We start from the raw sequence: 56,624 nt of genomic DNA, 5'->3' as shown, positions 1-56,624 counted from the left end.
GTCCGTTCAGTCTTCGAGACCGGACATGGCCAGCCGACACGACACGCGCTCAATCGACCTCCGGCTAAGGGCCAACAGGCGACCAAAAACATTTGCCCGGACGTGAACCAATTCACACATGGCGAGGCTGCCCGGCTGGAATATGAAAGCAGTACGCTCATTAGAACCGCGGAGCTGGGGCGATGATTCGCTTTTTCGCTGTACTCGCCATTCTGTGTGCCGCCGCAACGAGAGCAGCCGCCGAGACGCCGATCGAGCGCGGCAGCTACTTGGTCAACGCGGTCATGGCTTGCGACGGCTGCCATACGCCGCGCGGGCCCAGCGGTCTCGACATGGAGCGGCGGTTTTCCGGAGGGTCCATTGTCTGGGACGGACCGGCCTACACTGTCCACGGGTCAAACATCACGCCCGACCGCGACACAGGCATTGGAGCTTGGAGCGAGGTCGACATCAAGCGACTGCTGATCAGCGGTGTGCGACCGAACGGCGTGTCGGTTGCGCCGCAGATGCCCTATGGCTTCTACAGAATTCTGACGCCCGGCGATCTCGATGCGATCGCGGCCTACTTGAAGACCATCAAGCCGGTGAGCAACGAGATGCCGCCGCCGGTCTACAAGGCCGCGGCGTATCCTGTGGCACTGTCGGGCGCCGAAACATCGATCGGTGACGCGGTCCCTCAAGATCCGGTCAAGCGCGGCTTCTATCTCGCCACCCTCGCGCATTGCATGGAATGCCACTCGCGCAAACCCGATGGCACTCAAGACTTCAAGAACTGGTGGGGCAAGGGCGGTCACGAGATGAAGGGCCCCTTTGGCTCCGTCGTCGTCGCCAACATCTCCTCCCACAAGGAGAAGGGCATCGGCGCGTGGACGGACGCCGAACTCAAGCGCGCGCTGACTGACGGCATCAGCCGCGACGGCCGCGTGCTCAAAATGCCGATGGCCCGGCAACGCTATTTCAGCAGGATGACCGAGCAGGATCTCGACGCTATCGTCGCTTGGGTGCGCACCATTCCGCCGATCGAATAGTTCATGATCACTCTTTCGAAGTGTCGAATGTCGCAAATGGGTCAAACGCGCCGTTTTGGCTACGGCCCGCGCACTTCCGGTCTGCACCGCCAATCGGACGGACGCGGTGTCGGCGGCCGCTTCGCAAAAGGGCCATAAGAGAGACTTGTTCAACGGGCATCCGCCGAGCACAGTAACCAGCGTCTTAGCTTCCTCTCCTACGGAGGTTCTTGTGACATCCAACCCTTGGCTCACTCTCCTCGGACTGATCAACGGCTTTCAGGTCACACAGGCAATTCATGTCGCGTCAACTCTTCGTATCGCAGACCATCTGAAAGGCGGCTCTCGTTCGGCAGAGGAATTGGCGCCCTTAACGCAAAGCCATGCAGGCGCTCTCTACCGGCTGCTGCGGGCGCTCGCCGCAGTGGGCGTTTTTGAAGAAGATGAAAACCGAAGGTTTGCGCTGACACCAATGGGAGATTGTTTGCGCACTGACTCCGCGACGCCGATCGGCGCGTGGGCGGAGTGCGTCGGAAGTCCCTACGTTTGGAGCACATGGGGCCATCTGCTGCACAGCATTCGAACCGGCGAGAATGCCTTTCAAAGTCTCAACGGTAAGGACATTTGGAATTATCGCGCCGAACGTCCGGAGGAGAGCGCGGTCTTCGATCGCGCTATGACGGAGTTTTCGCGCGGCGGCGCTGAAGCCGTTATCGGCGCGTATGATTTCTCCGCTTTCCATCATGTTGTGGACGTGGGTGGCGGACGCGGTTTAATGCTGGCAGCCATTCTGACCGCTCATCCCAGGATGCAAGGCACGTTGTTCGATCAGCCAGGGGTCATTGCCGGCGCCGAGGCGGTTCTGGAAGCGCACGGCGTCGTCGACCGTTGTCGAATGGTGGGCGGAAGTTTCTTCGAATCGGTACCTGAAGACGGAGATGCTTACGTGATGCGGGTAGTGATTCACGATTGGGACGATGACGAAGCGATCGCCATTTTGAAGGCGTGCCGGCGTGCGATGCGTGAGACGGCGAAGTTGGTTCTCATCGAGCGAATTATCGCGCCTGCGAACGAAGTACCGGCGACAAAATTCATGGACCTCCACATGTTGGCTTTGCCGGGTGGGCGGGAGCGAACTCGTGACGAGTTCTCTGACCTGCTTGCCAAGTCTGGCTTCGAGCTGACGCGCGTTGTGCCAGCGGGTAGAATCAACGTCATCGAGGCCCGGCCATATTGAGCACAAGGCGGCTCGCCCTCCGGTGACGTCCATTCCGGGTCACAAGCCGCCGAACACGTTCGAGGAGGTAGGCTTCCGCTTTGCGTTGGTAAGCTGATTTGAGTGCAAACCTTAGCCCGAGCGACTAGCCTGATCATTGAAGCCACATTTCCGCTATCGTTCCTCGCTCAACTCCCGCGAGAAATCAGGGGGCTCCGTTGCGCAGGACACTTTGGGCTTTCGCTATCGCACTCTGCTGTCTTGGCTCATCCGCCAGGGCCGCAGGCATTCAGCTCCTCGACTCCGATCCGGCGCTGTCGGGCGCGATCTGGTATCCGTGCGCGGCCGAGCCGACGCATGTCGTGCTCGGCAGTCTTTCGGTCGGCGCCGATTTCGAACTGAAGGGCGTGAAGGATTGTCCCGTCACGGGGGCAAAGCTGCCACTGGTAATCTTCTCGCATGGCCGGGGCGGGTGGTTCGGTGCGAACCACGACACCGAGGAGGCGTTGGCCGATGCAGGCTTCGTCGTCGCCGCCATCAATCATCCCGGTGACACCACCAACGATTCCTCGCGGCGCGACACTCTCTCGGTTTGGAAATCGCGTCCGGCGGACATCGTGCGCCTGCTCGACTTCGTCTTGAACGAGTGGAAGGACAGGGCGGTGATTGATCCCGCCAAGGTCGGCTTCTTCGGTTTCTCGCTGGGCGGTGCGACCGGCTTCGTGCTGATGGGCACCAGGCCGGATTTCGCGCGGGTCGCCGGTTTTTGCAAGGAGACGACCGGCGCTTGCGCAGAGCTTCACAATGGCGAGACTCCGCCTGAGCCGATCCAGGATGCGCGTATCCGCACTGCCGTCATCGTCGATCCTGCGCCGGGCACCCTGACGCGGGAGAATCTCGCCGTGGTCAAGGTGCCGTTCCAGTTCTGGCGCTCGCAGTTCGGCGGCCCCGGCGTCGGCGACGGTTCGGGTACGGAGCGCGTCGCGGAGGGATTGCCGGGCAAGCCCGAGATTCATGTCGTGCCGGCCGGGCATTTTGCTTTCCTCGCGCCTTGCTCGGCCGAGCTTGCGGCAGCCGTCCCGCGCATCTGCACCGATACGCCGGCGGGATTCGACAGGGTCGGCTTCCACCGCGCGTTCAATGCGGCGGTCGTGAAGTATTTTCGCGAGCAGCTCGGAGAGCAATGAGCTTCGCGATCGGTGAGGCGCCGCGAAGTGCTGTTCGCCGGGCAGACATCAGCTTTTCCGATGATGGCATAATGCCCCTGTTTTGCCCGACGCGTCAACGCTTATTCGTAAAATACGAAATCATGCCCCCCATGGCAAAAACCCCGCTGAGCGCGTGGGGCAATTGAATCTGGTCCAGCCTTGCAAATGACGGTGATCAGGTATACGCTAGAGCCGTTCGTTCAGCCGCTGTGCCTTGTTGAATGCGCCCGCGGGCTCCTTTTCCATAGACATCGACGAATTGAATTGGTTCTGCGTGGGTGTCACGCGGAACCCCCGCGCGTATGCGCTTTGGAGAAGAAAATGGCGACAGGTACTGTGAAGTGGTTCAACGGCCAGAAGGGCTTTGGATTCATTCAGCCCGACGACGGCGGCAACGATGTGTTCGTTCACATCAGCGCGGTCGAGCGGGCTGGTCTTTCGGGTCTCGCTGAGGGCCAAAAGGTCAACTTCGAGGCCAAGACCGACAAGATGCGGGGCAAGGTCAGCGCAGAGAACCTCTCGCTGGCCTAAAGGCTCTGGCGCCGTTTCACGGATGTACTGAAACGGCCTTGCTGCCCGCTCGATCCCCGGATTGAGCGGGTTTTGTCCGTTGCCGAGCCAGGATGAATAATGAGCGCCAAGAAATCGGCCGAACAGTCACCCGAAGCTATCGCCCGTTCCAATCGCCAGCGTTTGGCCGCTGAAGAAGGCGCGCGGGCCATGGCGGATGCCGAAAAGCAATCCGTCGACGTTCGCAAGAACATGGCGCGGCTTCGAGAATTGCGTCAGGCCAAGGAAGCGGCCGACGCGACTCTTGAAGCATCGTTGCCCGGGCCTGCCCCGACGAAGCGCAAGAAGAAGCTGCCGCAATAGTCGGCTTCCACAGCGTCAGACGAAAATCTGGAGAGGACCGGTCACATGCTAAAGAGTGCGGGTCTTGCCTAGAATCAAGTCGGACAGCGGTGGCACAATCACCTTTTTCCTCGCGCTTGGCGCGGGCCGACAGATGTGCCGGCTTGCGACGACATTTCTGACGCAGAAGCAGGCCTTCAGCTATCTTCAGAAGAATCGAACCGAATTCGAGCGCATCGCGCGGACGCGGCTGGCTTCAGGCGAGCTCGAAGACGGGATCGTCGTGCTCTCGATGCTTTAGCTCGGGCGCAGATTTCGACGCAGCGCCTTGGTTCGCGCCTCAAACGGGACCATGCATGGAGCGCTTCCTATTCGGAGCGGCTGCCCGGCTTGGCCTCACGCGCCAATCGCTCGGCTTTCAACCGCTCTCGGTTCTCGTCAAAGGAGTGCTGGGCCTTCACGTAGTCATTCACCGGCTTGTGCGCTTTGACGGGCTTGAACGCCTTGTCGGCTTCACGCTTGGCGCGATCAGATGATTGATCTCTCAACATTTCGACCTCGATTTAATCAACGAACTCGGTCCCGGCACGTGCCGGACGCGACGACTCCCGCTCGCAAGCGATCAATTCTTTAACGCTGGGCGATTCTTTGACGCAGGGCAATTCTTTGACGCTGGGTAAGTCATTTGCGAGGCGGCCAGCGACTCGCTGCGAAGGCGGTGCGCTGTCACTTATGAGATCACACCGCTCAAACCAATAACAGGCCGCGGCGGCATCGGTTCCTCGGAATTTCTTGAATTGAGCGTTGGCTCGCCCGACGCGGCAAGCCTTGAGCGCTCTTTGCCGGTCAAGGACATTCGCTTCTTTGGATGATGGCATCATACCCCTGTTTTGCCCGACGCGTCAAATGAATTTCGTAAAATACGAAATACGTTTGTCGCCAAGGGGTTGGCTACTGTGCATGGGGTTGTTTTTCAGTTTTTGGTTTGAGCCTCCACCCGCGACGGGTTTCTCATGCAAAAAGGCCGCCTCATCAGGCGGCCTTTTCGTCTCTTCGATCTGAAGTCCGCTTACTCGGCGGCCTGCTTCTGCGGCGGGTCAAGTGCGCCGGACTTGTGGATATCGGCGACCTGGTGATCGCTGAAGCCGAGCACTGCGCGCAGGATCTCGTCGGTGTGCTCGCCGAGCAGCGGCGAGCGGGTGACGTCGCTGGCCGAGTCCGACAGCTTGATCGGATTGCCGACCGAGATGTACTTGCCGCGGGTGGGGTGGTCGACCTCGACCACGGTGCCGGTCGCGCGCAGCGACTGGTCCTCGGCGATCTCCTTCATCGACAGAATCGGGCCGCAGGGGATGTCGTCCTTGTTGAGGATTTCCATCGCCTCGAACTTGGTCTTCGTCATGGTCCACTGTTCGATGCGACCGAAGATTTCGTTCAGGCGCGGCAGGCGGACCGCCGGCTTCGAATAGTTCGGATCGGTCTTCCAGGTCGGCTCGCCGATCACGTCGCAGATCTTCTCCCAGACCGGGGCCTGGGTGATGAAGTAGATGTAGGCGTTGGGATCGGTCTCCCAACCCTTGCACTTCAGGATGCGGCCGGGCTGGCCACCGCCGGAATCATTGCCGGCGCGCGGCACGGCATCGCCGAACGGAATGCCTTCGCCGAACTGGCTGTATTCCTTGAGGGGGCCGTGAGCGAGGCGCTGCTGGTCGCGCAGTTTGACGCGCGCGAGGTTCAAGACACCGTCCTGCATCGCGGCGGTGACCTTCTGGCCCTTGCCGGAATGCGTGCGCTGATAGAGCGCGGTGACGATGCCGAGCGCCAGATGCAGGCCGGTGCCGCTGTCGCCGATCTGCGCGCCTGTGACGAGCGGCAGGCCGTCGCGGAAGCCGGTGGTGGAGGCGGCGCCGCCGGTGCACTGCGCGACGTTCTCATAGACCTTGCAGTCTTCGTACGGTCCGGGACCAAAGCCCTTGATCGAGGCGACGATCATCTTCGGATTGATCGACTGGATCTTCTCCCAGGGGAAGCCCATGCGGTCGAGCACGCCGGGGCCGAAATTCTCGACCAGCACGTCGCACTTCTTGATCAGCTCGGTGAGGACTTCCTTGCCCTTGGGGTTCTTGGTGTCGAGCGTGATCGAGCGCTTGTTGTGGTTGAGCATGGTGAAATACAGGCTGTCCACGTTCGGGATGTCCTGCAGCTGGCCGCGGGTGATGTCACCCACGCCCGGACGTTCCACCTTGATCACGTCGGCGCCGAACCAGGCGAGCAACTGCGTGCAGGTCGGTCCTGACTGGACGTGGGTGAAATCGAGAATGCGAACGCCCTCGAGCGCTTTGGTCATGGTGTTGCTCCGTACTCTGTCTGCCCCCGCCAACCGCAGGGATTAAAGGGTTGAGGGGTGGACTTACTTTTTCTTCTGCAAAACGCTCTGCGGATTGAGGTTGCCGATGCGGCCGCTCTCCGAGCCGGCGGCCGGATCGATCACCGCGTTGATGAGGGTCGGCTTGCCCGAGGCCATCGCCTCGTTGACGGCGCGCTTGAGCTCGTCCGGCGAGGTCGCGTTCACGCCGACGCCGCCAAAGGCTTCCATCATCTTGTCGTAGCGCGCGCCCTTGACGAACACCGTCGTCGCGGGATCGGCGTTGACGCTGTTGACGTCGGTGCCGCGATAGATGCCGTCATTGTTGAAGATGACGATGCAGATCGGAAGGTTGTAGCGGCAGATGGTCTCGACCTCCATGCCGGAGAAGCCGAAGGCCGAGTCGCCTTCCACTGCGAGCACGGGGTGACCGGTCTCCAGCGTGGCCGCGATCGCCTGGCCCATGCCGATGCCCATCACGCCCCAGGTGCCGACGTCGAGACGCTTGCGCGGTTTGTACATGTCGATGACGCCGCGGGCGAGGTCGAGCGTGTTGGCGCCTTCGTTGACGAGGATCGCCTCGGGGTGATCCTTGATCACGTTCTTCAAGACGCCGAGCGCGCCGTGATAATCCATCGGCGATTTGTTGTTCATGAGCTTCGGCGCCATCTTGGCGACGTTCTCGTCGCGCTTGGACGCAATCGCTTTGGTCCATTCGGCCGGCGGCGCGGTCCAACCGGTGGCAATCGCCTGGTTGAAGGCCGAGACGACCGAGCCGATGTCGCCGACGACGGGCGCGACGATCTCGACGTTGGAGTCCATCTCACGCGGCTCGATGTCGACCTGGATGAACTTCTTGGGCGCTTCGCCCCAGCTCTTGCCCTTGCCGTGCGAGAGCAGCCAGTTCAAACGGGCGCCGATCAGCAGCACGACGTCGGATTCTTTCAGGACCGTCGAGCGGGCAGCGCCGGCGCATTGCGGGTGCGTGTCGGAGAGCAGGCCCTTGGCCATGCTCATCGGCAGGAACGGCACGCCGCTCTTCTCGACGAAGGTTTTGATTTCTTCGTCAGCCTGCGCGTAGGCCGCGCCCTTGCCGAGGATGATCAGCGGACGTTTTGCGCTCTTCAGAACATCGAGCGCGCGCTTGATCGAAGCGGGCGAGGGGATCTGCGCAGGCGCTGCGTCGATCACCTTCACCAGCGACTTCTGGCCGGCATCGGCGTTCATGACCTGGCCGAACAGCTTTGCCGGCAGGTCGAGATAGACGCCGCCCGGACGGCCCGAGACCGCGGCGCGGATGGCGCGGGCGAGACCAATGCCGATGTCCTGAGCGTGCAGCACGCGATAGGCCGCCTTGCACAGCGGCTTCGCAATCGCGAGCTGGTCCATCTCTTCGTAGTCGCCCTGCTGGAGGTCGACGATCTCGCGCTCGGAGGAGCCCGAGATCAGGATCATCGGATAGCAGTTGGTGGTGGCGTGCGCGAGCGCGGTGAGACCATTGAGGAAGCCGGGCGCGGAGACTGTGAGGCAGATGCCGGGCTTCTTGGTGAGGTAGCCGGCGATGCCTGCCGCATAACCGGCGTTCTGCTCGTGGCGGAACGAGATCATGCGAATGCCTTCGGCCTGCGCCATGCGGCCCAGATCCGTGATCGGGATGCCCGGCACATTATAGATGGTGTTGATGCCGTTCAGCTTGAGCGCGTCGATGACGAGATGAAAGCCATCCGTCAGCTCCTGCTCGGTGCCCGGTGCTTCGGACTTGGTCGCGGTGTTCAGCATGGGCCTTGTCTCCCTGGTCTCAATAGTGGGGCGAATTTTTCGCCCTTCTGGTGAACGTTGCTAGTTGAACAATTCCTGGCCGTGCGCTTCGACGTAGGCGGCAAGGCCGAGGGTGTGGTCGCGGGTGCGCTTCTCTGCGAGCTCGGTGTCGCGCGATTCCAGCGCTTCGATCATGCCGAGATGTTCGGGCAGGGACGTCGCGGTGCGATCCTTGCGTCCGATGGTCAGTTGCCGGTAGCCGCGCACGTGCAGCAGGAGGTCGTTGGTGAGATCGACCAGCACCGACGATTCCGACAGCGAGATCAGCGCCTGATGGAAGGCGATGTTGGCGCGCGAATATTCCTCGACGTGATCTTCAGGCAGGCGGTCCTTGCTGAAGTCCTTGAAATAGTCGCGCAGTGCCGTGATGTCTTTCTTGCGCGCGGTGGTGGTGATGAGGCGGGCCGCCATGCTCTCCAGCGCCGCCCAGGCGCGGATCATGTCGACGATCTCGGTCTTGGTCCGGCGCACCACCATGATGCCGCGGCGCGGAACGGTCTTCACGAAACCGTCCTGCTCGAGCATCGCGATTGCTTCGCGGATCGGGGTGCGACTGACACCCAGCCGTTCGGACAGCGCGCGCTCGTCGAGCATGACCGGCTCGGGCGTCGAGTAGATGTCCATCTTGAGGATGGCTTCCTTCAAGGCGTCATACGCCTTGTTCTTGAAGCTGCTCTCCGGGGCAATACGAACGATTGAGATGTCCGCCTCGGCCATGTTCGGCAACGCCTTGGTTGGTTTCCGCAGTGACACGACGATTCTCCTCCAGTGGGAGTCGTCTTTTACAGGAATATTAACTGGAAAGTTTTTGGCATACCAAATACCAGAATGTCAAGCTGCCTATTTTTTGCAGCGTTCTAAGCTGCGCTGCAGCTTGACAAGTTGGCTTCTGGCATACCAAATGCCATCGCCAGCCATTTTTGATCCAAAGCGGCGGAGTAATCTTGGCTTTATGCCACTCCATTCCGCGACATGGAACAGAGCGCGGCGAATGGCAAGGATCACGGGCAGCCGCAACATGCGCGCGCTTTGAGAACGCAAGAACCAAGGTCAAGGGAGAAGCCACATGTCCAATTCCAAAGACGCCGTCCGCAAGGTGCTCGACCAGGTCAAGGCGGACAACCGCAGCAGCCTGACGGCGCCGGAAGGCAAGCTGGTCTGCGACGCCTACGGCATCCCGGTGCCGAAGGAGGGCGTGGCGAAGTCGGGTGGCGAAGCCGCCAAGATGGCGTCGTCCATGGGCTTCCCGGTGGTGATGAAGATCGTCTCGCCGGACATTCTCCACAAGACGGAAGCCGGCGGCGTCATTGTCGGCCTCAAGACGGCAGAAGACGCCGAGAAGGCCTACGAGACCATCCTCTCCAACGCCAAGAAGTATAAGGCCGACGCCAAGATCGAGGGCGTCCAGGTGCAGCAGATGCTGGCCGGCGGCACCGAAGTCATCGTAGGCTCGATCACCGACGGCTCGTTCGGCAAGCTGGTCGCCTTCGGCCTCGGCGGCGTGCTGGTCGAAGTCTTGAAGGACATCACCTTCCGCCTCGCGCCCGCGACCAAGCAAGACGCGCTCTCGATGCTCGACGGCATCCAGGCACATGAAATCTTGAAGGGCGTTCGCGGCGGCGAGCCGGTCAACCGCACCGCGCTGGCCGACGTGATCGTCAAGGTCTCGCAGCTCGTCACCGATTTCCCTGAGATCGTCGAGCTCGACCTCAACCCTGTCTTTGCGACTGCAAAGGACGCGATCGCCGCCGACGTCCGCATCGTCGTCGACTTCGCCTATGTGCCGAAGCCGAAGCCGCGCCCGACCGAAGAGATCGTCGCGGCCATGAACCGCATCATGCAGCCGAAGGCGGTCGCCGTGGTTGGCGCTTCCGCCGAGGACGGCAAGATCGGCAACTCCGTGATGAAGAACCTCATCAACGGCGGCTACAAGGGCGACATCTATCCGATCCATCCCAAGGCCGCCGAAATCCTCGGCTACAAGGCGTACAAGAGCGTCAAGGACGTGCCGGGTGTGATCGACACGGCGGTGTTCGCGATCCCTGCGAAGTTCGTGGCCGGTGCGCTGACCGAATGCGGCGAGAAGAAAATCCCGGGCGCCGTGCTGATCCCGTCGGGCTTTGCCGAAGCGGGCGCGCCGGAATTGCAGGCCGAGATCGTTGAGATCGGCAAGAAATACGACATCCGCCTGATGGGGCCGAATATCTATGGCTTCTACTATACCCCGGCCAATCTCTGCGCGACCTTCTGCACCGCCTACGACGTCAAAGGCTCGGCCGCGCTATCGTCGCAGTCCGGCGGCATCGGAATGGCGATCATCGGCTTCTCGCGCTCGGCGAAGATGGGCGTGTCGGCGATCGTCGGCCTCGGCAACAAGTCCGACATCGACGAGGACGATCTGCTTGCCTTCTTCGAGCAGGATCCGAACACGACGATCATCGCGCAGCATTGCGAAGACCTGAAGGACGGCCGCGCCTTCGCGGAAGCCGCCAAGCGCGTCTCCAAGAAGAAGCCGGTCGTTGTGCTCAAGGCCGGCCGCACCTCGGCCGGCGCCAAGGCCGCGTCCTCTCACACCGGCGCGCTCGCCGGTAACGACAAGATCTACGAGGATGTGCTGGCGCAGTCGGGCGTGATCCGCGCCCGCTCGTTGCGTCAGTTGCTCGAATTCGCCCGTGGCGTGCCGGTGCTGCCGACGCCGAAGGGCGAGAACGTGCTGATCATCACCGGTGCCGGCGGCTCGGGCGTGCTGCTGTCGGACTCCTGCGTCGACAACGGGCTTTCGCTGATGTCGATGCCGGCGGATCTCGACGCGGCCTTTCGCAAGTTCATCCCGCCGTTTGGCGCGGCCGGAAATCCTGTGGATATCACCGGCGGCGAGCCGCCGATCACCTACGTCAACACGGTCAAGCTTGGCCTGACGGACGAGCGCATCCATTCGCTGATCCTCGGCTATTGGCACACCATCGTCACGCCGCCGATGGTGTTCGCCCGCAACATGGTCGAAGTGAAGAAGGAGATGGAGGCCAAGGGTTTTGTGAAGCCCATCGTGGCCTCGCTCGCCGGCGACGTCGAGGTCGAGGAAGCCGCCGAATATCTCTACCAGAACGGCATCCCGGCCTATGCTTACTCGACCGAGCTGCCGGTCGAGGTGCTCGGCGCCAAGTACAAATGGGCGCGTGGGGCAGGGCTGCTCTGAGACGTTGACGTTCACCTCTCCCCGCGTGCGGGGAGAGGTCGAATTGCGAAGCAATTCGGGTGAGGGGGCTCTCCGCGAGTCCGTCTCTCACCTTATTTGCGGATAGCCCCTCACACCGACCCTCTCCCCGTAAGAACGGGGCGAGGGAGAAGAGGCGGCTCGCGTCTTGTCCGATTGGCAATGCAGGTCGCGATGAGCAAGAACGTGATCCGGCGCAAATCGCTCGAGCCCCGATCGCCATCGGAGGCTGACCACGACGCGCGTGACGGCGGTGTGCAGTCCGTCGACCGCGCGCTGTCGATCCTCGAGACATTGGCAGAAGACGACGAAGGCTATCGCCTCAGCGATCTCGCGGTTCGCACCGGCCTGTCGGCCTCCACTGTGCACCGGCTGCTGGCAACGCTGGAGAGCCGCCGCTTCGTGCAGTTCGACCGCGCCGCATCCAAATGGCATGTCGGCGTGCGCAGCTTCACGGTCGGCGCCAGCTTCGCGCGGCGGCGCAATTTCTCCACGCAGGCGATTCCATACCTCCGCAAGCTGCGCGATCTCACCCGCGAGACCGCCAACCTCGCCGTGGTCGACGACGAATACATCATCGTGCTCACCCGCATGGAGAGCCGCGAGATCATGCGCTCGCTGACCCAGGTCGGCGGCCGTGTGGCCATGGTGACTTCTGGCGTCGGCAAGGCGGTGCTCGCGACCTATTCGGATGACGACGTCGGAGCGGTCATACGCCATCACGGCATGCCCCGCCTGACCGAGAAATCGATCGTGCGGCCGGGCGATCTCTTCAAGGAGCTCGCGACGATCCGCAAACAGGGTTTTGCGATCGACGACGAAGAGGCCTCCATGGGCCTGCGTTGTATTGCCGCAGTTGTCTACAACGACTGCGCCGAGCCGCTCGCGGCGATCTCCGTCTCGGGCATGACCAGCCGTCTGACCGATGAGAGATTGCCGGAAATCGGGCAAATTGTGCGCGATGTCGCCGGCGAGTTGACGCGCGCACTCGGCGGAGTGATGCCGAATTCTGGCTAACGGGGAACTAGGTGCCGTCGCTGGACAGCATTGGCCGTTTTGGCTGATATGCGACCAAACGACACGATGCGGCAAAACATCAACAACGTCCGCACGAGCCTGGAGAATGCCCTCATGTTTCGATTTTCCGCGCGCCTTGTCGGCGCAGCCGTCACGCTGACCCTCGCTGCGGCGACGCCAGCCGTCGCCCAGCAGCTTGAGCTCAAGCTGATGGCGCCGGCGGCTCCGGGCGGTGGCTGGGATCAGACCGCGCGCTCGATGCAGCAGGCGCTGGTCGCCTCCGCCGTCGCGCGCAGCGTGCAGGTCGTCAACGTTCCCGGCGCAGGCGGCAGCGTCGGCATTGCGCAGTTCGTCAACAGCGCCAAGGGCGACGGCAACCAGCTGATGGTCAACGGCTTCGTCATGGTGGGCGCACTCGCCATGAACAAGTCGCCTGTCACCCTCGAGCAGGTGACGCCGATCGCCCGCCTCACCGAGGAAATCCAGGTGATCGTGGTGCCCGCGAACTCGCCGATCAAGACGGCGCAGGATCTGGCCGCCGCGGTGAAGGCCGATATCGCCAAGGTCACCTTCGCCGGCGGTTCGGCCGGTGGCGTCGATCATGTGATGGCCGCGTTGTTCGCGGGCGCCGTCGGCGCCGACGCGAAGAAGATCAACTACATCCCGTTCTCCGGCGGCGGCGAGTCGCTCGCCGCCATTCTTGGCGGCAAGGTCACCGCGGGCATTTCGGGGTTGAGCGAATATGACGGGCAGATCAAGTCCGGCAAATTGCGGGCGATCGGCGTGACCTCGGAGAAGCGCATCCCGGGCAGCGACATCCCGACCTTCAAAGAGCAGGGCATCGACCTCGTGATCGCCAACTGGCGTTCGGTGGTCGCGCCTCCCGGCATCACGCCAGAGCAGCGCAAGACCTTGAGCGATGCAGTCGAGAAGATGGTGAAGTCGGACGCCTGGAAGGAGATTCTCAAGCAGAAGGGCTGGGAAGATGCTTATCTCGGCGGGGATGCCTTCACCGACTTCCTGAAGAAGGAAACAGTGCGCGTCACTGACGTGCTGAAATCGGTTGGCCTGGTCAAATCATGACCCAAGATCACGCGTCTGGCGACCCCGTCCAGCCGCCGCGGCGCGTCGATCGCGCCGGCATCGTCATCGCCGCATTGCTCGCAGCCATCGCCGCGGTGCTGGTGTGGGACGCGCGCGGACTGCAATCCACTTCGATGTACGGGATGGGGCCGGAGGCGATGCCGGTCGTGATCGCCTGTGGCCTCGCGCTGCTCGCGATCGGCAATTTTGTTGACGCGCTACGCGGTAATTTGCCGGCGCGCGAGAGTGCCGATCCCGTGCCGGTGGTTCTGATCCTCATCGGTCTTGCCTTGCTGATCGCCATCATCGGCTTCGGCGGCGGCTTCATCATGGCGACGTCGGCGCTGTTCGTGACGACGTCGGCGGCGTTCGGACGCCGCGCCATCGTCGTCGACAGCGTCATCGCCCTCGTGATGTCCACTCTCATCTATCTCGCGTTCGACCGCTTGTTGACGCTAAGCCTTCCGACCGGCCCGCTGGAGCGACTGCTGTGATGGACACTTTTGCGGCGCTGGCCCACGGCATGGCGGTCGCCGTCCAGCCAATGAACCTGCTGTACGCGCTGATCGGCGTGTTCCTCGGCACGGCCGTGGGCGTGTTGCCCGGCATCGGCCCGGCGCTGACGGTCGCGCTGCTGCTGCCTGTCACCTACAAGCTCGATCCCGGCGGCTCGCTAATCATGTTCGCCGGCATCTATTATGGCGGCATGTATGGTGGCTCCACCACCGCGATCCTGATCAACACGCCCGGCGAGAGCGCCTCGATGGCGACCGCGCTCGAAGGCAACAAGATGGCCAAGGCAGGCCGCGGCGGGCCCGCGCTCGCGACCTCCGCGATTGGCTCCTTCGTGGCCGGCACCATCGCCACCATCGGGCTCGCATTCCTCGCGCCATGGCTGGTCGATTTCGCCGTGCGCTTCGGGCCTGAGGATTACTTCGCGCTGATGTGCGTCGCCTTCGTCACGGTGTCGGCGACCTTCGGCGATTCCCCGATCCGCGGCCTGACCAGCCTGTTCATCGGCCTGACGCTCGGCCTCGTCGGCATCGACAAGCTGACCGGTCAGGCGCGGCTTGCGTTCGGCGTCCCCGAGCTGCTCGACGGCGTCGAGGTGACGACGCTTGCGGTCGGACTGTTCGCGGTGGGCGAGGCGCTCTACGTCGCATCGCGCCGCCACCACACCGAAGAGAAGCTCGAGCCGGTGCGCGGCTCGCTGTGGATGACCAAGGAAGACTGGAAGCGGTCGTGGAAGCCGTGGCTGCGCGGCACCATGTTCGGCTTCCCGATCGGCGCGCTGCCGGCGGGCGGCGCGGAGATTCCGACCTTCCTCTCTTATTCGACCGAGAAGCGGCTCACAAAATACCCGGAAGAATTCGGCAAGGGCGCGATCGAAGGCGTGGCGGGACCTGAAGCCGCCAACAATGCCTCTGCCGCCGGAACGCTGGTGCCGCTGCTGACGCTGGGATTGCCGACCTCGGCAACGGCCGCGATGATGCTGGCGGGCTTCCAGCAATACGGCCTCAACCCGGGGCCGCTGCTGTTCGCCGAGCGGCCTGACCTCGTCTGGGGCCTGATCGCCAGCCTCTTCATCGCCAATTGCATGCTGCTGGTCCTCAACCTGCCGCTGGTTGGGTTGTGGGTGCGGCTGCTCGCGATCCCGCAGCCCTGGCTCTATGCCGGCATCCTCGTGTTCGCGACCATGGGCACCATCGCCGCAAAGCCGTCGGTGGTCGAATTGTCGATGCTGGCCGGTTTCGGCGTGCTCGGCTTCCTGATGCGCCGGTTTGATTTTCCGATCGCACCCGTCGTCGTCGGCCTGATCCTCGGCCCGATCGCCGAGGCCCAGTTGCGCCGCGCGCTCGCGATCAGCCTCGGCGATCCCATGACGCTGCTGCAGAGCCCGATCTCGGCGACACTGCTCGGCCTCGCACTGGTTGCGCTGCTGGCCCCATTCGTGCTGAAGGGGATGGGACGCTTCAAGGCGAACGAGGACTAACCGTCCCGGCGCGCGCGTCCTTGAAGGCTGCGTCCATCTGGTAGAGGAAACGTCATGCCGTCGGAACTTCGCTCGCCCCGTCTCGCCGTCCTGATCGATGCCGACAACGCTTCCGCAAAGATCGCGGATGGATTGTTCGAGGAGATTGCCAAGATCGGCGAGGCCAGCGTCCGCCGCATCTACGGTGACTTCTCCAATGCGCGATCGAGGGGCTGGGCCGACATCCTGTCGAAACACGCCATCATCCCGCAGCAGCAGTTCGCCTATACGACGGGAAAGAATGCGTCCGACATCACCCTGGTCATCGACGCCATGGACCTGCTTCACAGCGGCCGGTTCGATGGCTTCTGCCTCGTCTCATCTGACAGCGACTTTACCCGTCTGGCCGCCCGCATCCGGGAGCAGGGCATCGATGTCTTTGGGTTCGGCGAGCAGAAGACACCGGAAAGCTTTCGGCAGGCCTGCCGAAGGTTCGTTTACACGGAGAACCTGCTTGCCGTCCCGGCGAACACCCAGGACGCCGCTTCGAGATCGACGTCGCTTCAGCCACCCGATGCCGCCACGCCCATCATCAAGAAGGTCATTACCCAGATGGAGAGCGAGGATGGATGGGTTTCTCTCGGGGAAGTCGGAAAAGGGCTTACCAACCTCGCCCCTGATTTCGATTCGAGAACCTACGGCTCCCGCAAGCTGAGCGATCTCGTGCGAAAGACGAATTCGTTCGACATCGATGAATCGAAGGGCCGGTCGATCCGGATACGGGTCAAGCCTGCTGCCGCAGCACCGCCGAGACGGCGGAACCCGCGCAGACCTGCAAGGCCGGGGACGGCAGGCGGTTCGGCGCCCAAGGCGTAGGCAGGGCCTGCCGTTATATTTGAGCTTGCCCGGCTTGGTGCAGGGCGTAACCATCGCGCGGCCGTAACGCCATGCGAGGGTTCCGATGACCAGACTTACCCGCTTCACCGTCGCACCGCTGCACGCGATGACCCGGCGTCTGGCCGATGTCGCCTCCGCGCGCGTCGCGCCGGATCTCGTCGTCACGGGAGCCCGGGTGCTCTCGACCTATTCGGAGCGCATCCACCCGGGACGGGAGGTCTGGATCACCGGTGGCCGTATCGCGGCGGTGAAGCCGGCCGGTGCGGCGAAAAAAGTGTGGAGCGACGTCGCGGTTTATGACGCCGCGGGCGGGATCATTGCGCCGGGCCTCGTCGATCCGCACATCCACATCGAATCCTCGATGGTGACGGCCTGCGCCTATGCCGAGGCAGCGCTGCTGAACGGCACCACCACGATCTTCTGCGACAGCCACGAGATCGGCAACGTCATGGACGTCGCCGGCGTCGAGGCGATGCTGGAGGACGCGCGCGAGGCGCCGCTCTCGATCTTCCTGACCGTGCCGAGCACGGTTCCGGCGACTTCGGCGTCGCTGGAGACGGCCGGCGGCGATCTCACGCCGGACAAGATCGCCGGCCTGTTCGACCGCTGGCCCGAAGCCGTAGGGCTCGGCGAGAAGATGGATTTTGTGCCCGTGACACTGGGCGACGAGCGCAGCCATGCGATCCTGGCGGCCGCGTTGAAGCGCGGCCGTCCGGTGTCCGGCCACGTCTACGGCCGCGAATTCGTCGCGGCCTATGCGGCGTCCGGCGTCACCGACACCCATGAAGCGATCGACCGCGACATCGCTGACGACCTGCTCGACGCCGGCGTCTGGGTCTTCCTGCGCGGGGGACCGCCGACCACGCCCTGGCATTCACTGCCGCAGGCGATCCGCACGATCACCGAGCTAGGGGCCTCGCACAAGCGCACGGCCGTGTGCACGGATGACCGCGACGCCGACGATTTGCTCCTGTTCGGCCTCGACTGGGTGGTGCGCGAAGCCGTGAAGGCGGGGATGTCGCCGGAGCAGGCCTGGTCGATGGGCTCGCTGCATGGCGCCACGCGCTTCAACATGGACGGCGACATCGGGGGTCTCGGCGGCGGCCGCCGTGCCGATCTCGTGTTGATGGACGACAATCTCAAGCCGCAAAGCACCTGGTATGGCGGCGAGCTGGTGGTCGAGAACCGCAAGATCACGCCACGTCTCGATCAGGCATTGTCGCAACGCTATCAATACCCGAAGGCAGCCTACGCAACGGTGAAGTTGCCTGAAAAGGTGAAGCTGACGCCGGAACTGCCGGCGAAGGCCTGCACCGTCAACGCGATCAAGACTGCGCTGCCCGGCATCACACTGATCCACGAGAAGGTCGCGATCGAACCGGCCAAGGACTGGCCGTCGCTGTTTGAGCGCTACGGCCTCTGTTTCGTCACGGTGGTCGAGCGCCACGGCAAGTCGGCCGGCAACGTCGCCTACGGCCTGCTCAAGGATTTCGGCCTGAAGCGCGGCGCGGTCGCCTCCAGCGTCGGCCACGACAGCCACAACATCATCGTCGCCGGCATCAACGAGCCCGACATGCAGGTGGCTATCGCCGCCATCAAGGAGCAGCAGGGCGGTGTCTGCGTCGTCGCCGACGGCGAGGTGAGGGCACTGATCCCGCTGCCGATCGCGGGCCTCTTGTCTGACAAGCGCGTCACCGAAGTGGCTGAAGAGGTCAAGGTACTGAAGAAGGAGTGGACGGAGGCCGGCTGCACCATCCCCTACATGGGCTTCAATCTGATTCCGCTATCGGTCATTCCGGAAATTCGCATCACCGACAAGGGCCTTGTGCTGGTGCCGCAGATGGAACTGACGCCGCTGTTCGAGTGAGCGCTTTCACGCATATCTCGATCTAACTGCTTGAGACGCCCACGATTTTTCCGCGGCTGCCGCATCGTGGAAAATAAAATCGATCTCGTTGAGATCGCATCTTGCACACCCGATGATCTCGCTCGCTGACACCACCTAAGCGAGGTCCGATATGGCGAAGATGCGAGCTATCGATGCTGCCGTGCGAATTCTGGAGAAGGAAGGCATCTCGACGGCCTTCGGGGTTCCCGGGGCTGCAATCAATCCGCTTTACTCGGCGCTGAAGAAGCGCGGTTCGATCCGCCACATCCTCGCGCGCCATGTTGAGGGCGCCTCGCACATGGCCGAGGGCTATACGCGAGCCAAGGCCGGCAATATCGGCGTCTGCATCGGCACCTCGGGGCCGGCCGGGACCGACATGATCACCGGGCTCTATTCGGCGATCGCCGATTCCATTCCGATCCTCTGCATCACCGGACAGGCGCCGCGCGCGCGCCTCTACAAGGAGGATTTTCAGGCCGTCGACATCGAGTCGATCGCAAAGCCCGTAACCAAATGGGCGGTGACGGTGCGTGAGCCGGCGCTGGTGCCGCGCGTGTTCAGCCAGGCCTTTCATGTGATGCGCTCGGGGCGTCCGGGGCCGGTGCTGATCGACATGCCGCTCGACGTGCAGCTTGCCGAGATCGAGTTCGACGACGAGACCTATGAGCCGCTGCCGGTCTACAAGCCGGCCGCCTCGCGAAAACAGGTCGAGAAGGCGCTGGAGATGCTCAACGCGGCCGAGCGGCCGCTGATCGTCGCGGGTGGCGGCATCATCAACGCCGACGCGTCCGACCTGCTGGTGGAATTCGCCGAGATCGTCAACGTGCCTGTTGTCCCGACGCTGATGGGATGGGGCGCGATCCCTGATGATCACGTGCTGATGGCCGGCATGGTCGGTCTTCAGACCAGCCACCGCTACGGCAACGCGACGATGCTGGAGTCCGATTTCGTGCTCGGCATCGGCAACCGCTGGGCCAACCGCCACACCGGCTCGGTCGAGACCTACACCAAATGCCGTACCTTCGTGCATGTCGACATTGAGCCGACCCAGATCGGGCGCGTGTTCAATCCCGATCTTGGCATCGTCTCGGACGCGAAGGCCGCGCTCGAGCTCTTCGTCGCCGTCGCCAGGGAGTGGCGCCGGTCAGGCAGGCTCCGCGAGCGCCAGGCGTGGCCCGCGTCCTGCCGCGATCGCAAGAAGACGATGCTGCGCAAGAGCCACTTTGACAACGTCCCGATCAAGCCGCAGCGCGTCTATGAGGAGATGAACAAGGCCTTTGGCCGCGACACCACTTACGTCACCGTGATCGGTCTGTCGCAGATCGCCGGCGCGCAGTTTTTGGGCGTCTACAAGCCGCGCAACTGGATCAATGCCGGGCAGGCCGGGCCACTCGGCTGGACATTGCCCGCCGCGCTCGGCGTGCGGGCGGCGTGTCCTGATCGCGAGATCGTCGCGCTGTCGGGCGACTACGACTTCCAGTTCCTGATCGAGGAGCTCGCGGTCGGCGCGCAGTTCAATCTGCCCTACATCCACGTCGTCGTGAACAATTCCTATCTCGGCCTGATCCGCCAAGCCCAGCGCGGCTTCGACATGGACTATCACGTTCAGCTCTCGTTCGAGAACGTCAACGCGCCGGAGCTCAATGGTTACGGCGTCGACCATGTCGCAGTCGCCGAAGGCCTCGGCTGCAAGGCGATCCGCGTCACCGACCCCAAGGACACGCAGGCGGCGTTTGCCACGGCACGCGAATTGATGGCCAAGCACCGCGTGCCCGTGGTGGTCGAGTTCATCCTCGAACGCGTCACCAACATCGCGATGGGCACCGAGATCGACAACATCGTCGAGTTCGAGGAGGTGCTGGATCTGCCGCTCGACGAGGTCGGGATCAAGCGGCCCGGCGTACTCCAGCCCGCGGAATAGGGGGACAGCATCATGCCGAAATTCGCCGCCAACCTCACCATGCTCTTCAACGAGATGCCGTTCATCGACCGCTTCGCAGCGGCGAAAGCGGCAGGCTTTGCCGGGGTCGAGTATCTCTTCCCCTATGATTTCGACAAGGTGCTTTTGCGCGAGCAGCTCAAGGCCCACGGGCTGACGCAGGTGCTGCACAATCTCCCCGCAGGCAATTGGGCTGCCGGTGAACGCGGCATCGCGATCCTGCCCGATCGTACCGCCGAATTCCGCGATGGCGTGTTCCGCGCCATCGACTACGCCAAGGCGCTCGATTGCGAGCAGCTCAACTGCCTCGTCGGCATCGCACCTGTCGATGCCGATCCGCGCGAGCTCAACGAGACGCTGGTCGGAAATTTGCGCTTCGCCGCCTCGACGCTGGCGCGCGAGAACATCAAGCTGCTGGTCGAGCCGATCAACACGCTCGACATTCCCGGCTTCCACCTCAACGGCACCGAGCAGGCGGTGCAGTTGATCTCCGAGGTGCGGTCGAACAATCTGTTCATCCAGTACGACATCTATCACATGCAGATCATGGAGGGCGATCTCGCCCGCACCATGCAGGAATATCTGCCAGAGATCGCGCACATCCAGCTCGCCGACAATCCCGGCCGCCACGAGCCGGGTACGGGCGAGATCAACTATCCCTTCCTGTTCCGCCATCTCGACGCGATCGGCTATCGCGGCTGGGTCGGCTGCGAATACAAGCCGCGCACCACGACGCTGGAAGGCCTGTCCTGGCACGCCGCGCAGACATTCGAGACCTGAGGAAATCTGGACATGATCGATATCGGCTTCATCGGACTTGGCACCATGGGACGGCCGATGGCCGGCCACCTTCTGGCCGCGGGCCATCGTGTTCTCCTGCATGACGTTGCGCCTGTTGCCCACGAGCTGATCACGGCCGGCGGCATCGCCTGTAAATCGGCCAAGGAGGTCGCGGAGGAGGCGGATGCCGTCATCATCATGGTGCCTGATACACCGCATGTGGAAGCGGTGCTGTTCGGCAAGGATGGCGTCGCGGCCGGAATCTCAAAGGGCAAGATCGTCGTCGACATGAGCTCGATCTCGCCGCTCGCGACGAAAGAGTTTGCGAAGAAGATCGAGGCGCTCGGCGCCGATTATCTCGACGCGCCGGTGTCAGGCGGGGAGGTCGGTGCGAAAGCTGCGAGCCTTACCATCATGGTCGGCGGCCCCGAGCGCGCCTTTGGCACCATGAAGCCGATCTTCGACAGGATGGGCAAGAACGTCACGCATGTCGGCGCCAATGGCGATGGACAGACGACGAAGGTCGCCAACCAGATCATTGTCGCGCTGACGATCGAGGCAGTGAGCGAAGCGCTGCTGTTTGCATCAAAGGCCGGTGCGAACCCCGCGCTGGTGCGCAAGGCATTGATGGGCGGGTTTGCCGCGTCGCGCATTCTCGAAGTTCATGGCGAACGCATGGTGACGCGCAATTTCGATCCCGGTTTCCGCATCGAGCTGCACCAGAAGGATCTCAACCTCGCGCTCGAAGGCGCGCGTGCGCTCGGCCTGTCGTTGCCGAGCACGGCGGTCGCGCAGCAATTGTTCTCGTCCTGCACCGCGCATGGCGGCAAGGCCTGGGACCATTCTGCGATGGTGCGCGCGCTGGAACTGATGGCCGGCCACGAGATCGCCGCGGCATAAGTGTTACGCAGTAACACTCTCCAGATTTGCTGCGTCTTTCGTCGCGCGGGAACCGGAACTATGGTCCACCTCCGCGGTTGAAGGCGCACAACAATACTGGAGAGTGTGGACATGAAAACCCGTCTTGCGATTTCGTTGGCTGCCGCGTCGCTGCTGGCGTCGAGCGCAGCCTTTGCCCAGTCGACGACCGAACAGGGCGCCAGGAACGGCGCGCGCGCGGGCGGCGACGTCGGCGGCCCGGTTGGGGCGATGGTCGGCGGCACCGTCGGTGCGGCCGTCGGCGCCGGCCTGGAAATCCCGAATGCGATCCTGGGCGGAATCCCGCGCGATGACTCCGTCGTGGTGCAGGAGCGCGTCGTGGTCGGCGAGCCGCTGCCGCCGACCGTGGTGTTGCGGCCCGTGCCGAACTACACCGAATACCGCTATGCGGTCGTGAACGATCGCCGCGTGATCGTCGAGCCGCGCACGCGCCGCGTCGTCAAGATCATCGACTGATTGGCGCAAGCATCAGCTTGAGAGAAACGGGCCCTGCGGAGCGTTACTCCGCGGGGCCTTCGCTTGTGACGGTGGAGCTGGCACGAAGCCGCGTCATGGCCCAATCAGCGATGGCTGCGAGCGCAAACCCGACGCAGGCGGTGGCGGCATCGACCAGAAAATCCTCCAGCCGCGCATGCCGGCCCGGCGCCCAGAATTGCATCAGCTCGAGGACGCCGATCAGGACCACCGCGACGGCGGCGACGGTCCAGCGGCGATTCCGGTAGGCGAGGCCGAAGGCGAGCCCAATCAGAATGAAGGCCAGCGCATGTTCGCCGTCCTGACCGAGGTCGGAGTGAGGCCGCAGGCTTGGCGGCCCGAGGGTTGCGAAAGTGACGGCGGCGGCCAGCAGCCAGGCAAAAAAGCGAACAAAAATGGACATGCAAAGCCGATAGCACGGAATCGCGACAGCCTGTTGCGGCGGGAGGATCAGATCGCCGTGTAGTTAATGACGAAACGTTAAAGTGGCTCGCGTACGCCGAGGCCGTGCATGAACCGTTCCCTGATCTGCACGGGATCCCTGCGGGTGGCGCCGACGCCCGGCTTGTCGTCGATGCGCACGGCGATCAGGCTCGGCGCGGCGGCGGACATGGCCTCGTCGACCAGACGCTCGAAATCCTCCTCGTCCGCGGCCCAGGAACTCCTGGCGAGCCCCGAGCCTGTTGCGATGGCGACGATGTCGGCCACGTTTGCGGCCGGTGTCGGCTGCGCCCCGGTGATCTGGTAGATGCCGTTGTCCATCACGATCATGATCAGGTTCTTCGGCTTCAAGGCCGCAATCGTCGAGAGCGCGCCGAGCTGCATCAGCAGCGAGCCGTCACCTTCCAGCGCAAAGACGCGGCGATCGGGTTGCGCCAGCGCCACGCCGAGCGCGATCGGGAAGGCGAGCCCCATGCTGCCGAGCATGTAGAAGTTCTGCGGGCGGTGACCGGCGGCCCAGAGGTCGAAATTGGTATTGCCGATGCCGCCGACCACGGCTTCCTCGTGCTTGAGCTTTGCGATCAGGCGCGAGGTCACATCGAAGCGGTTCATCACCTTGGTATTGCGCGTATTCATGGGGCGCTCACTTGTCGAAGGTCTTGCCGCCGGTGAGCAGCGGGTTGAGGATCAGCGCCACCGGCGCCTGTGTCGTGACGGCCTGCTTGATCGAGCGGTCGGCGATGAATTCGAGCTCGTCGAGCCTTGTGATGGTGTGGTGCTCCAGCGCCAGCGAATCCAGCACCGGCCGCATGGTGCGGCAGACCAGCGCCTGGCCGTAATTGAACTCGCCGAGCGTACCGCGCTCGGAGACGAACATGATCAGCGGGATCTGGTAGGGCACCGCGAGCGAGGCGAGCGTGTTGGCCAGCGTGGCAAAACCCGAGGTCTGCATCAGCACCGCACCGCGCCGTCCGCCCATCCAGGCGCCGGAGACGATGCCGACGGCCTCTTCCTCGCGGGCGGTGGCAAAGGTGGTGAAGAAGGGATCGGCGTGCAGGTTCTTGATCAGCGGCGTCAACACGCGGTCGGGCACGTAGGGGATCAGGCTGATCTCGTTCCGCTTCAGGGTTTGCAGGACGATGCCGTGCCAGCTTTTTTCGCCGGCCCCCTGTTTCTGCTGTTCCGCAATCGCCATTGCGTTCTCCCTTGAGCCGCGCATGCTTCTTGGTTTTGGCCGTCGCGGCGGCCTGCCGAACTTGACGGAGCGGGCGGGATTGTCAACATGTCCCGGCCGGCACCGTGATCTGCGCCAGGCGGCCTGCCGTGACCGGCACCGCCATGTCATAAGTCCGGCAACGAGAAAACGGGAGGGACGCACGGACGGAGCGCGCTTTGCGCTGGCCTTGGCGGATCTCCTTGAGAGAGAACCGGAAGGGACCTGATGTCCGTCAACAGCAAGCGCGTCTTCTACGTCAAATATCTGGCCAATCCTGTTTATATCGACATCATGAAGGCGCGGCCCGACGTTCGGCTCGACCGCATCGAGAACGAGAGTCCTGAGGACTTCTACGCGCCGATCATGAGCGCCGCCCATGTCTACCAGATCGGTGCCGCCCGCGACGAGCTCGCCCCGCATTTCCATGTCGATGCCGCCCTCCTGAAGCGCACGCCGAACCTGTTGCTGGTGTCCAGCAACGGCGCGGGCTTCGATCCCGTTGACGTCGAGGCCTGCACGGATGCGGGCGTGCTGGTCGTCAACCAGTCCGGCGGCAACGCCCATTCGGTCGCCGAGCACGCGCTGGCGATGATGCTGACGCTGTCCAAGCGCATCATCCAGTCCGATCGCAAGCTCCGCAGGGAGTCCAACGTCAACCGCAACGAACTCGTCGGCAACGAGATCGAGCACAAGACCGTCGGCATCATCGGCCTCGGCAATGTCGGCCGCCGCATCGCAGCACTCTGCAAGGGTCTGTTCGGCATGAAGGTGCTGGCCTACGATCCCAACCTCACGGCCGAGGTGATGGCCGAGCGGGGCGGCGAGAAGGTCGAGCTCGACGAGCTGCTGCGCCGTTCTGATTTTGTCTCGATCTCCTGCCCGCTCGACAAGCGCAGCCGCAACATGATCAGCACGCGCGAGTTTGCGCTGATGCAGCCGCATGCCTACTTCATCACCACGGCGCGCGGCTTTATTCACGACGAGGATGCGCTGCTCCAGGCGTTGCGCGACAAGCGCATTGCCGGTGCCGGTCTCGACGTCTGGTCCAAGGAGCCGCCGCCGCCGGAGCATCCGCTGCTCCAGTTCGACAACGTGCTGGCGAGCCCGCATACCGCAGGCGTCACGATCGAGGCGCGCCAGAACATGGGCCGCATCGCCGCCGAGCAGGTGCTGGATACGCTCGACGGCAAGCGCCCGCCGCGCATCATCAATCCCGAAGTCTGGCCGCGCTATGCCGAGCGCTTCAAGCAGGCTTTTGGCGTGATGCCGGGGTAGGGCGCGCGAAGTCTGATCGCGCTCCGATCGTTGGTTACGAGCATCAAAACAGAAAGCGGCGGATTTTACCGATGGCGTGAGTGAACGCGTATGACTTGTCCTGTAGATGTGAGTCCATGAGCATATTTTCGATTGCGACCTCAGGACTTTCTGCTGCGAGCTTGCGTGTGAACGTGGCCGCGAGCAACATCGCCAACGTTCAGACGACCGGCCCGCTGCCGGCGTCAGGCGCAAGCACATCGGCCGGTGCGGGCAGCTCGGGCATTGCTCCGACGTTTCCTGCGGCCTATGTGCCGCTGCGAGTCGATCAGGTCTCCCAATCGAGCGGCTCGACGCCGGGCGGTACGATCGCGACCGTGTCGACGGTTTCGCCGAGCTATATCGCGCAATCCGACCCGAGCGCTCCCTTCGCGAACCAGGATGGCCTGGTCGCCGCGCCGAACGTCGATCTCGCCAGCGAATTCGTTGAGCTGGCGACCGCAAAGTACAGCTTCATTGCCAATGCGAAGGTCATTCAAGCCTATTCTGAAACGACAGATTCGCTGCTCGATATCAAAACGTAATCGTCGACCGGTGCCAGGATCGGCGGCGGGAACCTCGCCGGCCTTGATCCGCGTCAAAATCTCCTTCCCCGGTTCCGGCTAAATGGGATTAGAGTGCCGCCGGGGCAGCAGGGAGGTCCCATGTCAACTTATGTCATCAGGTTCATGAAGGACGTGCTTGGCGAGTACGGCCGGCAAATCGAAGTGTGCCAGGGCTCGCTCGAAATCGACGCCACCGACGAGAATGAAGCGACGGAGCGGGCGAAAGCAAAGTTCTGCAAGGACCAGGCGTTGCATCACTGGTCGCTGCATGCCGACCGGATCCAGGTCAGACCGGCTGACTTTCCCTCGTAGGGTTCAACGGCCGGGTGTCGTGAGCGATGGCGGCGCGGTGACACCGGCGCCGAGCGAACGCTGCACCATGACGGTGTCCGACCAGCGGCCGTGGCGATAGGCGACGCCGCAGAGCAGGCCGGCGCGGGCGAAACCGAACTTCTCGTGCAGCGCCAGCGAGGGCGCGTTGTCGGCATCGATATAGCCGATCATTTGGCGAAAACCGGCCGCCGCACAAGCGTCGATCATTCCCTGGAGCAGCAACCGTCCGACCCCGCGGCCGAGATGCTCATGATGGACGTAGATCGAATGCTTGGCGGTGTAGCGATAGGCCGGGCGCTTGCGGAACAGCACCGCATAGGCATAGCCGACGACCTCGCCGCGCCAGGTCGCGACCAGATGCGGCAGGCGCGTCTGCTTCAGATTCTTGCGCCGGTCGCGCAGATCATCCGGCTCCGGCGCGCCGGTTCCCTCGACATCGCGCGGCACGCCGTTGCGGACGTGATGGCGATAGATCGCCAGCATCGCCTCGACGTCGCTCTCGCGTGAGGGGCGGACTAAAACCTGTTCGTCATCCGAACGGGCAATCGCAGTTTCGTTCATCGGCACTTACTCGGCAACGACGTAGGTATAGAGCCCGATGCGGCCCTGCGCATCGATCTCCTTGTAGATGCCCTGGATCTCTACCTCGAAGCCCGGAAATGTGTTGAAGCAGGTCTCGAACATCTTGAGATAATCCACCATGGGCTTGGCGCGTTCCGTCAGGCGCTCGCCGGGCACGATGGTGGCGATGCCGGGCGGATAGACCACGAAGGGCGTGGTGGCGATGCGGCCCGCGATCGCTTCGATCGGCAAATAGTCGACGTCGTTCTTGAACAGATAGCGCGCGGCATCGCGCGGCGACATCGCGATCTCGGGCATATGCTCGGGCATGAACTGCCGGGCCTGGAGCGCGCTGACGTCGGCAGCGCGGAAGAAGCGGTGCATCTCGCCGCAGAGGTCGCGCAGCCGCACGCCAGCATAGCGCGCCTGCCGCCGCTGGTAGAACTCCGGGATTGCATCTGCCAGCAGCGCATTGTCGTCGTGCAACCTCTTGAACGCGACGAGACCGGAGATCAGCGTGCCGGCCTTGCTCGCCTCGACGCCGGGGGTGAGCAGGAACAGCAGCGAGTTGAGGTCGTTCTTTTCAGGCACGATGCGGTTTTCGCGCAGATATTGCGCGACCACAGGCGCGGGGATGCCGTGCTCGGCATAGGCACCGGTGGCGCGATCGAAGCCGGGCGTGAGCAGCGTCAGCTTGTTCGGATCGGTCATGGCAAAGCCTTCCGCGAGATCGGGAAAGCCGTGCCAGTTGGTATCCGGAGAGAGTTGCCACAGCGCGGGATTGGTAGCGATCTCGTCGGTGGACAGTGTTTCCCAAGCGACGTTATGCGCGCCGCCGGGGCGGCTGACGTCGGGGATAGCGACACGATCCGGCACGAACGGCTCGAAGAACCAGCGCCGATCGGAGTTCTGCTCCTTCTCCTCGAACTCCCGGCGCATCGCGCGGATTTTTTTGCGCAGCTCGATGCCGAGGCGGATCGTGTCGTCCCACAGCACTTCGCCGGAGCGACCCTTCATCATCTGCGCGCCGACGTCGAGTGAAGCGAACAGCGGATAGAACGGCGAGGTCGAGGCGTGCTGCATGAAACTTTCGTTGAAGCGGCGGTGCTCGACGCGGCGCTTCTGGCCACGGATGTGGCGATCCTTGATATGGATTTGGGATGCCTGCGAGAAGCTCGCGAGCTGCTTGTGAGTCGACTGCGTCGCGATGATACCCGGCGCCTCCGGGGGAAGATTAGTAAGCCCCATGGCGAAGCGGCCGGCATAGAGCGGGTGGAATTTCATGAATCCGGCCCAGGCCTCGTCGAACAGGATGTATTCGCAGAGATGGCCGATGCGCTTCAGGATCATCTCGGCGCTGTGGATCGTGCCGTCGTAGGTGCACTGCTCGACCACAGCGACGCGGAACGGCCGCTCCTTTCGCCAGGTCTCCTTGTCCGTGACCAGCGGATGGTTGCGGATCGCCTCGCGCAGGGCCTTTTCGTCCAGCGCGTCCCAGCGCATCGGGCCGATCAGGCCCCAGGCGTTGCGGACGGTCGGCACGTAAACGGGGATGCCGCCATTGATCATCAGCGCGCCGTGATGGGCGGCCTTGTGGTTGTTGCGGTCGAACAGCACGAGGTCGCCGTCGGTGACGAGCGCGCCGAGCGCGACCTTGTTCGAGGTCGAGGTGCCGTTCAGCACGAAATAGGTCTTTTCCGCGCCGAAAATCTGGGCGGCTTCCTTCTGCGCCTTCAGCGCCGGCCCCTCATGGGTGAGGAGGTCGCCGAGGTCGAGCACGGAGTTGTCGAGGTCGTCGCGGAACACGGACTCGCCGAGATGCTCGACGAACACCCGGCCGATCGGGCTGCGGTTGTAGAACACGCCGCCATTGTGGCCAGGGCAGGTCCAGAGCTGGTTGCCTTCCTCGGCATAGTCGACCAGCGCACCGAAAAACGGCGTCTTCAGCGTCTCGGCATATTGCTTGAGCCGGCTGATCAAATTCTTGGCGATGAAGGTCGGCGTCTCCTCCGACAGGAAGACATAGCCGTCGATGAAGTCGAGCACCTCGACGGGGAGGTCCTCGAAGCGCTTGCGCCGGATCAGCAGGATGATCGGGAAGTCGAGGCCGCGGCGCCGCATCAAATTGATCAGCGCTGAGGTCCTGCCCTCCAGGCCCTTCTTGCCCCAGTCCACCACCATGCAGCCGATCGCGGCATCGGTCTGCACGGCGATCTCGGCGTCCTCCAGCTTGCGGGCCCGGACCACCTCGAACCCGGAGCGCTGGATCTCCTCGACGATCTGGTTGAAACGGATGCCCTCGAGGTCGTCGGCATCGAACACGGGTGCGGCGAACAGGAAGTTGAAGCGCTTGAAATAGTCCATGTCAGGTCCTGAATATGCGAGAGAAATAGCTCTCGGCACATTCGATGACAGTTCGATGACAATTGCCGATCGAGCAGGGACAGTGTGACGGCGCGATCAGTCCAGCAACTTGTCCAGCGTGATCGGGAAACGGCGGATGCGCTTGCCGGTGGCATGGTAGACGGCATTTGCGATCGCCGCGGGAACGCCGACGACGCCGATCTCGCCCAGCCCCTTGATCCCAAGTTTGTTGATGTGCGCGTCCGGCTCGTCGACGAAGATCACGTCGATGTCGCGCACATCGGCATTCACGGGAATATGGTACTCGGCGATATTCGGGTTCATGATCCGGCCGAAGCGATGGTCCATCACCGTCCCCTCGTGCAGCGCCATCCCGATTCCCCAGACCACGCCACCCATGACCTGGCTGCGGCCGGTCTTGGTGTTGAGGATCCGCCCGGCTGCGACGGCGCTCACGATCCGGCTGACGCGAATGACGCCGAGCTCCTCGTCGACCTTCACCTCGGCGAACACCGCCGAATGGGTGTTGCGCGCGTGTTTCTTGTCTTCGTCGAACTGGTTGAGCTTTTCTTTCGCAATACGTTCGATATTGCCGTGGCGCATCGCGTCGGCGATCGAGACTGCGCGGCTGTTGTCGTTGGTCCTGGCAATGGTGCCGTCGACCAGGACCGTATCGGTCAACTCGGCGTCGGCGAGTGGCGAGCGATGCATTTTCGAGGCAAGGCTCAACAGTTCCTTGCGCACCTCCTCGGCGGCGGCAAGCACCGCATGTGCGCTCGAGGCCGCCATCCAGGAACCGCCTTCGACCGGCGCCTGTGGCAGGCTTGAGTCGGCTAGTTTGACGCTGATATTTTCGATCGGCAGTCCAAGCGCATCGGCTGCCACCTGCGCGACGATGGTGTAGGTGCCGGTACCGATATCCGATGCGGCACAAGACACTTCGGCGTGGCCGTTCGACGTCAGCACGATACGAACTGCAACCGGCATCTGGAGTGCTTCCCACACACCTGTCGCCATGCCCCAGCCGACCAGCTCCTTGCCGTCGCGCATCGAGCGCGGCGCCGGATTGCGCTTGCTCCAGCCGAAGGCGTCGGCGCCGCGGGCATAGCATTCACGCAGCTGCTTGCTGGTGTAGGGGAGATTTTCGCTCTGGTCACGGTCCGAGTAGCACTTCAGCCGCAGCTCGACCGGGTCGAGCTTGAGCGCGACGGCGAGCTCGTCCATGGCGCATTCGAGCGCGCAGACACCGGAAGCGGCGCCGGGCGCGCGCATGTCGCAGGGGGTAGAAACATCGAGCTGGACCAGCTTGTGGGAGAAACGGCTGTTCGGGCTGCTGTAGAGCTGTTCGGCCCAGCCGGTATCGTTGCGCGCAAAATCCTCGTAGCGTGAGGTGACGGCAATGGCTTCGTGCGTGACCGCATCGAGCGCGCCGTCGGTCTTTGCGCCGAGCGCGACGCGCTCGATGGTCATCGGCCGGTAGCCGAGCCCGTACATCTGCTGCCGCGTCAGCACGAGGCGAACGCTGCGCTTCAGCGCCAGCGCGCCAAGCGTTGCCAGCACCACCTGGTATTGCGGCCGCAAGCCGGAGCCGAACGCGCCGCCGACATAGGGCGAGACGACGCGGATATCATCCGGCTTCTTGTCGAACACGCCGCAGAGAAATTTGTGGACGTTCTGGACGCCTTGCGTCTTATCGTACACCGTGAGCTTACCGTCGCCGTCCCAGACCGCCGTGGTCGCGAACAGCTCCATCGGGTTGTGATGCTCGGTCGGGATGACGTAGTCCGCCTCGTGACGCACGGCAGCTCGGGCAAGGGCTCCCGCGGCGTCACCGCGCGGCTCATGCGGCTTGTCGAACTCGACTGCGCTGCCGCGCTCGCCTTCGAGATCGGTCGCAAAGCCGTGCGGCTCATATTCGACCCGCACGAGCGTGGCTGCGAATTTCGCGGTTTCCCACTCTTCCGCAACGACAAGCGCGATCGGCTGGCCGTTGAACTTGATCGTGTCGTCATACAGCGGACGGAACGGCGAGCCTTTCTCGGGCGCGACCTCGTCCTTCCAGGCTTCGTCGTTGCCCGCGAGCGGCGGGCGGTTCGCATGCGTCAGCACATCCAGCACGCCCTTCACCTGCAGGGCCGCGCTGGTGTCGAGGCGGGCGATGCGCCCGCGTGGAATAGTGGCTTCGACGACGAAACCATGAACGAGCCCGTCGGCAGGGAATTCGCCGGCGTATTTGGCGGCCCCGGTGACCTTGGCCCGGCCGTCGACGCGGGACGTTGGTGTTCCAACATAGGCGTTCATCGGTCCCTCACGCGATCTTCTTGTGAGCCTGCGATTGTGGTGTGGCGTTCGCAGCCTGCGTCAGCGTCCGCACGATGGCACGGCGTGCCAGCTCGATCTTGAAGCCGTTATGCGCGCGTGCGGTCGCGCCCGCCAGCAGCAGATCGGCAGCGTGCGAAAAATGATCCGCTGTTGCCGCCTGGCCGCGCAGCGCCGCTTCGGCTTCGAGGCTGCGCCAGGGCTTGTGTGCCACGCCGCCGAGCGCGATGCGAGCCTGACTGATTGCGTTACCCTCGAGTTCGAGCGCGGCCGCGACCGATACCAGGGCAAAAGCATAAGACAGCCGGTCCCGGATCTTCAGATAGCTGTAGTTCTGGGCGAAGCCGAGCGGCGGCAGTTCAATCGCAATGATGATCTCGCCGGTGCCGAGATTGGTGTCGAGATGCGGCTTGTCGCCGGGCAGACGATGGAAATCGGCCAGGGCGATGGTGCGCTCGCCGGACGGCCCGGCGACGTGCACCAGCGCGCCGAGCGCGGCCAGCGCCACGCTCATGTCCGACGGGTTGGTCGCGATGCAAGACGGGCTTGTGCCAAGGATCGCGTGGTTGCGGTTGAGGCCGTCGATCGCCGAACAGCCGCTGCCGGGATTTCGTTTGTTGCAGGGCGTCGCCGTGTCATAGAAATAGGCGCAACGCGTCCTCTGCATCAGATTGCCGCCAACGGAGGCCATGTTGCGCAATTGCGCCGAGGCGCCGGCCAGGATCGCACTGGCGAGCAGGGGATAGCGCTGCTCGATCAGCGGATGGTAGGCGAGATCCGAGTTGGGCACCAAGGCACCGATGCGCAAGGACCCGTCGGCCGTCTCCTCGAGCTTGCGCAATGGCAGGCGGGAAATGTCGATCAGCCCGGAAGGACGCTCGACATTCTCCTTCATCAGGTCAATCAGATTGGTGCCGCCCGCAATCAGCTTGGCGTCTGGATCGGCGGCGAGGAGGCGGATGGCATCGGCGACGTCGGCGGCGCGCGAATAGTGAAAGTTGTTCATGGCCGGCCCATTGCCTGCTGGATGGCGGCGACGATGTTGGGATAGGCGCCGCAGCGGCAGAGATTTCCGCTCATCAGCTCCCGGATTTCGTCGGCATCCTTGGCGTGGCCTTCGGCCAAGAGGCCGGCCGCTGAACAAATCTGGCCCGGCGTACAATAGCCGCACTGGAAAGCGTCGTGGTCGATGAAAGCCTGTTGCAGCGGGTGCAGCGTGGCATCCTCGGCAAGACCTTCGATCGTGGTGATCTCGGCGCCATCCTTCATGACCGCGAGCGTCAGGCAGGAATTGACCCGCCGGCCGTCGACCAGCACGGTGCAGGCTCCGCACTGACCATGATCGCAGCCTTTCTTGGTGCCGGTCATGCCCAGATGATCGCGCAGGGCGTCGAGCAGCGTCGTCCATGGTGCGAGGTCGAGGTCGCGATTGGTGCCATTGACGACGAGATTGACCGGAATGCGCTCCGGCATCTGGTGTGAGGCTTGAGCCATGTTGGAACACCCTACGCCTTGTCGAAAGCCGGGCTTCCTCAGGCGCTTCGGCCGCGCATGCAGGTTCCGCCAGGCGATAGCGCCCAACGGGCGGTGGGCCGCTTTGTTCCCAACGACGTCCGTGGCCGAAATGACTAGCGTTTCGCTTCGCCGAACACCACCGTCGGCACCGCGCGGTTGACCACCTCGCGCAGCGCGAAGCTCGACTGCACCCGCGCGACGCGCGGCAGGCGCGACAGCTCTGTGCGGTGGATGCGTTCGAAATCCTGGATGTCGCGAGCGAGCACGATCAGGATGTAATCGTCGGTGCCCGACATCAGGAAGCAGCGCACGACGGAGGGGCACTTCACCACCTCCGCCTCGAACGCCTTCAGCGCCTCGTCGCTCTGGCTCTCCAGCGCGATGCGCACCAGCACCGTCGTGGTGAGGCCGAACTGCGTCAGATCGAGCGCAGCCTGGTAGGCCTGGATGTAGCCGTCGTCCTCCAGCGCCTTCTGCCGCCGCGCCAGCGCGGTGCTTGACAGCCCGACCTTGTTGGCGAGCTCAGTGTGGCTGGCCCGCGCATTGGTGGTGAGTTCCGCGAGGATGGCGAGATCTTTCCGGTCGAGGGCCAATGTTTTGTTTCCAGCGTGAAATGGCATTTCCGCGCCGGAAACCGGCGCGGACGCCATCAAACTAGCGGATATTTGCACGAAACCAAACCGGCCCTCTCGCTACGATCAACGGCAGAATCAACGTATTGGCGAAGGAGCTTGAGGATGCGTGTCGGTGTGCCCAGGGAAATCAAGGTGCAGGAATATCGCGTCGGGCTCACCCCGGGCGCCGTCCGCGAATATGTGGCGGCCGGGCACCAGGTGACGGTCGAGACCGGCGCCGGCGGCGGCATCGGCGCGTCCGACGATGTGTATCGGCGGGCAGGGGCCGCGATTGCCGAGCGCGCGCGCGATATCTTTGCCACGTCCGACATGATCGTGAAGGTGAAGGAGCCGCAAGTAAGCGAATGGGCCCAGCTCCGCGAAAGCCAGATCCTGTTCACCTATCTCCATCTTGCGCCTGATCCCGAACAGGCCAAGGGCCTGCTCGCCTGCGGCTGTACTGCGATCGCCTATGAAACCGTCACCGACGCGGCCGGTCACCTCCCCCTGCTTGCGCCGATGAGCGAAGTCGCCGGCCGCCTCGCCGTCGAGGCCGCCGGCGCCGCGCTCAGGCGGTCGGCCGGCGGTCGTGGATTGCTGCTCGGCGGCGTGCCCGGCGTGCAGCCGGCGCGGGTCGTCGTGCTCGGCGGCGGCGTGGTGGGAACGCAGGCGGCGCGCATGGCCGCAGGGCTGGGCGCGGAAGTCACCGTGATCGACCGCTCTCTTCCCAGGCTGCGCGAACTGGACGATCTCTTTGCAGGCCGCGTGCGCACGCGCTTCTCGACGATCGAGTCGGTCGAGGAAGAAGTGTTCGCCGCCGACGTCGTGATCGGCGCGGTGCTGGTGCCGGGCGCGAGCGCGCCAAAGCTCGTCACGCGCGCGATGCTGAAATCGATGCGGCCGGGTGCGGTACTGGTCGATGTCGCGATCGACCAGGGCGGCTGCTTCGAGACCTCGCATGCGACCACGCACGCTGAACCGACGTATGAAGTCGACGGCGTCGTGCATTACTGTGTCGCCAACATGCCGGGCGCGGTGCCGGTGACGTCAAGCCAGGCGCTGAACAATGCGACACTGCCGTTCGGATTGATGCTCGCGAGCAAGGGCTTTGCCGCGGTGCTGGAAAATCCTCACTTGCGCAACGGGCTGAACGTGCATCGCGGCCGCATCACCAACAAGGCGGTGGCCGAGAGCCTCGGAATGGACTTTGCTCCGGTGGGAAGCGGGCTCGCTGCTTAGCGTTTACGCCGGCTTGCGATGACGGCTGCCGAGTGCGGCCTCGATCGTTTCGGGATTCTCGATGCGTTCGATCAGCATCTCGATGCGGTCGCCGCCCCAGAACAGCTCGCCGTTGAACACCATGGTCGGAACACCGAACACGCCGAGCGCTTCGGCCTCGTCAATGATGCGGTCGTGCTCGGCGCGGGCAGGGCCGTTGACATAGGCCTCGAATTCGCTGGCTGAGCCGCCGCATGCCGTAACGACATCGGAGATTGACGCGAGATCGTCGATCTCCAGCTCATGGCTCCAGAACTTGCGGAACACCATGTCGTGGTACGGACGGAAGAAGCCGTGGGCCTGCGCGAACAGCATCCCGGCGCTGGCATAGAACGCGTCGTAAATCCGTCGCGGCCCCTTCATGACGAGCCCCTGCGCATTGGCATAGCGCCGCGCGTCCATATAGGCGTAGCGCACCTTGCGCCAGAAATGCGGCGTACGTTCCTCCACCGTGCCCATGAACTCGGCGACGCGGAGTGTATAAGGCAGCCATTCCAGCTCGACGCCGTGGCTCTCCTCGAGCGCGAACAGGCGCTTGTTGGCGACGAATGCATAGGGGCTCTTGTAGTCCGTGTAGATGCGAACGCGCGGCTTCGGCATGGCGGGCTCCCTTTCTTCCTTCCTTCCCCCCTTGCGGGAGAAGGTGGCGCGAAGCGCCGGATGAGGGGTTCTATCCACCCGCGCTATCGTTCGTAGGGATAGAACCCCTCACCCGGTTTCGCTTCGCGAAACCACCCTCTCCCGCAAGGGGAGAGGGTGCACTGTCGTCGTGGCGCGATCAACGCCTGGTCTCTACGCCTTCGTCAGCCGATACTGCCCCAGATCCGGATCGTGTGTCATGCGCCAATAGTCCACGAACCGCCAGGGCATCGCCGAAAACACGCGGCCGCTGGAGTTACGATAGTAGGTGCTCATGCCCGGATGGGTCCAGATCATCCCCTCGTGCTCGGCATCGACCTTGCGGACGTAATCGTCGAGCACGTCGGGGCGGACATCGATCGCGGCGACGTCCTGCTCGATCATGCCGGCGAGGCAGGCGGAAATGTAGCGGCTCTGGCATTCCGACTGGAAGATCACGCTGCCGCCATGCGCGGGACCGGAGTTGGGGCCAAGCATGCAGAAGAAGTTGGGAAAATCCGGCACGGTGAGGCCGAGGAACGCCTTCGGATTGTCGTTGGCCCAGGCCTCGCGCAAATCCTTGCCGTCGCGGCCGCTGATATTGAGGCGCGCTGCCATCTCCGTGACCTTGAAGCCGGTGGCGACGACGATGATGTCGGCGGGGCGGTGCTCGCCGTCGGCGGTGACGATGCCGCCCGCGTCGAAACGGTCGATCGCGTCGGTGACGAGCTCGACATTGTCCCGCGTCAATGTCTTGAACCAGTTGTTGTCGAGCAGGATGCGCTTGCCATAGGGCGGATAGGTCGGGACGCACTTCTCGATCAAGTCCGGCCGGTCCTTCAGCTCGGCGTGGATGAAGTCCGTCAGCTCCTGGCGGTGCCGGTCGTTGCCCTTGTTGACGGCGCGCGCCGGATGCGGCCAGGTCGGGTCCTTGCGCAGGAAGGGTAGAAGGCCATCGCCGTAGCGCCAGAACATGTTGAAGCGGTACCACTGCACATAGAACGGCAGATGTGCCAGCAGCCAGCGCGCGCCCTCGCTGATCGGATCGGCATAGCCCTTTACCGGCCGCGCCCATTGCGCGCTGCGCTGATAGACCGTGACCGAGGCGACGCGGCCGGCGATCGCCGGCACGAGCTGCATCGACGTCGCACCAGTGCCGATCACGGCGACATGCTTGCCGTCGAGTGCGATATCGCCGGACCACATTGCCGAATGCAGGATCGTTCCCTTGAACTCTTCCTCGCCCTTGAAATGTGCGCGCGAGGGATCGTTGAGCTGGCCGATGGCTGAGACCAGCGCGGTGGACTCGAAGGTCTCTTCGCCATTCTCAGTCTTGAGCGTGGAGATCCAGCGCCGCTTGCCGTCGTCCCAGCGCGACGAGGTGAGCTCGGTATTGACGCGCAGATGCTTGCGGATGCCGTATTCGTCTGCGACCTTCAGCAGATAGCCAAGCAGTTCCTCGCGCTGGCAGAAGTAGCGCGTCCATGCATTGCCCGAGCCGAACGAATAGGAATAGGAATGGTTCGGCGTGTCGACCCCGCAGCCTGGATAGCGGTTGATCCACCAGGTGCCGCCGAGCTCGTCATTCTTCTCGACGATGGTGTAGGGGATGCCGAGATGGCCGAGCGCCACGCCGAGCGCGATGGCGCAGACGCCGGCGCCGACGATCAGCACGTGCTGATCGGCGAGTTTCTCGTCGGAGGGGCGCCTGGTCCAGCGCGGCTCGCGCGGCACAAAGCCCATCTCCTCGCGCATCAGGGGCGCGTATTCCGGCGCGACGTTCTCGCCGAGGCAGGCGCGCATCATCCTGAGCAGCAGCCCCTCGCCGGGATCGGTGATCACGGGTTTGGGCATGCCGTCGGCAAACAGCTTGACCACCGCGGCGCGGATTTCATCCTGGACCTCCCGAGGCACCCCGGCTTCGGGATCCGGGATGAGGCGGATGTCACGCTTGGGCAGGTAAGGCGGTTCGAGCCATTTCTCGTCGCCGGTCATGTGCACGAGCACCATCAGCAGACAGCGGATGTCGCCCTCGGCGATGGCGGAAGCGATATCGAACGGCTTGTGTGGAGATGCGATGTTCATGGCGTGTCCTGATCTCCGGATGAACTGAAGAGGCCGCGCGTCATCAGCTTGCGATAGGCCGAGATGACGTGGTCGGGTACTGCGGTGACACCGTCGGCCGAATAGGAGTAGCGGCGGCTGAGATAGCCGCGCGAGCCCATCAGCATGTGGACGATGGCCTCGAATTCCTCGTCGCTGTAATCCTCGATCGCGCCTGACCCTCGCGCGCGACGCAAGATGCGGACATAGGCGACCGAGATGTTGTCGAGATGCTTCTGGTAGCCGATGGGTGCGAAGAACTCGGCCTCGTTGAGGATGCGCAGGAATTCCGGAACCTCGCGGATGAAATCGAAGAAGGCCGAGAAGCGCGCGATCTCCTGCCGCGCCGCATCCGCATCGCCGGTGCGGGCACGGATGAACTCGACCATGTCGAGGCCGATCTTGGGCAGCAACTGGTCGAGCAGCTCCTGACGGTTCTCGAAATGATTGTAGAAGGTGCCCTGCGCGACGCCGGCCTCCTCGGTGATGCGCGCGACGGAGGCTTCGGCATAGCCATGCTTGCCGACGACTTTCGTCGCGGCCTCAAAGATCTTCTGCTTGGTCCAGGCGTTGCGCTCGACGCGGTTGAGCTTTGTGATCTTGGCGTTGGCTTGCGTCATTCAGACGTCTCCAGCTCGGCGCGCAGCACGCGCTTGAGAATCTTTCCCGACGGATTACGGGGCAGGCTGTCGCGGATGATCAGCTGTTTCGGCACCTTGAAACTCGCCAGCCGGGCGCGGCAGTGGTCGGTGAGGGCAGGGAGCTCCAGCGTCGCGCCCTCGGCGAGCACGACGATGGCGACGGGACGCTCGCCCCAGCGTGCGTCGCGCAGGCCGATCACCGCGACCTCGCGCACGTCAGGCAAATCGTAGATGACACGCTCGACCTCGGAGGAGGCGATGTTCTCGCCGCCGGAGATGATCATGTCCTTCTTGCGGTCGGTGAGATACAGGAAGCCCTCGTCGTCGAGATAGCCGACGTCGCCGCTGCGGAACCAGTCGCCGAAGAAGGAGGCTTCAGTCTTCTCCGGATCCTTCCAATAGCCGCGCGTGATTTTGGGACCACGCAGGCAGATCTCGCCGTTGACGTTCGGCGGAAGCGCATTGCCATCTTCGTCACGGATTTCGATCTCGACATGGGCGATGGCGCGGCCGGTCGAGCCGATCTTTTCGATTTCGCGGCTGGCTTCCATGAAAGTGTCGCCGCCGACGGTCTCGGTGAGACCATAGGCGTCGATATAGCGCGCATTGCGGAAATAGTCCGAGAAGGCGCGGATGCGCAGCTCCGGCGTCTTCTCGCCGCCGCCGATCGCCCATGTCAGGCTGGAGACGTCGTACCGGTCGCGCGTGGGGCAGGTGAGCATCGCGGTGGTCATTACGGGCGCGAACCAGGCGGCGTTGAGCTTGTCCTCCGCGATGGCCGCGAGCGCGGCTTCCGGCTCGAAATTACGCTCGATGCGGATCAAGCCGCCATGCCAGAGCACGGCGATGCCGGGCAGATCGAGCGCGCCGACGTGGTAGAGCGGGCCGACGACGAGAAGGCGCGTGTCGGCGCCAAGGCCGAGCGCGATGGTCTGGTCGGCCGACTTCCAGTAGAAATTATCGTAGGTGAGCATCACGCCCTTGGGGCGGTCGGTCGTGCCCGAGGTGTACATCAGCCGCATCAGGTCGGATGGCTGGCGGACGTGCATCGGTGCAGGCGCTGCGTCGCCCGCGAGACATGTGACGCTTTGCTGTGCGGCTTCGTTCAGCACAACATTCTTCGCGCCGGCTGCGTTCGGCGCCAGTTCCTCATCGACGATCAACAGCCGCGCGCCGGCATTGCCGGCGATGTAGCCGACCTCGTCGCGGGACAGGCGAAAATTGATCGGCAAAAACACCGCGCCGAGATGGCTGGTGGCGAAGACGAGTTCGAGGAAAGCCGCGCTGTTCTTCATCAGCACGGCCACGACATCGCCGGCGCCGATGCCTTGCGCCGCGAGCCAGCCGGCCACGTGCCGGATGCGCGCGTCGAACACGGCATAGGAAATCTGCTCGCCGCGGTATTTCAGCGCGGGCCGTTCCGGCGTTCGTCGGGCGTGGAAGGCGATGAAGCTTGAAAGGTTGATCATTGTGCGGTTTCGGGCCGATTGCCGGCCTCGTTTCCTCCTGGATGAATAATGACTCATAATTCATGTTTGGCTTGACGTCACCCCCTGCCTCTGAAATCCTTGGAGCCACGGAGACGCGACGATCTCCGGCAAGGGACTGGAACGCCGACCCGACAAAGGGAGGGGAAAATGACGAGAACCCGCACGCCGGGCATCAGCCGCCGTTCAACATTGGCGCTGATGGGCGCCGGTGCGATGAGTGTTGCCGCGCCGTGGGTGGCGCGCGCGCAAGCCAAGACCGTCAAGATCGGCATGCCGACGATTTTGTCGGGCCGCGTCGCGCAACTCGGCACGTCGTCGCGCAATGCGGTGATGCTCGAGGTCGACAAGGTCAACGCGGCCGGCGGTCTTGCCGGCCGACAGATCGAGATGGTGGTCCGCGACTCCAAGGGCGCGCCGCAGGAAGCCGCTCGCGTCGCGCGCGAACTCGTCAATACCGACGGCTGCGAGCTGCTGCTCGACGGCGAGGCGTCGTCCGGATCGTTCGCGGTGCACGAGGTCGCGCGCGATCTCGGCGTGCTCTGTATTCACACCAACTCAGAAGCCTCCTCGCTCACGGCCGATCCGAAGCAGCACATTCCGAACGCGTTCCGCTGCGTCCGTCAGGGCATTCACGATTCCATCGTCGGCGGCAGCTACGCGGCCGGCATTGCCAAGGCCAAGGGCCTGAAGAAATGGGCGACCTGCTCGCCGGATTACGCCTATGGCCGCGACACCACCGGCGAGTTCACGCTGTACCTGAAGCGCTTCGCACCCGATGTCGAGGTGATCAGCGAGTCCTGGCCAAAGCTGTTCCAGCCCGATTACACCGAAGTCGTGACGAAGATCCTGCAAGCGAAGCCGCAGGCGCTGTATTCGTGTCTGTGGGGCGGCGATCTCACCTCCTATATCGACCAGGCCAACATCTACGCGATGTTCGCCCAGATGGAGGTGTTCGCGGTCAACATGGCCGACTACACCGCGCTCACTGTGGTGAAGAACCTGCCCAAGGGCATCCACTCCGGCAACCGCTACATCAAGACCTATCCGTCCACGCCGGAGAACGCCGCCTGGGGCGATGCCTACAAGGCCAAGTACAACGAATATCCGACCAACTGGTCGTGGCAGAACGCGACCGCGGTGATGTTCCTCGCTGAAGCCGCCAAGAAGGCGAACTCGACCGACGGCAAGAAGATCGCGGAGGTGCTGGCCGGCCTCACCATCAAGTGCCCGTTCGGCGCCGACGGCACGGTGACGATGCGCGGCGACGATCACACGCTGGTCGGCTACGCCATCGGCTGGGGCACCACGATCCCGCAGGAGCCTTATGTGCCCGAGGTCAAGGCCGGCGACTGGAAGACGATCTTCGAGCTCGAGGCCGAGTGGAAGAAGAGCAAGGGCTACACCTGATCACGCGTAGGGCGGAGATGGGCAACCGCCTCCGCCTTCATTTGGCTTACAGCGCCGCGTCAGGCGCACGACAATGAAAGTGCTCCCGTGGATCTCGACGCGCTCACCGGCTGCCTCACCAGCTCCGCCTGCCTGGTGACGCAAACCACCAGCGGCCTCATCATCGGCATGCTGCTGTTTTTAGTGGCGGTCGGGCTGACGCTGATTTTTGGCGTGCTCAAGATCGTCAATTTCAGCCACGGCGCTTTCTATATGTTCGGCGCCTATTTCGCGATGACGACCTATCACCTCACCGAGAGCTTTGCGCTCGCGATGCTGGCGGGCGCGGCGGGCACCGCGATCCTCGGCCTGATCTTCGAGCGCGTCTTCATGAGCCGCGTCTATGGCGCCGACGTCTTGATGCAGCTCCTCGTCTGCTACGCTTTCGTGCTGATCTTCGACGACGTGGTGCGGCTGATCTGGGGACCTGAATTCAAGTCTATGGGCATGCCGGCGGCGTTCCAGGTGATGCCGCTGTTCATCGCCGGCGGCGTGGTGCCGCCTTATTATCTGCTGCTGATCGGCGTCGCGCTTGTCGCGGCGATCGTGCTCGGCATCGGATTGTCGCGCAGCCGCATCGGCAAGGTGATCCGCGCTGCCGCACACAATCCCGGCATGGTCTCTGCGCTCGGCATCAACACCGGCCTGATCTACGGCGGCGTGTTCGCGCTCGGCGGCATGCTGGCGGGACTGGCCGGTGCGCTTGCCGCCCCCGTGCGCTCGCTGACACCTGGCATGGGATTTTCGGTCCTCATTGAGTCCTTCATCGTCACCGTGATCGGCGGCATGGGCTCGATTGTTGGTGCGCTGGTCGGCGCGTTGTTGATCGGGCTGATCCGCTCGTTCGGCTCGCTCGGCTTTCCGCTGTTCACGGAAGGCCTGATGTATCTGTTCATGGTGATCGTGCTGGTCTCAAAGCCCACTGGCCTGTTCGGCAAGGAGGCGGCATGACCGAACTCGAGGCCGGACGCGCGCAAGCGCTGCTGCCGGTGCGCAGCGGCGCGGCGCTGCAACGCTATCGCGACGTCCTGATCGCGCTGATCGCCTTCGCCGTGCTGGCGAGCTTACCGATGTTCACCGGCAGCGAGGCGCTGCTGGATTTCGTCATTCGCTGCTCGGCCTATGGCCTATTCGCGACCTCGCTCAATTTACTGGTCGGCTACACCGGGCTGACCTCGTTCGGCCACGGCATGTTCTTCGGCCTCGGCGCCTACAGCTTTGGCCTGATCATGCAGAAGCTCGGCGTGCCCATTCCCGTGGCTTTCGTCGCGACGCTGGCGATCACGGCGGTCATCGCGGCCGTGATCGGCGCGATCTGCGTGCGGCTGAAGGACATCTATTTCGCCTTCGTCACGCTGGCCTTCCAGATGCTGATCCACTCGACCATTTTGTCCTGGGCCTCCTTCACCGGCGGCGACCAGGGCCTGCGTGGCGGCATTCCGCGCCCCGTTTTCCTCGGCATTGATCTCGCCAACCACGTCCATCTCTATGTCGCGAGCTGCGCGCTTTTGATCCTCGGCCTGCTCGCGATGCGCCAGATCGCGCAATCGCCGTTTGGCTACACCTTGCGCATGATCCGCGACAACGCCGCGCGTGCGAGCTTCCTCGGCATCGACGTCTGGCGTGCAAAACTCACGGTGTTCGTGCTGGCGGCGCTGTTCGCTTCGATGGGCGGCATGGTGATGGCCCTGTTCGTCTCCGGCGCCTATCCCGAATTCGCCTATTGGACCATCTCGGGCGAGGGCATCTTCATCAACATGCTCGGCGGCGTCTCGACATTCCTCGGGCCGATGGTCGGCACCGTGCTGCTGCTGTTGCTCAACGACACCGTCACGCGTTTCACCGAATACCACGGCATCGTGCTCGGCGTAGTCATCCTGTTCTTCGCGCTGGGCCTGCGCAAAGGCCTGCTCGATTTCGTCGCCGAATGGTACACGCACCGGCGCGACGCAGGCGAGGGGCGCTAGCCATGCTCGAAATCCGCAATCTCGCAAAATCCTTCGGTGGCGTGAAGGCGACCAACGACGTCTCGCTGGACTTTCCCGACGGCTCGCTGACCGCGGTGATCGGCCCGAACGGCGCCGGCAAGAGCACGTTCTTCAACCTGATCACAGGGGCGTTGAAACCGGATTCAGGTCAAGTGTTGCTCGACGGCGTCGATCTCGCCGGCCGCTCGCCGCCGGAAATCGTGCGTCACGGCATCGGCCGCGCTTTTCAGGTGGCCAGCATCTTCAAATCGCTCACGGTGCAGGAAACGATGCTGGCCGCCGTCAGCGCCGACCAGCGCTCATCGGCCGTGCTGCATAAGCGCTTTCCATTGCCCGAGACGCGCGACCGCGCCGAGCATGTGATGGAGCTGTTGAGCTTGGCCAGTAAGCGCCATCGCACGGCCGCAACGCTGTCGCATGGCGACCAGAAGCTGCTCGATATCGCGCTCGCGCTGGTGCTTGAACCAAAAGTGCTGCTGCTGGACGAGCCGACCGCCGGCATGGGTCCGGAAGAACGCTGGCGCATGATCGACAAGGTGCGCGAGCTCTGGGAGACGCAAAAAATCACCGTCGTCTTCATCGAACATGACATGGACATCGTGTTCAAGATCGCCCCAAAAATCGTCGTGCTCTGCTATGGCCGGATCCTCGCAACCGGTACGCCCGACGAGATCCGCAGCAACAGCGCGGTGATCGACGCCTATCTCGGCACCGAACATGCGGGAGCCGCCGCATGAGTGCAGCCATCATCGAAGTCGCCGATCTCGACGTCTACTATGGCACCAGTCAGATCCTGTTCGGCGTCGGCCTCTCCGTGCGGCAGGGTGAGACCATGGCGCTCTTGGGTCGCAACGGTGCCGGCAAGTCGACGACGATGAAAGCGATCATGGGGCTGGCGCCGCCGCGGCGGGGCAGGGTGAGCCTGCGCGGCGCGGTGATCTCCGGTCGGAAGCCTCACCACATCGCGCGCGCCGGTCTCGGCTTCGTGCCGGAGGACCGCCAGATCTTTCCCGAGCACACGGTCGAGGACAATCTCGTCATCGGCAAGAAGAAGGGGCCGGATGGACAGGACGAATGGTCCATCAAGCGTATTTACGAGGTCTTCCCGCTCCTTGAGCCGCTGCGCCATCGCATCGCCGGACGCCTCTCCGGCGGCGAGCAGCAGATGCTCGCGATCGCGCGCACGCTGATGGGCAATCCCGCACTGCTGCTGCTGGATGAGCCGAGCGAAGGGCTCGCGCCGATCATCGTGCAGCGGATCGGCGAGCTGCTGCGGCAGCTCCGTCAGCTCGGTTCGACCGTGCTGATTGCCGAGCAGAACATGCATTTCTGCCTGGGGCTGGCGAGCCACGCCACGGTCATCGACAAGGGCCAGATCGTGTATGCCGCCGGAATCGACGAGCTGAAGGCCAACGACGCCATTCGCCGTCGTTATCTGGCGCTTTAGCCCGCCCCCGGACCGCCAAACCGGTCAAAAGAAGAAAACCATTGCCTCGGGGGTATCAGGCGGAAGGAGTTTCCCCGCCATGGGCCAAAAACGCCAATCGCTTCCATTGCCGTTTTGGGTCGAAACGACGACATTCCATTCAGAATTTGATGGATTGGCACGGCCATGGAACGCACTGGATTTGAACCCTTCGGCGAGCAGCTGGTGTCCGCAACGGACACCCAGCCGAAATCGCGCGCCTCGAAGCTCCTGCTGCGGGCCGGCACCACGGTGTTCTGGTCGCTGGTGGCAGGCATCGTGATCGCGCGCGCCGCCTTCTTCGAGCCGGGCATCTATGACGGCTTCAGCCGCGTCGCCTCGCTGGCCAAAGGCCTGATCTTCTGACCCCGATTATTCCGGGCCGAGCACAGAACTTCTCTCGGCCCTGATATGCCGAAAACTTATTCCCCAATCGGACATCGCTGCGTATAAATCTTTCTCCTCTGGGAGAAATTTGTGTCGCAGAATCAAGCATCCAGCCCGGCCGATTCCAAGCCGGCCACGGCAATCAGCCGTATCATCGGGCTTGTTCCCGGCATCCTCCTCTGCATCGCCGTCGCGGGCGTCTCGGCCCTGCTCGAACGGGCGGAATTGGGCGTTTTCGAGCACCCCTATGTCGAGGCGCTGGTGATGGCCATCCTGCTCGGAATGGCTCTGCGCAGCTTCTGGAAACCCGCGCCGCGCTGGCAGGCCGGCATCGCCTTCAGCGCCAAACAGCTGCTCGAGGTCGCGGTGATGCTGCTGGGGGCCTCGATCAGCTTTGCCGCCATCGCCGCGTCGGGCATCGCGCTACTGGCGTCGATCGCCGCGGTCGTCGTGATTGCGCTCAGCGCCTCTTTCGGCCTTAGCCGCCTGCTCGGGCTCTCGACGCGATTGTCAATCCTGATCGCCTGCGGCAACTCCATCTGCGGCAATTCAGCGATCGCCGCCGTAGCCCCGATCATCGGCGCCAACAACGACGAGATCGCCTCGTCGATCTCCTTCACCGCGATCCTCGGCGTGATGATGGTGCTGGGCCTGCCGCTGCTGATCCCGCTCCTTCAATTGTCGGCCACGCAATACGGCATCCTCGCGGGGCTCACCGTCTACGCGGTGCCTCAGGTGCTCGCGGCGACGGTGCCGGCGGGTCTGATCTCCACCCAAATCGGTACGCTCGTAAAACTGATGCGCGTGCTGATGCTCGGTCCGGTCGTCGTCGGCCTCTCGCTGACGGCCTCGCGCTGGCAGAGCGGCGCCAAGAAGACCAATGTCGGCTTCTTCCGCCTGGTCCCCTGGTTCATCCTCGGCTTCCTCGCGCTGGCGACGCTGCGCTCCCTCGAGATCGTGCCCGCAACAGTGGTGGCTCCGATCACGCGGATCACGGGTTTCCTCACCGTCGTGTCGATGGCGGCTCTTGGCCTCGGCGTTGACGTGAAGGTGCTGGCGAATGTCGGCGGCAGGGTGACGGCGGCCGTGACGCTGTCCCTGATGCTGCTGCTCGGCATCAGCATCGCACTGGTGCACTGGTTCAAGTAAGATAGAGCTGCAGCCGCGAAAGCCTCTTCCTTCTCCCCTTGTGGGGGAGGGTGGCGCGAAGCGCCGGATGAGGGGTTCTATCCACGAGCCCGAACTGTGAGAGGCGAGCTGGCGGAAGCAACCCCTCATCCGCCTTGCCTTCGGCAAGCCACCTTCTCCCACAAGGGGAGAAGGGAAGTAAGAGCGCCAGCGTCGAGAGTGATTCTAAATCACATCCGCCAGCGAATGGCCGTGCAGCTCGATGTTCAGTCCCTGCAGGCCCATGTCGTTGAGCTCGCCGCCCATCGCCTTCAGGCTTTCCTCGCGGATCAGCGACATCAGCCCGCGGCGCAGGGCCAGGAACTCCGACGACATCATCATTGATTGCTGCCGCGGCCGCTCCAGCGGGATCGGGATTTCCGCCTTGATGGAGCCGGGACGCGCGGTCATGCAGTAGACGCGGTCGGAAAGGAAGATCGCTTCGTCGATGTCGTGGGTGACGAACAGCACCGAGATTTTCAGCCGCTGCCACATGTTGGTGAGGATCTGCTGCATGATGACGCGCGTCTGTGCGTCGAGCGCACCGAACGGCTCGTCCAGCAGCAGCACTTTCGGTCCCGTCGCCAGTGCGCGGACGATGCCGACCCGCTGCTTCATGCCGCCGGACAGCTTTTCCGGATAATGCTTCTCGAAGGCTTCGAGGCCCGCGAGTCCCAGCAGCGTCCGCGCGGCGCGTTCGCGCTGCGAGCGCGGCATGCCACGCATCTTCAGGCCGAACTCGACATTCTCCCGCACCGTTTTCCAGGGAAACAGCGAATATTGCTGGAACACCATGCCGCGTTCGGCACTGGGGCCGTTCACGCGCTCGCCGTCGACGGTGACGATGCCGGTGGTTGGCTTGAGGAAGCCGGCGACCGCATTGAGCAGCGTCGATTTTCCGCAGCCGGAGGGGCCGACGATCGAGACGAACTCGCCGGGCTTTACATGGATCTGCGTGTCGGTGACGGCTTCGACCGGTCCCTCGATGCTGTCATAGCTCAGGGAGAAATTCCTGACGTCGATATGGCCCTGCGGTGCTTTGGTCAGGATCTCGTTCATTTCAGCCTCCACGGCATCACCAACTGCCCCGCGCCCCGGATCAACAGGCTCGATCCGAGGCCGAGCACGCCGATCGCGATCATGCCGAGCGCGATGTCGGCATACTGGACCAGCGAATAGGCTTCCCAGGTGAAATAACCGATGCCGTATTGGCCGGAGATCATCTCGGCGGCGATCAGCGACACCCATGCGACGCCCATGCCGACGGTGAGGCCGGTGAAGATGTGCGGCAGCGAGGCCGGAAAATACACCTCGCGGAAGATCGAGCGCTCGCGTGCACCGAGACATTGCGCGGCGCGCACCAGCACGGGGTCGACCAGCGACATGCCGTGCAGCGTATTGATGAGAATCGGGAAGAACGAGCCGAGGAAGGTGATGAAGACGATGCTCTGTTCGTTGGTCGGCCACAGCATGATCGCCATCGGCACCCAGGCGATGGCCGGGATCGGCCGCAGCACTTCCGCCACGGGGAAAACGATCTCGTGCACCAGCTTGAAGCGGCCCATGATCAGGCCGAGTGGCACGCCGACGATGGCGGCAAGCGAGAAGCCGAAGATGATGCGCCGGCAGCTGAGCGCGATGTGCAGCAGGAATTTGGGATCGTGGATCGCCTTGGTGAAGCTGGCGTAGACCGCAAGTGGCGAAGGCACGTTGGTGAAGCGCACGAAGAACACGACGCGATAGGTCGTGAGCAGGTGCCAGACCAGCAGGAAGGCGAGCAGCGAGATGATGCCGATTGCGATCGCGCGCAGGCCGCCTCGGTTAAGTCGATACCAGCGCAGCGCAACAGTGCCGAACGAAGGCGGCGTAACGGCGGGCGCGGGGGCCGCCTCTGCAATGGCCGGCATGCTGTCTTCGGGATGTCTGACGAGGGCGGGGCTGCTCACGTCTTGCCTCCGCCGACCGCCGCCTTCACCGCGTCGTCGAAGCCGAGCACTTTGCCGCTGATCTTGGCAGCATAAGCCTCTGCGTCCTTCTTGAGCAGGAACGGTGCGACTTCGCTATTGCCGACCGCATAGAAGGCCTGGTCGGCGAATAGCTTGATGCCGCGAATGGTATCGAAGACGTAGGCGACGTTGATCTTCTTGCCCTTGGCCTTGAAGTCGGCATAGGCGCCCAGCGTGCAACTGGCCGACGAGAACGGCATGATGCCCGAAGCATCCACCCAGACTTCGCCGGCCTTGCGCGGATCGGTGATCGGCTTCTTGCAGAATGAATCCTCGCCGGAGATCTCGTAATTTTTCGTGCTCGCGAGCTGCGCGTCATAGTCGAGCTTCATCTCGGCATAGGCCTTGCGGATGTAGCTGTCGTCGACCCACTTCTTGGGATCGAACTCCTTCATGCGGCCGAGGTTTTGCAGCACCTTGACGTCGGTTGCGGCCGCATCGATCAGCGCCGGCTTGACCGTGGGATCGGTCGTCATGTTGCCGCTCGGGCCCAGGAAGATGTAGACGACCTCCTTGTTGATGCCGGTCCATTCCTGGATTTTTTCGGCCGCAAGTTTCGGATCGTCACGCAGCCACTGGTTGGCGGCGATCAACGCCTTGAAATAGGCGACGACGACCTCCGGATATTTCTCGGCGAAGTCGGTGCGGACCACGATGCCGTGGAATGTCGGCAGATTGGTCTCGACGCCGTCAAAGATCTTCCGCGCGAAGCCGCGGAACGGCAGCAGCTCGGCGAAAGGAACGAAGTCGGCATGCGCGTCGATCTTCTTTTCCTGAAGGTTGGTCGAGCCGACCTCCGGGCTCTGGCTGACGAGCTGGAAGAAATCAGCCGTGTAGCCGCGGTCCTGCATCGCTTTCAGCACCATGCCGTGCGCGGCGGAGCCGAAGGGCACGCTGACGAGTTTGCCCTTGAGATCGGCGAGATCGTAATAGGGCGAATCCTTGTGAACGACGATGCCGTTGCCGGAGCCGGACAGGCTATAGGCGGCGATGCCGATCAGCCGGCTCTTGCTCTCGGGGTTGCTGTCGAAAGTGAAGCCGTTCACGATCAGCGGGTAGTCGCCCATCATGCCGATCTGCAGCTTGTTCGCCATCATCGCATTGGTAACGGGCGGACCGGACGTGAAGTTCTGCCACTCCAGCTCGAACTTGATGTTGGAATATTTGCCGTCCTTCGGCAGATATTTTTCGAGGAGATGGAGCTGGCGGATGACGACGCCGGCGGTCACCGTGTTGGTGGTGGTGTCCTGCGTCCCGATGCCGAGGGTGACGGTTTCCGCCGAGGCCGGCTGCGCGAGGATTAGCGCCAGCGATGTCACCGACATCGCGATCGAGAGCGTGGGAAGATGGCGGACCATTCTCATCCTCATTCGGTTGGATGTGCTGTGGTTGCCATGATTGGGTGAGGGCACCGGCAGGGCAAATCCGGAATGAGTGCCGCAGTCGATTAGTTGCCGGGAAAAGCTGATTGCATACTCCTTGGGCAGTCCTGCACTATAAAGCCGCTTGCCTGTGCACCACGCCTAGTCGGCGCCCTGACCGCGCATCTCCTCCAGCACGTCGGTCCGGCACACCACGATTTGCGAGCGTTTAGTGACGACGATCCCCTTCTCCTGCATGCGCTTCAGGCTGATCGTGACCCATTGCCGGGTCGCGCCGACCATGTGGGCGATGTCGGCATGAGTGAAGGCGGCTGCGATCACGCGGCCGTCGGCGTCTTCGACACCATAGAGATCGACCAGGTGCAGCAGGAGGTGCGCGAGGCGCTGCGTGATCGAGCGCGTTCCCAGCATCTGGGCCAGTGCCGAGTAGCATTTGCCCTTGAAGGTCAGGCCCTCGATCAGGCCGATCGCGAGGTTGGGGATCTCCACGGCAAGCGATCGCAGCTCCTTGCCGGGCAGGTGCACCACGCTGCAATTGCTGGATGCGACGCCGGACCATTGATGCACGGTGCCCTCGAACACTTCGGGTCCGCCGACGAAATTGCCGACATGCCAGTAGGCCAGCGTGATCTCGCGCCCGAGCGGCGAGGTGTAGAACACGCGAATGCGGCCGCTCTCGATCAGCCAGATACCGTCATGCTTGCCGCCCTGGCTGAACAGCGTCTGGCCGCGATTGAGCACTTTTCGCCGGCCCTGCTTCAGCACCAACTCCCGCTCGCGCGCCGTGAGCTTGTCCATCAGCGGTGGCGGTCCGCCGATCCATTGCTGGTTTTCGGTAAGCAGCAGCGAGGAGCTGCCGGCAGGCCGGACTGCCGGGGGAACCGCCCCGCGAACCGCATTCGCCGCCTGCAACATCGTCTGCCTCCGGAACGTTCAAATCGTTCTAAAGAGGAGCAATGTCCGTGCCAGATGGGGGCGGGCCGCTCACGCGGTGTCATCGCCCGTCTTGCGCGCACTTGCGCGCTGGGGCGGGCGATCCAGTATTCCAGAGACGTCAATGGGATACGGGGAGGCCACGGCGTACTGGATTCCCGCCTGCGCGGGGAATGACAGCGGAGTGTGCAGGGAGATTGAGGCCTAGCGCCCCGCCAAGCTCAACAGATACGGCTTCGGGTAAATCCCCCGGTTATGCCCATCCGAAAACGAGATGTTCAGCCCATAGCCGAGATCGCCGATCTCCGTGATCGCGATGCCGGGAAACGCTTCAGGGAAGCGGCCGTCGAAGCGGGCGCGCGTGCAGTGGGCGCATTTACAGGAGAGACGGAGTTGTTCCGCGGGCACGCTCAGCGCGTCGCCCTCGGTGGTGCGCACGAGGAGCGCCGCGAGATCGGTGCTTGTCTCATATTCGGCCACGGTCGGCGCCACCAGGGTCATGGTCATGACGAACCTCCGATTTCTTTCTACGCCGTCGCGGGCGCGCACGAATAGCAACTAATTGCCAGCGTGGACGCGGCAGCACTGCCTGCTCTTCCATCACCGCCCGCGAAATGTGAAACTAATCGACCGGGAATTTCACTTCCGAATTGCCGGACTCTCCTCTCTCCGAAACCTTGTGCGTCATCGAGGGCCAAGGAGAGACCATGAGCGCATTTCAAAAGGAAACGGTTTTGTCGGTCAGGCACTGGACCGATTCCTTGTTCAGCTTCACCGCGACGCGCGATCCCGGCTTTCGCTTCCAGAACGGCCAGTTCGCGATGATCGGGCTTGAGGTCGAGGGCAAGCCGTTGATGCGGGCCTATAGCATGGCCAGCGCCAATCATGAGGAAGAGCTGGAGTTCTTTTCGATCAAGGTGCAGGACGGTCCGCTGACCTCGCGGCTCCAGAAGATCAGGGAAGGCGACATCATCCTGGTCGGCCGCAAGGCGACGGGCACGCTGATCACCGGTAATCTCATTCCGGGCAAACGCCTGCTGCTGCTCTCGACCGGCACGGGGCTCGCGCCGTTCGCCAGCCTGATCAAGGACCCCGACGTCTACGAGAATTACGAGACCATCGTGCTCGCCCATGGCTGCCGCCAGGTCTCCGAGCTCGCTTATGGCGAGCACCTCGTCGACGGCCTGCGCAATCACGAATTCTTCGGTCCCCTGATCCGCGACAAGCTCGTCTATTACCCGACCGTCACCCGCGAGCCCTTCAAAAATCGTGGTCGCATCACCGATCTGATCGCCTCCAACCAGATGTTCGACGATATCGGGCTAACAGGCCTCGATATCGAGACGGACCGCATCATGCTGTGTGGCAGCCCGGCGATGCTGGAGGAACTCCCCGCGATGTTCTCCGCGCGCGGCTTTGTCGAGGGCAATCACAGCCAGCCCGGCCATTTCGTCATCGAAAAGGCTTTTGTCGAGCGCTGAGGCCAAATCGCTGCCCGGCGACAACTAATTGCTATCGCCGGGACGTCACCTGAACAAATCTGATGCAAAGGCGCCGGACCTTTCGGCGGACCAGGAGCAAGCGATGGCACTAGATCAGATCGTCGACGGACTTTCGGAGGTTTCCTGCGACGTGCTGGTGATCGGCGGCGGCACCGCCGGCCCGATGGCGGCGCTGAAAGCAAAACTGAAGAACCCGAAGGCCAACGTCGTCCTGCTCGAAAAGGCCAACGTCAAGCGCTCCGGCGCGATCTCGATGGGCATGGATGGGCTGAACAACGCCGTCATCCCCGGCTATGCGACGCCGGAGCAGTACACCAAGGAAATCACCATCGCCAATGACGGCATCGTCGACCAGAAGGCGGTCTATAAATACGCGCAGAATTGTTACAAGATCGTCGAGGAGCTCGACAGTTTCGGCATTCGCTTCCTGAAGAACGAGAACGGCGACTACGCGGTCAAGAAGGTGCATCATATCGGCAGTTACGTTCTGCCGATGCCGAACGGCGAGACCGTGAAGAAGGCGCTGTATCGCCAGCTCCGCCGCGCCCGCATCCTGATCTCGAACCGCTACATGGCGACGCGGCTGCTCAAATCCGCCGACGGCCGCATCGCCGGCGCGATCTCGGTCAACACCCGCACCGCCGAAATGCTGGTGATCAAGGCCAAGGCCGTTATCCTGTGCATGGGTGCCGCCGGCCGGCTCGGCCTGCCGACCTCCGGCTACATGTTCGGCACCTACGAGAACGCCGCCAATTCCGGCGACGGCTATGCGATGGCCTATCACGCCGGCGCGGCGCTCGCGAACCTCGAATGCTACCAGATCAATCCGCTGATCAAGGACTATAACGGCCCGGCCTGCGCCTATGTCGCCGGTCCCTTCGGCGCCTTCACTGCCAACAACGAGGGCTCGCGCTTCATCGAATGCGACTACTGGTCCGGCCAGATGATGCTGGAGTTTTACAACGAGCTTCTCTCAGGCAAGGGCCCGGTGTTCCTCCAGCTCAAGCATCTGCATCCGAACACCATCGAAGAAATCGAAACGACGCTGCACAAGGTGGAGCGTCCCACCCGCGGCCTGTTCCAGCAGGGGCGTGGGGTCGACTACCGCAAAGAATCGATCGAGATGCATATCTCGGAGATCGGCTTCTGCTCCGGCCACAGCGCCTCCGGCGTCTTCGTCGACGACAATGCCCGCACCACCGTGCCCGGCCTGTACGCCGCCGGCGACATGGCGAGCGTGCCGCACAATTACATGCTGGGCGCCTTCACCAACGGCGCGGTTGCCGGCGTCGACGCGATGGAATTCGCCGACAATCACGATTTTGCGGAGTTCGATGCGGCCGATGTCGCGGTGGAGCGCGACCGCGTGATGGCGCCGACCAAGCGCGAGGACGGCATTCCGCCGAACCAGGTCGAGTACAAGACCCGCCGCCTCGTCAACGATTATCTCCAGCCGCCAAAAGTCACGCGCAAATACGAGCTCGGCATGCGCCGCCTTGCCGAAGCGCGGCAGGACATGCAGGAACACATGATCGCCCGCAACGCGCACGAGCTGCTCCGCGCGCTCGAAGTGCAGTCGATCATGGACTGCGCCGACATGGCCGTGCATGCCTCGCTCTACCGCGAGGAGAGCCGTTGGGGCCTTTATCACTGGCGCACGGATTTCCCGGAGAAGGACAACGAGAATTGGTTCTGCCACACGCTGCTCTCCAAGCAGGACGGCAAGATGACCAGCGAGAAGCGCGCGGTCGAGCCTTACGTCGTGCCGATCGCCGACGACGAGAAGGACCTCTACGACAAGCAGCGCATCCGCGCCACCGCGTGATCCACCGTACAAGCAACAGGAGACATCAAATGCCTCTCGCGTCCTATCAGACATCGGTTCCGGTGGTCGTTGACGACGCCAAATGCATCGCCGACAAGGGCTGCACCGTCTGCGTCGACGTCTGTCCGCTCGACGTGCTGCGCATCAGCGACATGACCAACAAGGCCTACATGGCCTATGACGAGTGCTGGTACTGCATGCCCTGCGAAGCCGATTGCCCGACCGGCGCCGTCACCGTCAACATTCCCTATCTCTTGAGGTGATCATGTCGAGCCCGTTCGAATCCTACGACGATCTCGAAGACGCCGACGAGCGGCTCCAGGCCGCCGATCCCGGCGAGCGCCGCGTTGCCATCATCGCGCTCGGCCATTCCGGCGATCCCGCTGCCGTCGCCCATCTCGCCAACATGGTTGCCGATCCCGATGCCGGCGTGCGCCAGCAGGTCGCGATGGCGCTCGGCGAGTTCGATGGGCCGGACGCGGCGAGCGCGCTGGTGAAGTTGCTGGTCGATCCTGAAAGGATCGTCGCATCTGCCGCGGCCGACAGCATGGCCGAGTTCAAGGATCCCGCCTGTGCCGAGATCGTTCTGCCGCTGGTCAAACACGCCCACGCCTTCGTCCGCATGGGCGCACTGCGCGCGCTCAAGGAGCTGCGCTGCAAGGACACGCTGAAGCCGGCACTGGAAGCGCTCCAGGACTCCGATGCCGCCGTCCGCGTGCAGGCGATCGGCGTGATCGGCTTCCTCAAGCTGGAAGAATCCATCCCCGCGCTGACCGCGTTGATCAACGATCCCGACGCCCATGTGCGCCGCGCTGCCGTGAGCGCGCTGGCGTTCTCGCACCTGAAGCCGGCGGCCGAGACGATCACGCGCGCTCTGAAGGATAGCGACTGGATGGTCCGCGAGATGGCCGCGGAAACGCTCGGCCTCAACGTCAATGGTTCGCTCGCCGCCGACCAACTCGTCGGCTCGCTTGCCGACGAGTTCTGGCAGGTGCGATTGAAAGCAATCCGCAGCCTCGGCAAGATGAAGATCGAGCGCGCAGTGCGCCCGATCGGCAATTGCGTCAATCACGACCAGGCCAATTTGCGGAAGGAGGCGGCGGCCGCGCTTGGCGAGATCGCTCATCCCGATGGCGAGGCGTTCCTGGCCGTAATCGCCGACGATGCCGATCCTGATGTCCGCAAGAACGCGCGCTGGGCGCTCCAGCAGATCGCGGCCCGCAAGGCGCGGGCAGGGGCATAGCCGAGGGCGTCCTGCCGCTCTGGACTTCCGGGACCAGACGTTTATTGGTCTTCGCCAAGAAACAGCGAGGACGCGGCCATGACGACACTGACAACCAAAGACCTTCTCCCCGAGGATGGAACGAAGGGGACGCTGGTCGGGCGCGTCTGGCTGCCGCAGGCAAACGGCCCGGCCGTGGTCGCCGTGCGCGCCGACGGCGTCTTCGACGTCACGGCCAAATTTCCGACTGTCAGCGCACTCTGCGAAGAGGACAGTCCCGCCAAGGCGCTTGCCGCGACCAAGGGCGAGCGCATCGGCGATCTCGACGCGATCGTGGCCAATACGGCACCTGATGGTCGTGACTCCAAAAAGCCGTGGCTGCTCGCGCCGGTCGATCTCCAGACCTTGAAGGCCGCCGGCGTCACCTTCGCCATCTCAATGCTGGAGCGCGTGATCGAGGAACGCGCAAAAGGCAATCCGGCCTCGGCCGAAGCGATCCGCAAGGAAGTGACGCGGCTGATCGGCGACGATCTGTCAAAGCTCAAGCCGGGCTCGGACCAGGCGATGCATCTGAAGCAGGTGCTGATCGACCAGAACGCCTGGAGCCAGTATCTCGAAGTCGGCATCGGTCCTGATGCCGAGGTCTTCACCAAGGCGCCGACCTTGTCCTCGGTCGGCACCGGCATGGATGCCGGGCTGCATCCGAAGTCGACCTGGAACAATCCGGAGCCGGAGCTGGTGCTGTTCGTGTCGAGCCGCGGCAGGATCGTCGGCGGTGCGCTCGGCAACGACGTCAATTTGCGTGATTTCGAGGGACGCTCGGCGCTGCTGCTGTCGAAGGCCAAGGACAACAACGCGTCCTGCGCGATCGGTCCGCTGCTGCGCCTGTTCGACGACAGTTTTACGCTGGATGACGCGCGAAAACTCGACATCAGCCTGAACGTGAAGGGCGCGGATGGCTTTGTCCTCGACGGCCATTCCTCGATCAGCATGATCAGTCGTGATCCGACTGACCTTGTCGAGCAAACGATCGGCAAGGTGCATCAATATCCCGACGGTTTTGTGCTGTTCCTCGGCACGATGTTCGCACCGGTCAAGGACCGCGATGCGCCGGGGCAGGGGTTCACCCACAAGCGCGACGACATCGTCACGATCGCAGCGCCGCAGCTCGGCAAGCTCGTCAACCGCATGCGCACCAGCGACGAATGCGAGCCCTGGACGTTCGGCATCGGCGCGCTGATGAAGAATTTGGCGCAGCGGAAGGTGATCTAATTTCTTCG

55 protein-coding genes are annotated in these 56,624 nt (G+C 63.4%); 33 read left to right on the top strand and 22 right to left on the bottom strand.

Features of this window, described 5'->3' with window-relative positions; genetic code table 11:
• The first annotated feature begins 182 nt into the window (after positions 1–182).
• The 6 genes from IVB29_RS01555 (at position 183) to IVB29_RS01530 (ending at position 4,584) form a co-directional block, all read left to right on the top strand.
• Positions 183–1,028: a cytochrome c gene (locus IVB29_RS01555; RefSeq protein ID WP_247501624.1), complete on the top strand. Its 846-nt coding sequence runs from the start codon at positions 183–185 to the stop codon at positions 1,026–1,028.
• A gap of 211 nt (positions 1,029–1,239) precedes the next feature.
• Entirely contained in the window at positions 1,240–2,244 is a 1,005-nt protein-coding gene (locus IVB29_RS01550) for an acetylserotonin O-methyltransferase (RefSeq protein WP_247501623.1), read from the top strand.
• 197 nt (positions 2,245–2,441) lie between these two features.
• Positions 2,442–3,410, top strand: a complete 969-nt coding sequence (locus IVB29_RS01545; RefSeq protein WP_247501622.1) for a dienelactone hydrolase family protein — start codon at positions 2,442–2,444, stop codon at positions 3,408–3,410.
• Between the two features lie 342 nt (positions 3,411–3,752).
• Positions 3,753–3,962: a cold-shock protein gene (locus IVB29_RS01540; RefSeq protein WP_247501621.1), complete on the top strand. Its 210-nt coding sequence runs from the start codon at positions 3,753–3,755 to the stop codon at positions 3,960–3,962.
• Positions 3,963–4,061: 99 nt separating this feature from the next.
• Positions 4,062–4,304, top strand: coding sequence for a transcriptional regulator (locus tag IVB29_RS01535; protein WP_247501620.1), 243 nt, complete (start codon positions 4,062–4,064; stop codon positions 4,302–4,304).
• Positions 4,305–4,359: 55 nt separating this feature from the next.
• Positions 4,360–4,584, top strand: coding sequence for a hypothetical protein (locus tag IVB29_RS01530; protein WP_247501619.1), 225 nt, complete (start codon positions 4,360–4,362; stop codon positions 4,582–4,584).
• Between the two features lie 67 nt (positions 4,585–4,651).
• Here the strand turns inward: IVB29_RS01530 and IVB29_RS01525 are convergent, their stop codons facing one another.
• The 4 genes from IVB29_RS01525 to IVB29_RS01510 all read right to left on the bottom strand — a co-directional run bounded on the left by IVB29_RS01525 (position 4,652) and on the right by IVB29_RS01510 (position 9,183).
• Positions 4,652–4,834, bottom strand: a complete 183-nt coding sequence (locus IVB29_RS01525) for a hypothetical protein (protein ID WP_247501618.1) — start codon at positions 4,832–4,834, stop codon at positions 4,652–4,654.
• A 518-nt stretch (positions 4,835–5,352) separates the two neighbouring features.
• Positions 5,353–6,630, bottom strand: a complete 1,278-nt coding sequence (gene frc, locus IVB29_RS01520) for a formyl-CoA transferase (RefSeq protein WP_247501617.1) — start codon at positions 6,628–6,630, stop codon at positions 5,353–5,355.
• A gap of 63 nt (positions 6,631–6,693) precedes the next feature.
• Positions 6,694–8,427 carry an oxalyl-CoA decarboxylase gene (oxc, locus tag IVB29_RS01515; RefSeq protein WP_247501616.1) on the bottom strand — a complete coding sequence of 578 codons (1,734 nt, stop codon included), beginning with the start codon at positions 8,425–8,427 and terminating at the stop codon, positions 6,694–6,696.
• Positions 8,428–8,487: 60 nt separating this feature from the next.
• A complete protein-coding gene (locus IVB29_RS01510) occupies positions 8,488–9,183 on the bottom strand; it encodes a GntR family transcriptional regulator (RefSeq protein WP_177195923.1) in 696 nt (231 codons plus the stop codon).
• Positions 9,184–9,532: 349 nt separating this feature from the next.
• Here IVB29_RS01510 and IVB29_RS01505 point away from each other — a divergent pair, with 349 nt between their 5' ends.
• The 11 genes from IVB29_RS01505 (at position 9,533) to IVB29_RS01455 (ending at position 22,651) form a co-directional block, all read left to right on the top strand.
• Complete coding sequence (locus IVB29_RS01505; RefSeq protein WP_247501615.1) at positions 9,533–11,662, top strand: acetate--CoA ligase family protein; 2,130 nt, start codon at positions 9,533–9,535, stop codon at positions 11,660–11,662.
• A gap of 192 nt (positions 11,663–11,854) precedes the next feature.
• Positions 11,855–12,697: an IclR family transcriptional regulator gene (locus IVB29_RS01500; RefSeq protein WP_247501614.1), complete on the top strand. Its 843-nt coding sequence runs from the start codon at positions 11,855–11,857 to the stop codon at positions 12,695–12,697.
• A 114-nt stretch (positions 12,698–12,811) separates the two neighbouring features.
• Positions 12,812–13,780: a tripartite tricarboxylate transporter substrate binding protein gene (locus IVB29_RS01495; protein WP_247501613.1), complete on the top strand. Its 969-nt coding sequence runs from the start codon at positions 12,812–12,814 to the stop codon at positions 13,778–13,780.
• Positions 13,777–14,274: a tripartite tricarboxylate transporter TctB family protein gene (locus tag IVB29_RS01490; RefSeq protein WP_247501612.1), complete on the top strand. Its 498-nt coding sequence runs from the start codon at positions 13,777–13,779 to the stop codon at positions 14,272–14,274. The genes IVB29_RS01495 and IVB29_RS01490 overlap by 4 nt, the downstream gene beginning before the upstream one ends.
• On the top strand, positions 14,274–15,773 hold the full coding sequence (locus IVB29_RS01485) for a tripartite tricarboxylate transporter permease (RefSeq protein WP_247501611.1): 1,500 nt from the start codon (positions 14,274–14,276) through the stop codon (positions 15,771–15,773). Before IVB29_RS01490 ends, IVB29_RS01485 begins: the two co-directional genes overlap by 1 nt.
• Positions 15,774–15,827: 54 nt before the next feature.
• The gene (locus IVB29_RS01480) at positions 15,828–16,628 is read left to right on the top strand and encodes an NYN domain-containing protein (protein WP_247501610.1); all 801 of its coding nucleotides are present in this window, start codon (positions 15,828–15,830) and stop codon (positions 16,626–16,628) included.
• An 85-nt stretch (positions 16,629–16,713) separates the two neighbouring features.
• Positions 16,714–18,516, top strand: coding sequence for an adenine deaminase C-terminal domain-containing protein (locus IVB29_RS01475; RefSeq protein ID WP_247501609.1), 1,803 nt, complete (start codon positions 16,714–16,716; stop codon positions 18,514–18,516).
• 151 nt (positions 18,517–18,667) lie between these two features.
• The gene (gcl, locus tag IVB29_RS01470) at positions 18,668–20,458 is read left to right on the top strand and encodes a glyoxylate carboligase (protein ID WP_247501608.1); all 1,791 of its coding nucleotides are present in this window, start codon (positions 18,668–18,670) and stop codon (positions 20,456–20,458) included.
• 12 nt (positions 20,459–20,470) lie between these two features.
• A complete protein-coding gene (hyi, locus tag IVB29_RS01465) occupies positions 20,471–21,256 on the top strand; it encodes a hydroxypyruvate isomerase (protein WP_247501607.1) in 786 nt (261 codons plus the stop codon).
• A 12-nt stretch (positions 21,257–21,268) separates the two neighbouring features.
• A complete protein-coding gene (locus tag IVB29_RS01460; RefSeq protein ID WP_247501606.1) occupies positions 21,269–22,156 on the top strand; it encodes a 2-hydroxy-3-oxopropionate reductase in 888 nt (295 codons plus the stop codon).
• A gap of 111 nt (positions 22,157–22,267) precedes the next feature.
• Positions 22,268–22,651, top strand: a complete 384-nt coding sequence (locus tag IVB29_RS01455; RefSeq protein WP_247501605.1) for a DUF1236 domain-containing protein — start codon at positions 22,268–22,270, stop codon at positions 22,649–22,651.
• Between the two features lie 43 nt (positions 22,652–22,694).
• Here the strand turns inward: IVB29_RS01455 and IVB29_RS01450 are convergent, their stop codons facing one another.
• The 3 genes from IVB29_RS01450 to IVB29_RS01440 all read right to left on the bottom strand — a co-directional run bounded on the left by IVB29_RS01450 (position 22,695) and on the right by IVB29_RS01440 (position 24,305).
• Positions 22,695–23,072, bottom strand: coding sequence for a VanZ family protein (locus IVB29_RS01450; protein WP_247501604.1), 378 nt, complete (start codon positions 23,070–23,072; stop codon positions 22,695–22,697).
• Between the two features lie 77 nt (positions 23,073–23,149).
• The gene (locus tag IVB29_RS01445; RefSeq protein WP_247501603.1) at positions 23,150–23,746 is read right to left on the bottom strand and encodes a thiamine pyrophosphate-dependent enzyme; all 597 of its coding nucleotides are present in this window, start codon (positions 23,744–23,746) and stop codon (positions 23,150–23,152) included.
• Positions 23,747–23,753: 7 nt separating this feature from the next.
• Positions 23,754–24,305, bottom strand: a complete 552-nt coding sequence (locus IVB29_RS01440; protein ID WP_247501602.1) for a thiamine pyrophosphate-binding protein — start codon at positions 24,303–24,305, stop codon at positions 23,754–23,756.
• 246 nt (positions 24,306–24,551) lie between these two features.
• On the opposite strand from IVB29_RS01440, the gene IVB29_RS01435 reads away from it, so the two are divergent.
• The 3 genes from IVB29_RS01435 (at position 24,552) to IVB29_RS01425 (ending at position 26,497) form a co-directional block, all read left to right on the top strand.
• On the top strand, positions 24,552–25,601 hold the full coding sequence (locus IVB29_RS01435; RefSeq protein WP_247501601.1) for a hydroxyacid dehydrogenase: 1,050 nt from the start codon (positions 24,552–24,554) through the stop codon (positions 25,599–25,601).
• 116 nt (positions 25,602–25,717) lie between these two features.
• Complete coding sequence (locus IVB29_RS01430) at positions 25,718–26,164, top strand: flagellar basal body protein (protein ID WP_247501782.1); 447 nt, start codon at positions 25,718–25,720, stop codon at positions 26,162–26,164.
• Between the two features lie 120 nt (positions 26,165–26,284).
• The gene (locus IVB29_RS01425) at positions 26,285–26,497 is read left to right on the top strand and encodes a hypothetical protein (protein ID WP_247501600.1); all 213 of its coding nucleotides are present in this window, start codon (positions 26,285–26,287) and stop codon (positions 26,495–26,497) included.
• Between the two features lie 3 nt (positions 26,498–26,500).
• On the opposite strand, the gene IVB29_RS01420 is transcribed toward IVB29_RS01425, so the two are convergent.
• From IVB29_RS01420 to IVB29_RS01395, 6 genes are all read right to left on the bottom strand, one after another.
• Positions 26,501–27,079, bottom strand: a complete 579-nt coding sequence (locus IVB29_RS01420; RefSeq protein ID WP_247501599.1) for a GNAT family N-acetyltransferase — start codon at positions 27,077–27,079, stop codon at positions 26,501–26,503.
• Positions 27,080–27,085: 6 nt separating this feature from the next.
• A complete protein-coding gene (locus IVB29_RS01415) occupies positions 27,086–29,443 on the bottom strand; it encodes an Orn/Lys/Arg decarboxylase N-terminal domain-containing protein (RefSeq protein ID WP_247501598.1) in 2,358 nt (785 codons plus the stop codon).
• A 96-nt stretch (positions 29,444–29,539) separates the two neighbouring features.
• Entirely contained in the window at positions 29,540–31,744 is a 2,205-nt protein-coding gene (locus IVB29_RS01410; RefSeq protein ID WP_247501597.1) for a xanthine dehydrogenase family protein molybdopterin-binding subunit, read from the bottom strand.
• A gap of 7 nt (positions 31,745–31,751) precedes the next feature.
• Positions 31,752–32,768, bottom strand: coding sequence for a xanthine dehydrogenase family protein subunit M (locus IVB29_RS01405; RefSeq protein ID WP_247501596.1), 1,017 nt, complete (start codon positions 32,766–32,768; stop codon positions 31,752–31,754).
• On the bottom strand, positions 32,765–33,256 hold the full coding sequence (locus tag IVB29_RS01400) for a (2Fe-2S)-binding protein (protein ID WP_247501595.1): 492 nt from the start codon (positions 33,254–33,256) through the stop codon (positions 32,765–32,767). The genes IVB29_RS01405 and IVB29_RS01400 overlap by 4 nt, the downstream gene beginning before the upstream one ends.
• A gap of 134 nt (positions 33,257–33,390) precedes the next feature.
• Complete coding sequence (locus tag IVB29_RS01395) at positions 33,391–33,870, bottom strand: Lrp/AsnC family transcriptional regulator (protein WP_247501594.1); 480 nt, start codon at positions 33,868–33,870, stop codon at positions 33,391–33,393.
• 144 nt (positions 33,871–34,014) lie between these two features.
• On the opposite strand from IVB29_RS01395, the gene ald reads away from it, so the two are divergent.
• Positions 34,015–35,130: an alanine dehydrogenase gene (ald, locus tag IVB29_RS01390; protein ID WP_247501593.1), complete on the top strand. Its 1,116-nt coding sequence runs from the start codon at positions 34,015–34,017 to the stop codon at positions 35,128–35,130.
• 3 nt (positions 35,131–35,133) lie between these two features.
• On the opposite strand, the gene IVB29_RS01385 is transcribed toward ald, so the two are convergent.
• The 4 genes from IVB29_RS01385 to IVB29_RS01370 all read right to left on the bottom strand — a co-directional run bounded on the left by IVB29_RS01385 (position 35,134) and on the right by IVB29_RS01370 (position 40,000).
• Positions 35,134–35,769, bottom strand: a complete 636-nt coding sequence (locus tag IVB29_RS01385) for a DsbA family protein (RefSeq protein WP_247501592.1) — start codon at positions 35,767–35,769, stop codon at positions 35,134–35,136.
• A gap of 192 nt (positions 35,770–35,961) precedes the next feature.
• Complete coding sequence (locus IVB29_RS01380) at positions 35,962–37,872, bottom strand: NAD(P)/FAD-dependent oxidoreductase (RefSeq protein ID WP_247501591.1); 1,911 nt, start codon at positions 37,870–37,872, stop codon at positions 35,962–35,964.
• On the bottom strand, positions 37,869–38,510 hold the full coding sequence (locus IVB29_RS01375) for a TetR/AcrR family transcriptional regulator (protein ID WP_247501590.1): 642 nt from the start codon (positions 38,508–38,510) through the stop codon (positions 37,869–37,871). Before IVB29_RS01375 ends, IVB29_RS01380 begins: the two co-directional genes overlap by 4 nt.
• Positions 38,507–40,000, bottom strand: a complete 1,494-nt coding sequence (locus IVB29_RS01370) for an AMP-binding protein (protein ID WP_247501589.1) — start codon at positions 39,998–40,000, stop codon at positions 38,507–38,509. The genes IVB29_RS01375 and IVB29_RS01370 overlap by 4 nt, the downstream gene beginning before the upstream one ends.
• A 168-nt stretch (positions 40,001–40,168) precedes the next feature.
• On the opposite strand from IVB29_RS01370, the gene IVB29_RS01365 reads away from it, so the two are divergent.
• The 7 genes from IVB29_RS01365 to IVB29_RS01335 all read left to right on the top strand — a co-directional run bounded on the left by IVB29_RS01365 (position 40,169) and on the right by IVB29_RS01335 (position 46,456).
• The gene (locus IVB29_RS01365) at positions 40,169–41,428 is read left to right on the top strand and encodes an ABC transporter substrate-binding protein (RefSeq protein ID WP_247501588.1); all 1,260 of its coding nucleotides are present in this window, start codon (positions 40,169–40,171) and stop codon (positions 41,426–41,428) included.
• An 87-nt stretch (positions 41,429–41,515) separates the two neighbouring features.
• A complete protein-coding gene (locus IVB29_RS01360) occupies positions 41,516–42,418 on the top strand; it encodes a branched-chain amino acid ABC transporter permease (protein ID WP_247501587.1) in 903 nt (300 codons plus the stop codon).
• Positions 42,415–43,434, top strand: a complete 1,020-nt coding sequence (locus tag IVB29_RS01355) for a branched-chain amino acid ABC transporter permease (protein ID WP_247501586.1) — start codon at positions 42,415–42,417, stop codon at positions 43,432–43,434. The genes IVB29_RS01360 and IVB29_RS01355 overlap by 4 nt, the downstream gene beginning before the upstream one ends.
• A 2-nt stretch (positions 43,435–43,436) precedes the next feature.
• On the top strand, positions 43,437–44,192 hold the full coding sequence (locus IVB29_RS01350; RefSeq protein WP_247501585.1) for an ABC transporter ATP-binding protein: 756 nt from the start codon (positions 43,437–43,439) through the stop codon (positions 44,190–44,192).
• Positions 44,189–44,902, top strand: a complete 714-nt coding sequence (locus IVB29_RS01345; protein ID WP_247501584.1) for an ABC transporter ATP-binding protein — start codon at positions 44,189–44,191, stop codon at positions 44,900–44,902. The genes IVB29_RS01350 and IVB29_RS01345 overlap by 4 nt, the downstream gene beginning before the upstream one ends.
• A gap of 165 nt (positions 44,903–45,067) precedes the next feature.
• Positions 45,068–45,286, top strand: coding sequence for a hypothetical protein (locus tag IVB29_RS01340; RefSeq protein WP_247501583.1), 219 nt, complete (start codon positions 45,068–45,070; stop codon positions 45,284–45,286).
• Between the two features lie 111 nt (positions 45,287–45,397).
• Entirely contained in the window at positions 45,398–46,456 is a 1,059-nt protein-coding gene (locus IVB29_RS01335; protein WP_247501582.1) for a putative sulfate exporter family transporter, read from the top strand.
• A gap of 204 nt (positions 46,457–46,660) precedes the next feature.
• On the opposite strand, the gene IVB29_RS01330 is transcribed toward IVB29_RS01335, so the two are convergent.
• From IVB29_RS01330 to IVB29_RS01310, 5 genes are all read right to left on the bottom strand, one after another.
• Positions 46,661–47,533 carry an ABC transporter ATP-binding protein gene (locus IVB29_RS01330; protein WP_247501581.1) on the bottom strand — a complete coding sequence of 291 codons (873 nt, stop codon included), beginning with the start codon at positions 47,531–47,533 and terminating at the stop codon, positions 46,661–46,663.
• Positions 47,530–48,420 (bottom strand): ABC transporter permease, encoded by an 891-nt coding sequence (locus tag IVB29_RS01325; RefSeq protein ID WP_247501580.1) that lies wholly within the window; start codon positions 48,418–48,420, stop codon positions 47,530–47,532. Before IVB29_RS01325 ends, IVB29_RS01330 begins: the two co-directional genes overlap by 4 nt.
• Positions 48,417–49,838, bottom strand: a complete 1,422-nt coding sequence (locus IVB29_RS01320) for an ABC transporter substrate-binding protein (protein WP_247501579.1) — start codon at positions 49,836–49,838, stop codon at positions 48,417–48,419. Before IVB29_RS01320 ends, IVB29_RS01325 begins: the two co-directional genes overlap by 4 nt.
• A gap of 165 nt (positions 49,839–50,003) precedes the next feature.
• Entirely contained in the window at positions 50,004–50,777 is a 774-nt protein-coding gene (locus tag IVB29_RS01315) for a Crp/Fnr family transcriptional regulator (RefSeq protein ID WP_247501578.1), read from the bottom strand.
• A 222-nt stretch (positions 50,778–50,999) separates the two neighbouring features.
• On the bottom strand, positions 51,000–51,296 hold the full coding sequence (locus tag IVB29_RS01310) for a gamma-butyrobetaine hydroxylase-like domain-containing protein (RefSeq protein ID WP_247501781.1): 297 nt from the start codon (positions 51,294–51,296) through the stop codon (positions 51,000–51,002).
• Positions 51,297–51,502: 206 nt separating this feature from the next.
• Between IVB29_RS01310 and IVB29_RS01305 the strand changes: the two genes are divergently transcribed.
• The 5 genes from IVB29_RS01305 (at position 51,503) to IVB29_RS01285 (ending at position 56,616) form a co-directional block, all read left to right on the top strand.
• The gene (locus IVB29_RS01305) at positions 51,503–52,276 is read left to right on the top strand and encodes a ferredoxin--NADP reductase (protein ID WP_247501577.1); all 774 of its coding nucleotides are present in this window, start codon (positions 51,503–51,505) and stop codon (positions 52,274–52,276) included.
• A 103-nt stretch (positions 52,277–52,379) separates the two neighbouring features.
• On the top strand, positions 52,380–54,122 hold the full coding sequence (locus tag IVB29_RS01300; protein ID WP_247501576.1) for a fumarate reductase/succinate dehydrogenase flavoprotein subunit: 1,743 nt from the start codon (positions 52,380–52,382) through the stop codon (positions 54,120–54,122).
• Between the two features lie 29 nt (positions 54,123–54,151).
• Complete coding sequence (locus IVB29_RS01295) at positions 54,152–54,385, top strand: ferredoxin family protein (protein WP_007593252.1); 234 nt, start codon at positions 54,152–54,154, stop codon at positions 54,383–54,385.
• Positions 54,386–54,387: 2 nt separating this feature from the next.
• Positions 54,388–55,365, top strand: a complete 978-nt coding sequence (locus IVB29_RS01290; protein ID WP_247501575.1) for a HEAT repeat domain-containing protein — start codon at positions 54,388–54,390, stop codon at positions 55,363–55,365.
• Positions 55,366–55,443: 78 nt separating this feature from the next.
• Entirely contained in the window at positions 55,444–56,616 is a 1,173-nt protein-coding gene (locus tag IVB29_RS01285) for a fumarylacetoacetate hydrolase family protein (protein WP_247501574.1), read from the top strand.
• Positions 56,617–56,624 lie beyond the last annotated feature (8 nt).

The organism is Bradyrhizobium sp. 1 (genome assembly GCF_023073315.1).
GTDB lineage: Bacteria > Pseudomonadota > Alphaproteobacteria > Rhizobiales > Xanthobacteraceae > Bradyrhizobium.
This window is presented reverse-complemented; position numbering and strand designations above follow the sequence as displayed.

Coding starts and splice junctions, on each gene's coding strand:
- IVB29_RS01370 (WP_247501589.1), bottom strand. CDS start 40,000: ATGATCAACCTTTCAAGCTTCATCGCCTTCCACGCCCGACGAACGCCG.
- gcl (WP_247501608.1), top strand. CDS start 18,668: ATGGCGAAGATGCGAGCTATCGATGCTGCCGTGCGAATTCTGGAGAAG.
- IVB29_RS01330 (WP_247501581.1), bottom strand. CDS start 47,533: ATGAACGAGATCCTGACCAAAGCACCGCAGGGCCATATCGACGTCAGG.
- frc (WP_247501617.1), bottom strand. CDS start 6,630: ATGACCAAAGCGCTCGAGGGCGTTCGCATTCTCGATTTCACCCACGTC.
- IVB29_RS01540 (WP_247501621.1), top strand. CDS start 3,753: ATGGCGACAGGTACTGTGAAGTGGTTCAACGGCCAGAAGGGCTTTGGA.
- IVB29_RS01340 (WP_247501583.1), top strand. CDS start 45,068: ATGGAACGCACTGGATTTGAACCCTTCGGCGAGCAGCTGGTGTCCGCA.
- IVB29_RS01405 (WP_247501596.1), bottom strand. CDS start 32,768: ATGAACAACTTTCACTATTCGCGCGCCGCCGACGTCGCCGATGCCATC.
- hyi (WP_247501607.1), top strand. CDS start 20,471: ATGCCGAAATTCGCCGCCAACCTCACCATGCTCTTCAACGAGATGCCG.
- IVB29_RS01475 (WP_247501609.1), top strand. CDS start 16,714: ATGACCAGACTTACCCGCTTCACCGTCGCACCGCTGCACGCGATGACC.
- IVB29_RS01490 (WP_247501612.1), top strand. CDS start 13,777: ATGACCCAAGATCACGCGTCTGGCGACCCCGTCCAGCCGCCGCGGCGC.
- IVB29_RS01440 (WP_247501602.1), bottom strand. CDS start 24,305: ATGGCGATTGCGGAACAGCAGAAACAGGGGGCCGGCGAAAAAAGCTGG.
- IVB29_RS01295 (WP_007593252.1), top strand. CDS start 54,152: ATGCCTCTCGCGTCCTATCAGACATCGGTTCCGGTGGTCGTTGACGAC.
- IVB29_RS01300 (WP_247501576.1), top strand. CDS start 52,380: ATGGCACTAGATCAGATCGTCGACGGACTTTCGGAGGTTTCCTGCGAC.
- IVB29_RS01375 (WP_247501590.1), bottom strand. CDS start 38,510: ATGACGCAAGCCAACGCCAAGATCACAAAGCTCAACCGCGTCGAGCGC.
- IVB29_RS01500 (WP_247501614.1), top strand. CDS start 11,855: ATGAGCAAGAACGTGATCCGGCGCAAATCGCTCGAGCCCCGATCGCCA.
- IVB29_RS01320 (WP_247501579.1), bottom strand. CDS start 49,838: ATGGTCCGCCATCTTCCCACGCTCTCGATCGCGATGTCGGTGACATCG.
- IVB29_RS01525 (WP_247501618.1), bottom strand. CDS start 4,834: ATGTTGAGAGATCAATCATCTGATCGCGCCAAGCGTGAAGCCGACAAG.
- IVB29_RS01555 (WP_247501624.1), top strand. CDS start 183: ATGATTCGCTTTTTCGCTGTACTCGCCATTCTGTGTGCCGCCGCAACG.
- IVB29_RS01345 (WP_247501584.1), top strand. CDS start 44,189: ATGAGTGCAGCCATCATCGAAGTCGCCGATCTCGACGTCTACTATGGC.
- ald (WP_247501593.1), top strand. CDS start 34,015: ATGCGTGTCGGTGTGCCCAGGGAAATCAAGGTGCAGGAATATCGCGTC.
- IVB29_RS01505 (WP_247501615.1), top strand. CDS start 9,533: ATGTCCAATTCCAAAGACGCCGTCCGCAAGGTGCTCGACCAGGTCAAG.
- IVB29_RS01445 (WP_247501603.1), bottom strand. CDS start 23,746: ATGAATACGCGCAATACCAAGGTGATGAACCGCTTCGATGTGACCTCG.
- oxc (WP_247501616.1), bottom strand. CDS start 8,427: ATGCTGAACACCGCGACCAAGTCCGAAGCACCGGGCACCGAGCAGGAG.
- IVB29_RS01455 (WP_247501605.1), top strand. CDS start 22,268: ATGAAAACCCGTCTTGCGATTTCGTTGGCTGCCGCGTCGCTGCTGGCG.
- IVB29_RS01310 (WP_247501781.1), bottom strand. CDS start 51,296: ATGACCCTGGTGGCGCCGACCGTGGCCGAATATGAGACAAGCACCGAT.
- IVB29_RS01385 (WP_247501592.1), bottom strand. CDS start 35,769: ATGCCGAAGCCGCGCGTTCGCATCTACACGGACTACAAGAGCCCCTAT.
- IVB29_RS01415 (WP_247501598.1), bottom strand. CDS start 29,443: ATGGACTATTTCAAGCGCTTCAACTTCCTGTTCGCCGCACCCGTGTTC.
- IVB29_RS01315 (WP_247501578.1), bottom strand. CDS start 50,777: ATGTTGCAGGCGGCGAATGCGGTTCGCGGGGCGGTTCCCCCGGCAGTC.
- IVB29_RS01410 (WP_247501597.1), bottom strand. CDS start 31,744: ATGAACGCCTATGTTGGAACACCAACGTCCCGCGTCGACGGCCGGGCC.
- IVB29_RS01350 (WP_247501585.1), top strand. CDS start 43,437: ATGCTCGAAATCCGCAATCTCGCAAAATCCTTCGGTGGCGTGAAGGCG.
- IVB29_RS01365 (WP_247501588.1), top strand. CDS start 40,169: ATGACGAGAACCCGCACGCCGGGCATCAGCCGCCGTTCAACATTGGCG.
- IVB29_RS01400 (WP_247501595.1), bottom strand. CDS start 33,256: ATGGCTCAAGCCTCACACCAGATGCCGGAGCGCATTCCGGTCAATCTC.
- IVB29_RS01435 (WP_247501601.1), top strand. CDS start 24,552: ATGTCCGTCAACAGCAAGCGCGTCTTCTACGTCAAATATCTGGCCAAT.
- IVB29_RS01355 (WP_247501586.1), top strand. CDS start 42,415: ATGACCGAACTCGAGGCCGGACGCGCGCAAGCGCTGCTGCCGGTGCGC.
- IVB29_RS01480 (WP_247501610.1), top strand. CDS start 15,828: ATGCCGTCGGAACTTCGCTCGCCCCGTCTCGCCGTCCTGATCGATGCC.
- IVB29_RS01460 (WP_247501606.1), top strand. CDS start 21,269: ATGATCGATATCGGCTTCATCGGACTTGGCACCATGGGACGGCCGATG.
- IVB29_RS01430 (WP_247501782.1), top strand. CDS start 25,718: ATGAGCATATTTTCGATTGCGACCTCAGGACTTTCTGCTGCGAGCTTG.
- IVB29_RS01305 (WP_247501577.1), top strand. CDS start 51,503: ATGAGCGCATTTCAAAAGGAAACGGTTTTGTCGGTCAGGCACTGGACC.
- IVB29_RS01495 (WP_247501613.1), top strand. CDS start 12,812: ATGTTTCGATTTTCCGCGCGCCTTGTCGGCGCAGCCGTCACGCTGACC.
- IVB29_RS01420 (WP_247501599.1), bottom strand. CDS start 27,079: ATGAACGAAACTGCGATTGCCCGTTCGGATGACGAACAGGTTTTAGTC.
- IVB29_RS01425 (WP_247501600.1), top strand. CDS start 26,285: ATGTCAACTTATGTCATCAGGTTCATGAAGGACGTGCTTGGCGAGTAC.
- IVB29_RS01290 (WP_247501575.1), top strand. CDS start 54,388: ATGTCGAGCCCGTTCGAATCCTACGACGATCTCGAAGACGCCGACGAG.
- IVB29_RS01510 (WP_177195923.1), bottom strand. CDS start 9,183: ATGGCCGAGGCGGACATCTCAATCGTTCGTATTGCCCCGGAGAGCAGC.
- IVB29_RS01380 (WP_247501591.1), bottom strand. CDS start 37,872: ATGAACATCGCATCTCCACACAAGCCGTTCGATATCGCTTCCGCCATC.
- IVB29_RS01450 (WP_247501604.1), bottom strand. CDS start 23,072: ATGTCCATTTTTGTTCGCTTTTTTGCCTGGCTGCTGGCCGCCGCCGTC.
- IVB29_RS01535 (WP_247501620.1), top strand. CDS start 4,062: ATGAGCGCCAAGAAATCGGCCGAACAGTCACCCGAAGCTATCGCCCGT.
- IVB29_RS01285 (WP_247501574.1), top strand. CDS start 55,444: ATGACGACACTGACAACCAAAGACCTTCTCCCCGAGGATGGAACGAAG.
- IVB29_RS01485 (WP_247501611.1), top strand. CDS start 14,274: ATGGACACTTTTGCGGCGCTGGCCCACGGCATGGCGGTCGCCGTCCAG.